Source organism: Orbus hercynius, from assembly GCF_003634275.1.
Classification (GTDB): domain Bacteria; phylum Pseudomonadota; class Gammaproteobacteria; order Enterobacterales; family Orbaceae; genus Orbus; species Orbus hercynius.
Genome location: NZ_RBWY01000001.1, coordinates 1,141,324 through 1,198,994, shown reverse-complemented (window position 1 = coordinate 1,198,994; position 57,671 = coordinate 1,141,324). Strand labels below are relative to the sequence as shown.

Genomic DNA, 57,671 nt, shown 5'->3' with positions numbered 1-57,671 from the left:
CATGCGCAAAATAGTCCAAATTATGCTAATTATATGTATTCATGTGGTGCTGATAACGACGATTATCCGCTGGCTGCTAAGAACTGGCAATTGATTAATGAGCAGTATGGTGCGATTGTTCAGTTATATGATTATATGTTTTCTGACAACTATGATACACATTACTCTTTTGCTAATACGCAAACAGTTGATATAAAAGGTACAATTGATTCATTATATAGTGGTATTAAACAAAACACCTTAACTTTTACGCGGCCGATTGCGCCACCGCTAGGAAATTTTTCCCCGTTTATGGGGATGTGCCAAGCTCCTTTATTTAGCAATCATATTCTGACTGAAAATTTAGCAACAATGAGTAAACCCCAGGTGTATAAGCAAGCCGCTCAAAATCTCAAATCATTTAAGTCTGCGCCTTATTTGATCCCTTTAGGAGAGAGCGTTACTGATAATGAACATTTTATTGAAACAATAAAGAATAGTCATTGGCAACCCGGTGGCGGAACGGACACAATATCAGCGTTATTAAGAACTGTGCCTGTTGCGGCAAAAGGCAATAGTTTTAATAAAATATTGATCATTATTACAGATGGTCAAGATGACTCTGGTGCTGATAAATTAAGAGATAGTTTTTTAGATGCCGGAGTATGTGATGCCATCACCTCAGGGTTAACATCACAAGTTAACGAAGCAAAAGGTTATATTAAAAAAGCCTCACAATCAGCGGTAATTCATTATATCAAAATTGATCCCAACGCCCAAGACATAACAACCGATGCTCAGTATGAGGCGGTTTATGGTAAATGGTATACCAAATGTATGAATCGAAATAAAGATTATTTACACGTTGCGACGGATTATCAAGCATTAACCTCAATAGTGAATCAGATGATGATATCCGAAACTGGGCATTTTATTATTAAACAATAAATTTATACGAATGGTAAAAGGAGAGTGATGATGCGATGGAAAATATACATAACATTATCTGTATACATCATATTATTGCCATCACTGGCGATGAGTCGTACGACCGATGCCATGATTTTATCCACTAAAATTGCTTCAGGTGGTATGGGACAAACCAACTCTGTTGATACGGGCATTACTATTGAAAATGGTGATCTCTGGATTTGGGGATTTCGCGGCTCAGGTCAACAAGGTAACGGATCGAATGAACCATCATCCTCTGCGCCTGCGCGAGTTGATTATTTTGTTAGGAATAATATTAATATTGTGCAGGCAACAGCAGGTATATACCATATTATTGCCCTTGATGAACAGGGAAATGTGTGGGGATGGGGGCAAAATGGATATTATCACGCTGGAGGTGGGGTGTGTACTGAGGGGCATGTTAAATCGCCATGTTTAGTCCTAAAAGATAAAAATATCGTTCGCGTTGATGCGGGTGAATATGTGTCTTATGCTTTATCAGCAGATGGTGACGTTTATACCTGGGGACATGGTCCTTATGGCCAACTAGGCAATGGGCTGAAAGTATCAAAAAGCGCTGTGTATAAGATTCCACGTTCTGATTTTAACGGTGAGGCGGTGGTATTACTTGGCGCTGCTTATGAAGGCGGGTATGCAATAACGCAAAGTGGTGGGGTTTATGCTTGGGGTGATGATGAGGATAATGCGTTTGGCTATGAACGTAGTTCTGCTCATGAATATGTGTTAAAACCATTACTTTTGACAAATTTAGCCGTTGATGGGAGCGAGATAACGTATATGTGCGGAGGACAACCGTTCACCAACTACCTCAGTAGCTCTGGTGATGTATATGGTATGGGAGGGAATTTTTCGTTAGGTATTGGTCAAAAAACAGGTAAAACAGCGGGACCTGCGTTAATTACCACTGATATTGCATCAATGTATTGTCGCTACAGCGGTAGTATTGCTCTAACGAATGATGGAACCCTGCTTACATGGGGATTTGCAAGTAGTGCTTTTAATATATATGGTATCATTCCTACACAAAGAGAGTATTACGATGTTATCACTAAAATCGATGGTGGCAAGGAGCATTTTATTTACTGGACTGAAAATGGTAAAGCATATGGTGTTGGTTACGGCGCAGGTCATAAATTTTCACAATCGTCTAATAACAATGTTGAATTTCCAGGTAAGGAGCTAACATTTTTACTCGATGAAATGAAAAAAACATACGGTAATAATTATATTCCAGGACAGGGATTATGATGATAGATAAAAATTTATTTAATAATATTATAATATTAGCTATTTGGTTACTATTGTGTTTGTGTTGTTATACTGATATCCGTTATCGAATTATTTCTAATTATGTTGTGATTACTGTTTTCATCTTAGTCGTGTTAAATCATCTATTTGGATTAGGTGTATTTAATTATATTGTCGCAAGCGTGTTTCTTTTCTTTGGCATAATTATTTTTTATTGTCGACTTATTGGGGCTGGGGATATCAAATTGATTACTGTTTTATTATTCTCTATTCCATCACCGTATGTCGTATTTTTTTTAATCATGATCACAATCGCTGGATTACCTTTAGCGTTAATTGCGATACTTTATAAAGTCATTACACAGAAAAAAGTCACCTTACCTTATGGGCTTGCAATTAGTGCGAGCTATATTTTGACGTCAATGACAATGTTTGTTGATGTCCCCAATCGGTTTGTTAATTAATTAAACGGTTGTACCGTCGTGATAGATGGTTAATGACAATATTTTAACTTTTTACGAATGAAATACCTCTATTGGTACCTGCAATAGAGAATAACATAAGACATAATAGGGAAAAAAATGAAGCTGATAAATTTATTCAATAAAATAGTAGTGTTAATGTCTTTTTTCATCATGATCAATCATGCTTTGGCCGTTGATAACAGTATTTTCCCTAAAGAGAATAAGTCACCCTTATCTCTTGCAAATCAGCAGGAGCGAAAAGCGCTACCTTTATCGACTAATTATATTACTGAAAACGGTTTTTATCAGACTTTGAAAAATGATTCAAATAACGTGTATTTTGATTTTGACAAATCCGATATCAAACCAAACGCTAAGGTGATATTAGATCAGCATGCTAGTGTGCTACTGTCAAATCCGATCTATCGAATCATGATAGAAGGGCATGCTGATGAACGGGGTAGCGTTGAGTATAATCTAGCTCTAGGCGAACGGCGGGCTCAAGCAATAAAACATTATTTGGTTGCTAAAGGGGTCTCGCCGATTCAACTTTACACGGTTTCTTATGGAAAAGAAAAATTAGCTTATTGGGGACACAATGCAGCCTCTCACGCAAAAAATCGCCGTGGAATTCTTGTTTATTAAAAGATCATATAATGGTCAGTCCATAAATAGATCAAGGTCATTTATTTAATAGCAGTTTTAACCGTCTGCTATACATAATGTGTTTATGAGAGCACTGATGATAAATTGTAAAAAAATCATGCTAGCGTGCGATCTTAATACCATTTTGACAACATCTTAGTTCCTTTCTTTGCTTGATTTGCTATTTTTACCTTATAGCGAATCAAGTATCAATTTAATATGTATAACGTCAATGTTGTTTGTGATGTCATTAGCATCATCATTATTGAGTGATTAATAAGAAGGGATAAGCTTGAACAATAACATATCTTATGATTTAGGCTTATTTTTTTGTTCACTTGGCTTTTTACCGTTATGGTTTTTAGCTAAATTACCGTCATTCTCTTTATATTGTGGGTTATTAGCACTTTTAGTCGTCATTATTATTATCAACATATTGATAAGAAACATGATATTTATTGCTAGCGGCTCTTGCCTTGCCGGTTTTTTATGGGCAATTTGCAGTGCATCAAACTATTTAAATACGATAGAAAACTATATTGATCAATCGCTAGTTATTAAAGGTGTAGTGCAAAGTATCAATATTTCGCCAGAACAAGTTGAAAATGAATCTTTAAATCGTCATGCATTACCTTATATTGATTTTATGATTGATGATATTAATGAACATCCACTCAAGTCAACAATTGCGATTTCATTATTATGGAGTCGTCAATTACCGATTCCCTCAGCAGGTGAAAAATGGCAATTAATGATTAAAACGAAGGCTGCGCATAGTTATCTTAATCAAGGTAGCTTTGATAGCCAACGTTTTGCTATGGCAAATCGGCGTGTGCTAGTTGCTACAATCAATAAGGCAACATTGTTAAATCCGACAATAAATTTCAGGCAAACTTTAGTCAACCAAATGTTACCTTATGCTAATCTTTTTAAACATGGTGATATTTTACTCGCCTTAGCATTTGGAGAGCGCTCAAGGCTTACTAGTGAGCATAAAGCGCTATTATTTCAATCCGGCGTTGCGCATTTATTAGCAATTTCGGGTATGCATATTATGTTCGTGGCGTATTTAGGCTATAAACTGATGCGAGGTTTGCAGTTATTTTTACCGAAAAAATTGATTTATTATTCAATGCCATTATTGGCAAGTTTTATCATTGCCTTGTGTTATGGATGGTTATCTGGATTTAATCCCCCAGTAATAAGGGCTTTGGTAGCCCTATGTTTTTGTGTCTTTTTACGGTTACAAAAAACAGTGCTAAGCCCATGGCAGATAATCAATCGCATTATTGCGTTATTATTATTTTATGATCCGCTCATGATGTTATCAGAAAGCTTTTGGCTATCGTGTTATGCCGTCATTTGTCTTATTTTTATAGCGCAGTGGCATTCATCATTTACAGCAAAGTATCAACAAGGCTATTTACGACAACTGTTTAAATTACAAGTATTGTTGACTTTGCTACTTTTACCAATTCAATTATTGGTATTTAATGGAATAAGTGGTGGAGGCGTGGTTGCAAATATCATTGCGATACCTATGATTACATTCATTACCTTTCCGGCTTCGTTATTTATGATGATCATGAGTTTTTGCCATATTGAAGTTTTTGTTGTTCTATTTGGTTACATTGCTGATCTGTCCTTACATGGATTATTGATGATTTTGAGACCATTATCACAATATTGGTATTCAGTTAGTAAAGCATATTATGTATTGAGTTTTATCGGTTGGGTGGGGGTGATTATTTGGCATACTATGCTTTGGCGTCGTTATGTATCATCAGTATTACTCATATTACTTATCATGCTTGCGCCGATATTTAGAACAGCAAAAGAACAATGGCGGGTTGATATGTTAGACGTTGGGCACGGTTTATCGGTAATTATTAGAAAAGGTCAATCAGCAATTGTATATGATACGGGGGCAACATAGCGAGAGAGCAGTGCTGCTGAACGTATAATTATTCCTTTTTTAAAATGGCATAATCTTACTGTTGAAGGTATTATTATTAGCCACGAACATGATGATCATATCGGGGGGTTAGCGGCACTTAAGGCGCAATATCCAAAGGCATGGTTAATGAGTTCTTCAAATCAATTAATGAATGATTATCCCTGCTCAAGTGGCCAATCACTTAGTTGGCAAAATTTAACATTATCGGTATTATGACCGGAGAACATTGTCTCGTCAGCCCTTAATGCCCAATCTTGTGTGATAAAAATATCAGATAATAAATACTCGTTGTTATTAACCGGTGATTTGGAGAAAGCCCAAGAGGAATATATCGTGTTAAAACAAAAAAGTGCATTACGCTCGACAGTTTTACAGATCCCTCACCATGGCAGTAATACATCGTCATATTATGCATTCTTATCAAATGTGAATCCACAGGTTTCACTCGGTTCTGTATCTCGCTATAATCCTTGGAATCTGCCGTCAAAAAAGGCTTTGCATCGTTATCATGATCTCAATTTTAATTACTATCTAACGAGTTTATCGGGGCAAATTTCGGTGTTGTTTTATACGGATGATTGGCGAGTAAATTCTATGAGAGGTGAAATAAAACCACGATGGTATCATGATTGGTTTGGCGCTTTGCCTAATTACGGGTAAAATAGAACTTTTTAATGATATAACAGATAGAGATTAAATCGTGAGTGAGCAATTTTTAGATAAAGACTTATCAACGTGGGACACATTTAAACGACTCTGGCCAAGAATCGCACCGTTTAAATCCTACTTATTTATCGTCATTATATGTTTAGTGATTAATGGGGCATCTGATACGTACCTTTTGTCATTGATTCAGCCATTACTTGATGATGGATTTGCCTCTAATGATAGGTCATTTTTATTTAATTTATCATTTATCGTATTGGGTTTATTCCTGGTTCGAGGTGTCTCAAATTACGTTTCAGCTTATGTTTTAGCTTGGATATCTGGAAAAATCGTGATGGGTATTAGGCAAAATTTATTTATGCACTTTGTCTATTCACCTGTCAGCTTTTTTGATCAAAATTCTACTGGTAGATTGTTATCGCGCATAACCTATGATTCAGAACAAGTCGCTGCCTCATCGGCGAATTCATTAATCGTTGTTGTTAGGGAGTCAATTTATTTAGCCGGTTTAATTTTTGTGATGTTTTATAATAGTTGGCAACTTTCATTAGTCTTGTTACTTATTGGCCCTATTGTTGGAATCTTAATAGGATTTATTTCTAAACGATTTAGAATATTAAGTAAAAATATACAAAACAGCATGGGGATGGTGACAACAAGCGCAGAACAGATGCTTAAAGGTCATAAGGAGGTGTTAATTTTTGGTGCCCAAGAAACAGAAATCAATGCCTTTCAAAAAGTAAGTAACCATATTCGCCGCCAAGGTATGAAGATGGTATCAATCTCTGCATTATCAACGCCATTTATTCAATTAATTGCCTCGATTGCCCTATCGTTTATTTTGATAATGGCCAGTTTTCATGATGTTGTCGATTTAACACCGGGTGAGTTTACGGCCGTGTTTTCAGCCATGATTGCGCTAATGAAACCTCTAAAAGAGTTAACGAATGTGAATGCGCAATTTCAAAAAGGAATGGCAGCTTGTCAGACTATTTTTAAACTGTTTGATTTACCGCGTGAAAAAGACGAAGGGACGTTGGTATTAGATAAAGCCGATGGTGAGATAGAGTTTAGAAATGTCACATTTACTTATCCGACGCGAGAAACACCAGCATTAGTCAATGTCAGCTTTAAAGTGGCAGCGGGTAAAACAATAGCGTTGGTTGGTCGTTCTGGATCAGGGAAATCCACTATCGCCAGTTTATTAACGCGTTTTTATGACGTTGAGCAAGGAGAAATTTTAATTGATGGTAAAAACATTAAAGAGTATACCCTAGCTTCACTACGCAATCAGATTGGGCTGGTATCACAAAATGTCCATCTCTTTCATGATACGATTGCTAACAATATTACTTACGCAAGGGCTGGGCAGTATACCCAGGCGCAAATAGAAAAAGCCGCTGAACATGCTTACGCCATGGATTTTATTAAAGATATGGATCAAGGACTTAACACTATTGTGGGCGAAAATGGCGTATTATTATCTGGCGGTCAGCGTCAGCGAGTGGCGATTGCAAGGGCCCTATTACGCGATAACCCTATTCTTATTTTAGATGAAGCAACCTCAGCTTTGGATACTGAATCAGAAAGGGCGATTCAATCAGCATTAACTGAGCTACAGAAAGATCGAACATCAATCGTAATTGCACATCGTTTATCAACCATTGAAAATGCGGATGAAATTTTAGTTATTAGTGATGGGACGATAGTTGAACGAGGACGTCATCAAGAATTGATCGGTCGAAATGGGGCTTATGCACAGCTGCATCAAATTCAATTTAGTGATTAATGTTGTACAAGAGAGATTAATCAAATGATTGCTAAACTTTGGTCAGGTGAAAATAAATTATATTGGCTGCTTGTTCCGTTTTCTTTATTGTATGGCTTGATTGTATTTATGCGAAAAAAGTTGTATCAATTAGGTCTATTTAAATCGTGGAAAGCACCGATTCCGGTCATTGTTGTGGGGAATTTATCGGCAGGGGGAAATGGTAAAACCCCTGTCGTAATTTATTTAGTCGAGCAATTGATTGCTAGAGGATATCGTGTTGGGGTGGTTTCGCGTGGATATGGGGGGAAAAGCGATCGTTATCCTGTCATTGTCACAAAGGATACGCCAGCAACCGTTGTTGGGGATGAGCCGGTCTTGGTATATCAGCGAACACGTGTTCCGTTTGCTGTTTCCCCCGATCGTACCCAAGCTGTACAAGTGCTTTTAGATAATTATACGCTTGATGTTATTATTACTGATGATGGATTACAGCATTATGCGTTACAACGCGATATTGAAATTGTGGTCATTGATGGTAAACGTGGGTTTGGTAATGGTTGGTATTTGCCTGCAGGTCCCATGCGAGAATCAGTATCTCGTTTGAGCACAGTTGATTTCACCGTGATAAATGGTGCCAATGAACGGCACTATCTCAATGCTTATTCGATGCAACTGGTACCTCATGATGCGGTGAATATCTTAACGCACGAACGTAAGTCGGTACAAGAACTCAAATCGGTCTGGGCGATAGCCGGTATTGGCGATCCAAATCGCTTTTTTGCTATGCTTAAAAATCAACAGGTTGATCTTATTAATACTACAGGATTTGCTGATCATCAGCAGTATTCAAAAGAACAGCTTTCTGTGCTGGTAAGGTCAGATCAAATACTATTAATGACCGAAAAAGATGCAGTAAAATGCGTGGCATTTGCTGAGGAAAATTGGTGGTATCTGCCAATTGAGGCTAAGTTAACCGATGAGTTTATCGAAAATTTACAAATAAAAATCGCTAAATAACCATTATTGATTAAGGTATCGTTATTATGAAACAAAAATTGCTTGATTCAATCGCTTGTCCAAAATGTTTTGGTAAACTTGATTACAATGAGAAAAAACAGAAATTGATCTGTGTGACCGATGGACTCGAATATTCAATTGTTGATGGCATTGCTGTGTTAATTGAAAGCGAAGCGATTGAGCTGGATATGTTAACACCTGAGGAGGCAGTATGAATTATACTGTTGTAATTCCAGCTCGCTATGCTTCAAGCCGTCTACCGGGTAAGCCTTTAGCTGATATAGAAGGTAAACCTATGATTGTTCGCGTATTAGAGCAAGCAAAAAAATCGTCGGCGAACCGAGTGATTGTTGCAACTGACAACCAACAAGTGTTTGATGTGGTTGTGTCATTTGGCGGTGAAGCCGTATTAACAAGCGAAAAGCATAACTCAGGTACCGAGCGTTTAGCTGAAGTTGTGAACTTATGTCAGTTTGCTGATGATGAGGTGATTGTCAATGTTCAAGGCGATGAACCATTGATTCCGCCAGTTATTATTGATCAGGTAGCCAATAATTTGGTTCAATATAAAACCGGTATGGCAACGTTAGCGGTACCAATTGATAGTGCTGAAGAAGCCTTTAATCCAAATGCAGTGAAAGTTGTGATGGATAAAGAAGGCTATGCTTTGTATTTTTCACGTGCCACAATTCCTTGGGATAGAGATAAATTTGCTACTTCAAAAGATGCGATTGGTAAATTTTACTTACGTCATATCGGTATATATGCCTATCGCGCTAGCTTTATTCGTCACTATGTTAATTGGCAACCAAGTGAGCTTGAGCAAATTGAAATGTTAGAGCAGCTTAGAGTGCTTTGGTATGGCGAAAGAATTCATGTGGCAGTGGCAAAAGAAGTGCCGGCAATTGGCGTTGATACACCAAAAGATTTAGAGAATGTTAGGCAAATTTATCGTCGAAATCGTTAATACTTGAAGATAAAATAGAGGCTAGCTATGAGTCAATTTATGGGATTTTCCCAGCAAGGTTTGAATTTTTTAGACAATGTTATGATTAACAATAGTCGAGAATGGTTTGCTGAAAATCGGGCGATTTATGATAATGAACTCGTTAAACCTTTTCGGATGTTAGTTGAACAGCTGAGTCCTGAGATGTTAAAGATTGATAAGTGGTTTGAAACACGGCCAGCAATCGGTAAAACGATTGCTCGCATCAATCGAGATACGCGTTTTTCTAATAATAAATCGTTATATCGTAACCGTTTATGGTTAACATTTAAGCGCCCAAGCCAGGATTGGAAAGCATCACCAGTCTACTTCTTTGAAATTGCGCCAGATAGTTATCGCTATGGTTTGGGCTATTATTGTGTGCCAAAGCAAACAATGGATATTTTCAGAAGTGAGATTAATCAAGATCCAGAAAAATTTTTACACATGATTCGTTGTGTGAAAAAACCATTTGAACTTGTTGGTGATAGTTATAAGCGGCCATTAGTTAAAGAGCAGCCCGAGCAAATTGCCACTTGGTATAATCGTAAAGATTTTGCGGTTATGGCAAGTAGTACAAAAATTGAAGATCTTTTTAGCCCAGATTTGGTTGGTAAACTACGTAAAGGGTTCAAGCAACTAGTTCCCCTGTATGACTATCTTATGCGCGTTGAAATGATCAAAACGATCCCAACGCTTTAGCTGTTTATAATTACCTGTTAAACCACTTAATGGGTGATTATAAACTTGGGTTAGCGTGAACTAATTCCGTTATACCATTGATGACAAATTGTGTACCCATACAAACCAGTAAAAATCCCATTATTCGTGATGTTGCTTCAATACCGCTTTTACCAATTAATCTCATAATATTACCGGCACTGCGCATAAATCCCCATAAAATCATGCAAAGTAATAAGGGAACTAAAATCGATGCCGTATAAATGACCCAAGTCGAGACATCATATCCTCCACTTTGAACGGTCGAAGCCATGCTAATTATCATAGCGATAGTCCCAGGTCCAGCGGTACTTGGCATCGCTAATGGTACAAACGCGATATTATTTGATGGTTCTTTCTTTTTGGCATCTGCTTCAGGGGTTTTATGAATAGGCTGCTGTGGAAATAGCATTCGAAAGCCGATAAACGCAACAATCATACCGCCTGCAATTCTCAATCCGGGAATCGAGATACCAAATGTTTTCATCACAATTTGTCCACAATAAAAGGAAACAACCATGATAATAAACACATATATACAAGTCATTTTTGACTGATAGTTTCGCTCATCATTGGTCATGTCACCAGACAAACCCAATAATAGTGCGACTGTTGTTAATGGATTGGTTAAGGGAATAAACATTAGTAAACCAAAACCGACAACTTGGATTAATTCAATCATTGTTTATTATGCCCTATATTTTTATCATCATCATTTTATGACAGAGAGTGATTATTAAAGTAACTAACCGTTTTTTAAGCTTAATTATAACAATAAGTCATAAAAAAACCTGTGTTTTTACAGGCTTTTTTTCTTATCAATCCGAATCAATAGCATTAGAACGGTATATCATCATCAAAATCCATCGGTGGTTCATTATTCATTTGTGGCTGTTGTGCTGGCGCTTGTCGTGCTGCCGGCGCAGATGATTTATTATTGCTGCTTTGCCCCCAATTTTGTTGTGGTGCATCATCAGCGCTATTATTGCGGCCACCAAGAATCTGTAATGTGCCACCAATATTAACAACAACTTCTGTTGTATATTTGTCTTGACCAGATTGATCTTGCCATTTACGTGTTTGTAGTTGTCCTTCGATATAAACCTGCGATCCTTTTTTAAGATATTCACCAGCAATTTCAGCAAGTTTGCCAAAAATGACGACACGATGCCACTCAGTTCGATCTTTTTGCTCACCGGTTTGTTTATCTTTCCACGTTTCGGAAGTAGCTATACTGATGTTAGCAACAGCGCCACCATTAGGTAAATAACGGACTTCAGGATCTTGCCCTAAATTACCGACTAAAATAACTTTGTTTATTCCCCGACTTGCCATTGATATTACTCCTAAACGTTATTGACTTCTTTCATAAATAAATTAATTATGCATTGTAACATGAGCTTAACTCAAGATAATAGTTTTTCTTCGCGTGTTATTTTTTGTGCGATCAAACAGCTAAAATAGACCATACATTAAGTAATTTAACATGAGTAAAAGTGTTTATTCACTTATTTTTGTTGCCATTAAAATATAGTTAACGTCGATATTGTTACCTAATTTAAATTTATTTTTCAACAAATGATATTCCATACCGATTACATCTTGAGTACGTAAACCAGCTTGTTCGACAAAATCCATTAATTCTGATGGTCGGATAAAGCGATTAAAATCGTGTGTGCCTTTTGGCACTAATCTTGCAATATATTCAGCGCCATAAATCAGCAATAGTTTAGCTTTATGATTACGATTGATGGTGGATAAAAATAACTTTCCACCAGGTTTTAATAATTTTGCGCAGGCATGGATGACAGACTCTGGTTCAGGGACGTGCTCTAATAGTTCCATACACGTGATAATATCATATTGTATTGGCGATTGACTGGCATAATCTTCAATTGTTGATTGAATATAATTGATGTTTAAACCATTTTGCTGCGCGTGTTTTTTTGCCACCTCAAGTGATGCTTGTGCTAAATCAAGGCCGGTTACATTTGCATTTAGCCTCGCTAAGCTTTCCGACAAAATACCACCACCACATCCAACATCAAGCAAATTTTTACCAACTAAATTCTCGTCGCAGTGTTGTTCAATATAATCAAGCCGTAGGGGATTGATTATATGTAGTGGTTTACATTTACCGTTTGGATCCCACCACTCCTTTGCAAGCTGAGAGAATTTTTCAATTTCATTTACATCAATATTTTTTGACATTGTCTTTCCTTTAACTATTTATTGTGTGTAAAAATAGCTGAATAATGTGTGCCGTTAAACCCCAAATGACGAAGTTTTGATAATGATAAACATAAATATCATGTTGTGAACGTTTTTGCCAGTCTTTCGCTTGGTTAGGCAGTAGTTCAAACGGGAAGTCGGTTGCTGGTTTATGAGCAACCTCCATAGCCGTTTTACGTGGTGGATTTTTGATAAACCACTCAAGAGGGACTGTAAAGGTTTGAGCAACTTCATCTTTATTCAGCCTAAATTGTTGGCAGGTGAGCTCACCAACAACCGGGTAGATTTCAAAGCCAACGGCTGAGATAAAAGCCGGGAGTTGACCATAGATTTTAATTTTTTCAGCAGGGAGTCCCAACTCTTCAATCATTTCTCGTATCGCAGTGTCTATTGCCGAATGATCCCGAGCTTCCATTTTACCACCTGGTAAACAGATATCGCCAGGTTGCCATCTGAGTGTTGCGGCTCTAACTTCAAACAGTATATTTAATCGATCATACTCATCTCTGATAAGGGGAATAAATACCGCTGCTTTATGTGAAAAATCGTCTGATTTTATTTGATTTTTAATCTGATTAAAGATCTGCGCTGTTGTAATCATTTTTCGTGTTTTATCTTAAGATGTTTCCGTTAAATTTAATTGGTTTGGCAAATATCTTTACGCCAATAAAATAACATGCTAGATTGCGATAATATTATAAAAATATGCACTTAGTCGTATTTTTAATTCTTAGATGCATTATGCTAGATTATCTTAACCAAATAAAGAACACTTTAGATATGCTCGCAGTTGTTAAAAAAAAGCGAGCGCTTGATGCTATGCCTGAATCATTTCAGGACGTGTTTTTGCTGTTGCCTATTTTATTCCATTATCATCACCCCAAATTACCCGGCTATACCGATCGGTGTGTTCCGCAGGGCATTACCTTTTATCATCCTTGTGATGATATACTTGAAAAAGTGACTCATGACTTTGGCTATGTACCCGAAGTATTAGACGAGTCTGTATGTAAAATTTCTGCACTTTATTCCATGGGTAGCACCTGTACATTGGGACAGTCAATTCATTCAGACTTAGATATTTGGGTGTGCGTTGAACACAGTTTAACGGCTGATGAGCGGTTGTTTTTGGCTCAAAAATGTCATTTAATTGAGGCATGGGCGCTAAGCAAAGGCGTAAGACTAACGCTGTTTATTGTTGATGCAGATCGTTTTAAAGATAAACATCACGAGTGTTTAATGGGCGAGAATTGTGGTTCAGCCCAACATATGTTATTGCTCGAGGAATTTTATCGCAGTGCTAATCATCTGGCGGGAAAATTACTACTTTGGTATGCGATTCCTTCTAATTTCATTATTAATGGTAAACAATATACTTCATATGATGAGTGCATTTCTGCTTTAGTTGAAGCTAAAGCGATACAGCGTTCACAATGGATTGATTTCGGTTCGCTGATAAATTTATCTGCCCAAGAGTATTTTGGCGCCAGTTTATGGCAACTTTATAAAAGTATTGATTCGCCATTTAAGTCGGTATTGAAAAATCTGCTTCTTGAAGCATATTCTTGGGAGTATCCAGATAATCAAGTTGTTGCTTATCAAGTTAAATCCTCAATTCAACACTATGATATGCGTTTTAGCTACCTCGATTCCTATTATATGATGTTGGAGAAAGTCACACGTTATTTAATCGAAATTGGCGATACTGTCAGGTTGGATTTAGTGCGAGAATGTTTTTATTTAAAGGTTAATGAAAAACTATCGCAACCGGTAGACTCTTCCTCTTGGCGCCGCTTATTATTAATGGAATTAGTCAATAGTTGGGGATGGAATGATAGTTATATTAAAGCACTCGATCGCTGTGAAATGTGGAAAATTGAAAAAGTTAGAGATGTCAATGAGTTATTATTACAGACTATGATGGCTGGCTATCGTAATTTATTGAATTTCGGTCGCCGCAATAATCTTGATTCCTTAATGAGTCCGCAGGATTTAGCGATATTAACTCGCAAATTATATGCGGCGTATGAAGTTTTGCCCGGAAAAGTCACGGTGATTAATCCTAATATTCCAGGAGACTTAGCTGAAGATAACTTGACGTTTATTTATGTCAAAAATGATCGGGTTAATCGTATCGGCTGGTATGTGTATAAGCAGAAGCCAACGTTAGATTCCATCATTGGTCATCAGTATTTAGAATATAGTCATTCGTTAGTCAAACTCGTTGCTTGGTGTTATTTTAATCATCTTATTTCTGCAAAAACACATTTTTTTTATCGTGATGGTCTTGATCACGACGCAACAAAACTACGTCAACTTGTGGCTGACTTACAATCTTACTTTCCAATTAGTGTTCCAACTGCGACAGAAGAAGCCTTATCAGGGCCATGTGAAATTAGGCAACTTGCGATTATGGTTAATTTGAAAGATGAAGTGAGTGCAGATCTTGACATTCTTAATTCATATCATCAAATCTTTGATGTTAATGTATTTAATTATGGCGAAAAAGAGCTGAGTTTGGTCCAATCAATTAATTTATTGTATCGTAATTCTTGGAATGAAATTAGAGTTTTAAATTTTGAAGGACCATCATGCGTATTAGATGCAACGAAAACATTATTGAATCGTATGCACAAAGATGCCGATTTACCCAGCCCTATTAAAATATTTTGTTACAGTAAATACTTACAAAATGAGATCTTACAACAAATGCAAAAACTCATGGATCGTTGTATTGATTTACGATTAACAACAAGCTTAAATAACGTTAAGCAGTTTATGCCACTACGCATAAATGGTTCATCGTGGTATCTTTTTTTTGAGCGATTTGGTGTCTCCGCGCATCAATTTGATAATACGGTCGATTTTTATGGCGCGTTATCAAATCACAAAATTCATGGCAGCGCGTTAAACGTATGGAATACCAGTAATGAATTACCGAAAGAGATTGATAGCTTTGCATGTGAAGGTATTATTCAATTTTTCTTTGAAAATAAACTATCTGGGTTTGATCTGTATATTTTAAATGAAAATAATCAAGCTGAAATTTATCGTAATTGCAATGGTAATGTGCAAAATATGATTCGTGATGTAAATAGCTTCTATGCTTTATCTGACGATCGCTTTACTTTTGCAACAAGTTTATCGGTCAATTTTAATCTTCCTCAATTTTATCAAATTTTTTATGATGAGAATGGTGAGAGGAAGATCGCACCTTTCAATATATCTTCGCACAACTAACTAAAACGAGCTGAATATTATAATAAAATATCTATGTAATGAGTCATAGAATAATTATTATGGCACTGATACACCGGCAGTGGAAAATAAAAAATATTTTTAATAGATCTCTTTATTATAATTCTATTAAAATGTTGGGAACTTTTTTGATTTTATGAACTCTAATATACCGTATGCACATTTTGGGTCATAGGGGATAACAGATGAGGAATGGCCTTAAATGGGAGAACAAGTAACCGATCAAGTATTGGTTGACCGAGTGCTTGCAGGCAATAAAAATGCATTCAACTTATTGGTAACACGTTATCAAAATAGGTTGGCGCATTTAGTATCTCGTTATGTATCATCGTCAGAGATCCCCGACGTTGTACAAGAGACTTTTATTAAAGCGTATCGTTCGTTAAGCTCTTTTAAAGGTGAAAGTGTATTTTATACTTGGTTGTATCGAATTGCAGTCAATACCGCGAAAAACTATTTGATTGCACAAGGTAGAAGACCACCATCTTCAGATATTGATGCTTCAGAAGCTGAAGCTTATGAAGGTTCTGATTTGTTAAGGGATATTGATAATCCAGAGAGCTTAATATTATCAGATGAAATAAAACGCGTTGTCTTTACCGCTATCGAATCGTTGCCGGAAGATTTAAAAACGGCAATTACACTACGAGAAATCGATGGTTTGAGTTATGAGGAAATCGCTGAAATAATGAGTACACCAATTGGCACGGTTCGTTCGCGTATATTTAGAGCCCGTGAAGTGATTGATGAGAAGTTAAAACCGTTATTAGGCTAGGGTAAGCAGACATTTTAACCAATATGATTAAAAGGCAAATTATGTTAAGAGAGCAAAAAGAACAACTTTCATCATTTATTGACGGTGAACAATATGATGTAGAGTTTGTTGATGCTGTAGCACAAGATCAGGACTTACAGCAGTGCTGGCAGCGTTATCATATTGTCCGAGATGTGATGCAAAATAAGTTAAATGATGGCGTTTTGACACTGAATATTGTAGATAAAATTGCTGATGCAATTGCATTAGATGATCTCTATGACCAAGCTCATATTGCTGTGTTTGAACCAGCAAGACAAAATAATCTTCTTTGGATTAAAATTAAAGATGTTGTTGGTAAACTTAGTCAAGTTGGATTAGCGGCTTGTGTCACTTTAGCTATTATAGCAGGAGTGCAATATCAACAGGATTCATCGAATGACATTTCGGTATTAAATACAATGCCTGTTGGAGTGAGTGTTGCACCTGTTGGCGGGATGCCAAGTCATGCAAATAATGATCAATCAACATCAGAACAAGTTGATCAGCAACAGTACAATAAAATACGTTTACTTGTACAAGATTATGAATTACAAAAACGTTTGAACGTTCAATAATGATCAATTAAATGATTATGAATTTATTTAAAATGGCGCTAGTCAATTTATGTACAAAGCAACTTAAGATTATTTTAACGATTTTGTCTTTATTCTTATGTTGTTCTGTTTTCGCTACAACCAAGGATAAAGTGCCTGTTACTAATGCGGCGTTAACCGATGATTCGGTTATTGCTATTTTAAATAATATGCAACATGCAGTATTAAATACTGACTATCAGATCTATTTTGTACTGGGAGATAATAATGATTATGCTACGACATTTCAGTATACCTATATGACTGCAAATAAGCAGAATTATGCCCAATTGCTTTATTTAGAAGGTGCAGCAAAAGAGATTATTTTACATAATAATACAGTCAGTTATTTTCAGCCGGAAAGTGTCTCTTTCTCGTTTCCGGCAAGCCGTATTTTAGAAGCTTTTCCGGATGTTATTTATAATGATTTCAAAAAATTAAGTAAATACTATGATTTTATTTTATTAGGTAAAGCCAGAACAGCGGATGAGGATTGTCAGCTTATCCGTATCATTCCTAAAGACAAAGATCGATATAATTATGTAATTTGGATAGATGATAAGAGTCATTTACCACTTCGTATTGATTTATTGGATTTTAATTCAAAGATAATTAAACAAATGAAAGTGCTCGATATTAATTTTGCTTTTGATAAAACAGCCTTTAAAAAGGATATCGAGCAGCGTAACTATCCAATTTTCTTTCCACTTGATAAAGAGGAAAGTGCATTAGATAGTTGGTCGGTTAAATGGTTACCAGCAGGCTTTGAAGAAAGTGCTTCATATAACATCAACTATGAGAAATCAACGATAGATACTCGGCTTTTTTCAGATGGAATATTTTCATTTAGCGTCAATGTTTCTGCGCCCGCTTCGTTAGATAAAAAAGCGATTGCCTCAATACAAAGTGACAGAACCGTTTACTCTGCTAATATCGATAATAAAAACGTGGTTATTATCGGTAATATACCACTTGAAACAATAGAACGGATTGCTCACAGTATAAAAAGTAAATGAGCATAATAAAAATGGCTCATGTAATGCTATGCTTAAGTCCGATTAATGTGTAGAATGCTTGGCTAATTTAAAGCATCTATTAACTGACAAAGATTAACAAAATAATTGATATGAATAAAAATATCCGAAATTTTTCAATTATTGCCCATATTGATCATGGCAAATCAACGTTATCCGATCGAATTATCCAAATTTGTGGCGGATTATCCGATCGCGAAATGGAAGCTCAAGTTCTTGATTCAATGGATCTTGAACGTGAAAGGGGCATAACTATTAAAGCGCAAAGCGTGACGTTAGATTATCATGCAAAAGACGGTCAAACTTATCAACTTAATTTTATCGATACGCCAGGTCATGTTGACTTCTCGTACGAAGTTTCACGTTCACTTGCAGCGTGTGAAGGGGCATTATTAGTAGTCGATGCAGGGCAAGGGGTAGAGGCGCAAACACTTGCCAATTGCTATACTGCAATCGATATGAATTTAGAAGTTGTGCCAATACTTAATAAAATTGATTTACCAGCTGCTGAGCCCGAGCGCGTCGCACAAGAGATCGAAGACATTGTCGGCATTGATGCATCAGATGCTGTGCGCTGTTCTGCGAAAACGGGTGTTGGTGTGGTTGATGTACTTGAACGATTAGTTCGAGATATTCCCGCGCCAGAAGGAGATAGTTCTGCTGCGTTACAAGCGTTAATTATCGACTCTTGGTTTGATAATTACTTAGGTGTTGTTTCATTAATTCGGGTCAAAAACGGTCAGTTGCGTAAAGGCGATAAAATTAAAGTCATGAGTACAGGTATGACTTATAATGTCGATCGTTTAGGGATTTTTACGCCGAAACAAATTGATAAAGAGATCCTAGCATGTGGTGAAGTTGGCTGGGTAGTGTGTGCAATAAAAGATATTCTGGGCGCCCCGGTTGGTGATACATTAACACTTTCTCGTAATCCAGCTGAAAAAGCGTTGCCAGGTTTTAAACGTGTTAAACCACAGGTTTATGCGGGATTATTCCCAACAAGTTCTGATGATTATGAAGCTTTTCGTGATGCATTAGGTAAGTTGAGCTTGAATGATGCCTCCTTGTTTTATGAGCCAGAAAGCTCAAGCGCGCTAGGATTTGGTTTCCGTTGTGGTTTCTTGGGGCTGCTGCATATGGAGATCATTCAAGAGCGTTTAGAACGAGAGTACGATCTTGATCTTATTACAACCGCGCCGACAGTTGTTTATGAAGTATTAACTACCTCAAACGAAACACTGTATATTGATAGCCCATCGAAACTACCTGCGATCAATAATATTGCCGAGTTAAGAGAGCCAATAGCTGAATGTCATATTTTAGTGCCACAAACATACCTAGGTAATGTTATCACGCTTTGCGTTGAGAAACGCGGTGCACAGACTAATATGGTTTATCATGGTAATCAAGTTGCATTAACGTATGAGATTCCAATGGCAGAAGTGGTGTTAGACTTTTTCGATAAATTAAAGTCAACCTCTAAAGGTTACGCTTCTTTGGATTATAGCTTTAAGCACTTTCAAGCGTCAGATATGGTCCGTGTCGATGTATTAATTAACGCTGAACGCGTTGATGCGTTAGCTTTAATTATTCATCGCTCAAGCGCGCAATATCGTGGACGAGAATTAGTTGAGAAAATGAAAGAGTTTATTCCTCGTCAGCAATTTGATATCGCTATACAAGCTGCGATTGGAAATCATATTATTGCTCGTTCAACTGTTAAACAGTTAAGGAAAAACGTATTAGCAAAATGCTATGGTGGCGATGTTAGTCGTAAGAAAAAATTGCTACAGAAGCAAAAAGAAGGTAAAAAACGGATGAAACAAGTTGGTAATGTTGAATTGCCACAAGAAGCGTTTCTAGCTATTTTACATGTAGGTAAAGAGTAATTAATTAAAACGAGGAAGTACAATGGCTGGAATGTTTGCTATTATCTTAACATTGGCAACTTTTTTTACCGGAATTTTATGGTTTTTAGAGAAGTTTAAATGGAAACCTGCAAGACAACGCAAAGTTGAAGATGTGAGAAAACAGACTGATGGTAAAATTGATGGCAAAATTTTAGCCGAAGTCGGTAGTCCTAAAAAATGGGTTGATTCATTAGCGTCTTTCTTCCCGGTTTTATTTGTTGTTTTTGTTATCCGCTCGTTTATTGTTGAGCCATTTCAAATACCATCAGGTTCAATGATGCCGACTTTACTCGTTGGTGATTTTATTGCAGTTCAAAAATATGCCTACGGTATAAAAGATCCGATTACTAACGCTACAGTGATTCCAACAGGTCATCCTAAGCGTGGTGATATTGCGGTATTTAAAAACCCACTCAATACAAGCATTGATTTTGTCAAACGTGTAGTTGGTGTACCGGGTGATAAAATAGTGTATCAACCCGACACTAAAGAACTGTTTATTTATCCTGCTTGCGAAACTCAAGATACGATGTGTAAGGGGCAACAATCGCAGCCGTTAAACCTTAAATATACCGATGTTACGCCAAGTGAATGGGTTGAAGTGCTCAGTCAGGCTGGTACTAATTTTTATACTGAACAACAGTACAGTGGATTAAATTTGCCAAAAAATAACTCTCAACTAGCCTTTTCTTTAAATAAAAGAAATGAAACACTTGGTGAACAAACTCATGATATTTTGCTATTACCTATGCAGATTCATGATTTAAACGATTTTTATAAACAGTCTGGACAAAAACTGGGTGAATGGATTGTGCCTCATGGCTACTATTTTATGATGGGTGATAATCGTGATAATAGTGATGATAGCCGTTTTTGGGGATTTGTCCCTGAGAAAAATTTTGTTGGTAAGGTTTCTGCAATTTGGATGAGTTTTGAAAAGCAGCCAAATGAGTGGCCAAGTAGCATTCGTTTTAACCGAATTGGTAGTGTTCACTAATTGGGAATAATTTATTTAATAAATTGTATGCCCTTTATAAGCGCCGTTTTTGGCGCTATTTTTTATAAAAATAATGGGTATAAGGAAAAATACTTTGTGTTGTAGAAATAATTATGAGTCGAGAAGTAATGAAAGCAAATGAACAACGTTTGGAAAAATTACAACAATCAATTGGTTATAGGTTTAATGATATTAATCTCTTATCAAAAGCACTGACACATCGTAGTGCCGATAAGTCACACAATGAGCGATTAGAGTATCTTGGTGACTCTATTTTAAGTTTTGTCATTGCCGAAGCTTTATTTAATCAATTCCCTTTTGTTGACGAGGGGGATCTTAGCCAGATGCGTTCAACACTTGTTTGTGGTGAGATGCTTGCTGTTATAGGCCAAGACTTCGGTATTGGTGATTGCTTAATTTTAGGGCAAGGTGAGCTTAAAAGTGGTGGGCATCGACGGGATTCTATCATATCAGATGCGCTTGAGGCGATTATTGGGGCAATTTATTTAGACAGCTGTATTAATACGATTAAACAACTCATCTTAACATGGTATCAATCTCGTTTAAAAACGATTGAACCAGGGATAAAACAAAAGGATGCTAAAACGCGTTTGCAAGAGTATTTGCAAGGTATTCATCAAGCACGTCCAGTTTATTTAATTGTTGAAGTTATTGGCAGTGATCATGAGCAAGAATTTGTTATTCAATGCAAACTCGACAATGATGATAATCGATATATGGGTCGAGGGGTTAATCGACGTAAAGCAGAACAAGCAGCCGCTCAAACTGCAATAGATAATTTAGGTATCAAATGATGGATCAAAGTATAGATAATGACAATATACCACATTGCGGTTTTGTCGCTATTGTTGGACGTCCCAATGTGGGTAAATCGACGCTACTCAATGAGTTATTAGGTCAGAAAGTTTCAATTACCTCTCGCAAAGCACAAACTACGCGTCATCGTATCTTAGGAATAGATACACAAGATAATGATCAAATTATTTATATTGATACGCCAGGGCTTCATATTGAAGAGAAACGTGCAATTAATCGATTAATGAACCGAGCAGCAAGTAGCTCAATTGGGCATGTCGAATTAATCTTATTTGTCGTTGAAGGAACACATTGGACCGATGATGATGAAATGGTCGTGAATAAATTACAAGATGTTAAATGCCCAGTAATATTGGTCATCAATAAAATTGATAATGTACAAGATAAATCAAAACTATTGCCACATATTCAACTCATAAGCCAGAAAGTTAATTTTAAGGATGTTATTCCAATTAGTGCTGAAAAAGGCGAAGGTATTGATATTATTAGATCACTTGTTAAGCATAATTTACCTGAAGGCCAACATCATTTTCCTGAAGATTACATCACTGATCGTTCACAGCGTTTTATGGCATCAGAAATAATTCGTGAAAAATTGATGCGTTTTTTAGGCGATGAATTACCTTATTCAGTCACCGTTGAAATAGAGCAATTCAAAGTTGATGAAAAAACGGGGATGTATCGTATTAATGGTTTAATTCTTGTTGAACGTGATGGTCAAAAGAAAATGGTGATTGGTAATAAGGGCGAGAAAATTAAGCAAATTGGTATTGAAGCTCGTAAAGATATGCAGGAATTTTTTCAGACTAAGGTTCATTTAGAACTCTGGGTTAAAGTTAAAGCTGGTTGGGCTGATGATGAGCGAGCACTACGTAGCTTAGGTTACGGTGAGGACTAAATTAAGATTTATCATGGCTTGCTTATTGATAAGCTTGTAATGTCGGCGATATACTAATCATATCTATTTAATAATCGAAGATGGAGGAGTGCTATGTATCAATCTATTTTAGTTCCAGTAGATATTGTTGAAAAGGATCTGACTAAAAAAGTACTTCCGCATGTTGAGTATTTGGCTAAATTAGCGAATGCTAAAGTTAAGTTTTTTCATTCATTACCTGTTGCATCTGCAATTGTTAATGCTTATTCATTTGGTTTCGATGAATTTAAAGATAAGGCAACTGTTCAAGCCGAAAAATGGTTAATTGAATTAATTCAATCGATTGATTTACCTAAAGAAAATTTATCTTATGCGATTGCTTTTGGTAATCCTAGGGATGAAATACTCACGATGGCCAATGAGTTACAACCTGATTTAATTATTCTTGGTTCTCGTCGGCCAAATATTTCAACCCATTTACTTGGTTCAAACGCCTCAGGTGTTGTACGACATGCTAAAACAGCAGTATTAGTCATTCGATAATAAATCATTTATGTTGTGTTAGCTGTTTTTTGAATATCCTATCGATGCGGCTTCTAATTGCATCATAGGATTTAATTATGCTTGGATTGTTTTATTTGTACCGAATTCCATCTTCAATTTCAACGAATTGTAATAAAGCCGTTTTAGCTCATTTGCATATTTATTATAAATAATGGCAAAATAGGCTTTGTGATAATGATAATTGTTTTTATTTGCGTGCTGTTATATCATAAGCAGAAGCGATCAATTGAATAAGAAATATCGTATCAATTAGTCACAATAATGTTATTACATTTTTATTTTGGATTGATAACTATCAAATTGTGTTGTATAACCTATTATTTCATTACAAGCTAATTGGTATATAATACAATGCGGGAAGGAGTATTTTTTATGCAGAATTTTGATTGGCCAATTAGAGTCTATTATGAAGATACAGATGCGGGCGGGGTTGTTTATCATGCGCGTTATTTAGCATTCTATGAACGTGCAAGGACTGAAATACTTAGACAGCTTGGTATTAGTCAGCAATCCCTACTTTCGCAGCATAATATAGCATTTGTTGTAAAAAAAATGAGTATCGACTATGTATATCCGGCTCGTTTAGATGATTTACTCATTGTCTGTAGTCAAATTGATAACATCAAGCGCGCATCTTTATTGTTTAAACAAAAAATTATTGATCAAAGTGGGCGTTTATATAGCGAAGCCGAAGTTGTCATTGCTTGTGTGGATCTTAATAAAAAGAAACCTTGTGTATTCCCAGCGTTTTTTATTTCGGAGTTTTATAAGTGGAAAATATGAATATTGTTGATTTGTTTTTTGGAGCAAGTCTGTTAGTTCAATGTATAATGTTATTATTACTCGGTTTTTCAGTGATGTCTTGGGCTGTCATATTCCAGCGTAGTCGCATTTTGAATAAAGCGAAAAAGCAAATCACACATTTTGACGAAAAGTTCTGGTCGGCAGATGAACTGAATTCACTTTATAATGAAACGCAAAAAAACAAAGACAATATAACCGGCACTGAACATATCTTTTATGCAGGTTTTAAAGAGTTTTCTCGTTTGTTTCAAATAAATCCTAATATGCCAGAAGCGGCACTTGATGGTGCCTCTCGCGCAATGCGCTTGTCAATGAATCGCGAACTTGATTCATTAGAACAAAACATTCCATTCTTGGGCACTGTAGGTTCAATTAGTCCTTATATTGGTTTATTCGGGACAGTATGGGGTATTATGCATGCCTTTATTGCATTAGGTGCAGTAAAACAAGCAACATTACAAATGGTTGCGCCGGGTATTGCCGAAGCATTAATCGCAACAGCCATCGGTCTTTTTGCGGCGATTCCAGCTGTTATGGCATTTAATCGCTTAACATTACAAGTGACTCGTATTGAACAAAACTTTTTAAATTTTATCGACGAGTTCTCGGCTATTTTACAACGTCAAGCTGTTGCAGTTAGGAAATAATGTCTATGAGTCGTAAAACGCGTTATTCTACGAAATCTGAAATTAATATTGTGCCTTTATTAGATGTATTATTGGTGTTAGTATTGATTTTTATGGCAACAGCGCCGATCATTAGTCAAAGTGTCGAAGTTGATTTACCACAAGCTACTGATTCACAAACTGTAGCTTCATCCGATAGTAAACCAACGATTATCGAGGTTTCGGATGTTGGTGTTTATACCTTGATAATTGATCAAGACAGACAGACTGGCTTGCTAAAAGATCAAGTGGTTGCTAATGTGAAGCAACAATTAGCCATGAACGATAAAGCAGTATTTCTTGTAGGGGGGGCTAAAACGGTGCCTTATGAAGAAATTATTAATGCACTCAATTTGTTAAAAACAGCTGGGGTGAAATCGGTAGGATTAATGACGCAGCCAATGTAACATTAGTTTGTACTCATTTTACTACTCAATAGTACAAAATATATTATAATCATTGTAATGATGTTTCATCATTACTGAGACAATGTCGAACACAATTTGGTCACAATGTACTATGCCAAAAAACACAAATTCAAAGTTTAGTTTTGCGCTAATCACCTCCATCTTATTACATGTAATACTTATTGCTGTGCTAAGTTATAGTGCATGGCAATCTGTTTCATTATCGGAAAATAACCCGCAAGGCGAATCGATTGATGCAATTATGATCGATACTAATATCATATCTGAGCAGTATCAACGCCAATTACAACATCAACTTGATAGCAAACAAGTTAAACAGCAGCAGCAAGCGCAAATTGAAAAACAAGCGCAAGTTTTGCAGCAAAATCAACTTGCCGAACAACAGCGCTTGAAAGAATTAGAAAAACAGCGATTATTGGCAGTTGAAAAGCAGCAGCAAGAGCAAGATGCCATAGCTAATGCACTGGCCGAGAAGCAAAAGATTCAGCAAGATGCTGAAAAAGCGAGGGCTCAGCTTGAAGAACAGCAAAAACAGGCATTAATTGCAAAACAAAAAGCCGATGATGAGGCTAAATTACGCGCCGAGAAAGAACGTCAAGATAAGCAGCGTATTGAAAGTGAGCGACAAAAAGCAGAACAAGAAAAACAACAAGCACTTGCTGAAGCTGAAAAAGCTAAGCAAGAAGCTGAAAAGCAAAAACAGATTCTAGAGCAAGAGCGTTTAAAAGTAGAAAAAAATAAGCAAGAAAAATTGAGAATTGCGCAAGAAGCTAAGCAGAAAGCACAAGAAGAGCTGCAACGACAACAAGCGGTTAATGATCTTCTGGGTGGATTAACATCAAGCGTACCTAAATCACAGCAGGGTGTATCAAATGGTGAACTTGACCAATTTAAATCACAAATTCATAATGCGATTAGTAATAAATTTATCAATCCAAAGCTTTATAACGGAAAAAATTGTGTGTTGAAAATTCAGTTAGCATCAGATGGTTTTTTGATCAATGTTACGGCTCAAGAAGGGGATGGTGCACTTTGTCGTGAAGCGATTTCAGCGACGAAATTGGCTAAGTTCCCTAAACCTAAAAATGATGAAATTTATCAAAAAGTTAAAAATCTAACAATCGATTTTAGTCCAAAATAATGATGCAAATTAAAACGTTATATACTTGCATTATTAAAGGAGTATACTTGACAACATTGCCCTATGTCATTAGGGATATATGATAACTCTACGAAGGAAATTTATGATGAGACGATTTGCATATCGCTTTTTGCTCAGCTGTTGGATCTTGGTTTTTTCCGCAGCTTCCATTGCCGATATCCGGATTATTATCACTGATGGCGTTAATACCGCAAAACCTATTGCGGTTGTGCCATTCAAATGGAGCGGTAGTGGTGTGCCACCGCAAAAAATAGAAGAAATTATTGCATCAGATTTACGTAATAGTGGTAAATTTAATCCAATTGAAACTCGACAAATGCCTGGACTCCCAGAAACAGCATCTGCTGTTAAACCAAAAGAGTGGAGTGCTTTAGGTATTGATGCAGTGGTCATTGGGAGTATTCAACCTGATGCTTCTGGCAATTATTTAGTCACTTACCAACTCGTTGATACGGTGAATAATCCGGGGGCAATTTTAGCGCAAAATCAGTTTTCAGTTGCAGAGCGATGGGTGCGTTATGCTGGTCATACAGCAAGTGATGAGATATTTGAAGCCTTAACCGGTATTAAAGGGGCTTTTAGAACTCGTCTTGCCTACGTTGTTAAAATGAATAAAGGGCCTTATACTCATGAACTAAGAGTTTCTGACTATGATGGATATGGTGAGATTACCGTACACCGTTCTGCTCAGCCTTTAATGTCGCCAACTTGGTCACCAGATGGTAAAAAATTAGCTTATGTGACGTTTGAAAGTGGCAAATCCGCATTAGTGATGAAGACGTTAGAAACCGGTAAAATTGAAACAATTGCCGATTTCCCTCAGCATAATGGCGCACCATCGTTCTCTCCTGATGGATCAAAACTGGCATTCGCTTTATCAAAAGATGGAAATCTAAATCTGTATGTTATGGATTTAGCAACTAAATCAATTAAACAGCTGACCTTTGGGCGTAGTAATAATACTGAACCGACATGGATGCCGGATAATAAAACTTTAGTTTATACCTCAGATCAGACTGGGCGACCTCAGCTATATACTGTGACTATTGATGCGTCAATGCCAAAACGTTTAACTTGGGATGGCGATCAGAATCAAAATGCAGAGGTTTCAGCTGATGGTAGTTTTATTGCGTTGATTTCAACGAATAATGGCGATCAAAAAGTTACTAAATTTGACTTAGCATCGAATACTTATCAAACATTAACAGATACCTTTTTGGATGAAACACCAAGCATTTCGCCAAATGGTACGATGATTATTTATAGTTCAACGCAGGGACTGGGTACTATTTTAAATCTCGTATCAACGGATGGTAATTTTAAAGCTAAACTACCTGGTACTGATGGACAAGTAAAATTTCCTGCTTGGTCACCATATTTGTAACTTCATTTGCTAATGAGTAATTGTAATCGACTTATTAGCAAACAATAGTATTTTTAAGTTTATTTATTGGCGATTGTCGCAAGATAAAGACTAAAATTTTTGTAATTATAGATAGATAAATTGATTCAACACGATAAACAATGTAAAGGAGTAGCAAATGAAATTTTCAAAATTTATTAAAGGTGCAGTGATTATTCTACCACTAATTGCTGCTACTGCATGTACATCAACAAATAAAGATAATGATGGTTCATCATCATCATCTAATCTCTCAGGAAATTTGACTGAATCTCAACAACTTCAACAACTTCAAATGGTTAATACTGTTTACTTTGATTTTGATAAATATAATATCAAACCTGACTTTGTCCAATCTTTAGATTCTCATGCAGAATTTTTGCGTGCTCACCCGTCATTTAATGTTGTGATTGAAGGGCATGCTGATGAACGTGGTACGCCTGAGTATAATATTGCGTTAGGTGAACGCCGGGCTTCAGCAGTAAAAGCTTACTTACAAGGTCGCGGTGTATCAGCAACACAAATGTCAATTGTCTCTTATGGTAAAGAAAAACCAGCTGTATTAGGACATGACGCTAAAGCTTATGAAAAAAATCGTCGAGCAGTAATTGTATACTAATATCCTTGTTGTTTATCGCGATAGGAATATAACGACCGCATTATGCGGTCGTTATTGTTTGTATGAGCGTAACAATGATATACTAGGCTAATACATTGTTTTTTAGAAGGATTGTTTTAATGTGTAAAAAACTCATATGTTCATTGTTTCTCTTATTATCGTTCCACAGCTATGCAAGTTCTGAATTAGATCGTGCTGTTGAGGCCCAAGGGCAGTTATTAACCGATAACCAGCAAAAAATTACCGATTTGCAAGGTGAAGTGGATCAATTGCGTGGTCAATTGGAAGAAACAACTTATCAATTGAATCAAGTGATTGAACGACAAAAAATGATATTACAACAGCTTGACGGAAAATCGCAGAATAATACAACCGCAACGAGTAATACTGCACCATCAACTTTAGCAAATTGGTCTGCCACGGGTAATGATAAAGCTGACTATAATTTTATCATTCAATATGTACTCGATGGTAAACAATCTAAAGATGCGATTACTGCATTTCAGCAATATTTAAAAGATTACCCCAAATCATCTTATCGTGCGAATGTAAATTATTGGTTAGGGCAGTTGTGTTATGGACAAGGTAAACAAGATGATGCATCGTTTTATTACGCAACGGTTGTCAAAGATTTTCCTAAATCAGCAAAAGCAGCCGATAGTTTGTATAAAATAGGGGTTATTTTCTTGGATAAAGGCGACAAGGTTAAAGCAAAGGCTATCTTCCAACAAGTGCTTAGCCAATATCCTAATGATAAGAATGCCACCTCACTAGCAAACAGTAAACTTACGACAATAGGTTAATTTGTTTAAATAATCATCCATTGATTGAGTGTATTATAAAAAAGGGTTGCACGAATTGATAATTCGCATTAGTATGTAACCCGAAATTACCTGTGGGTCGTTAGCTCAGTCGGTAGAGCAGCGGACTTTTAATCCGTTGGTCGAAGGTTCGAATCCTTCACGACCCACCAATTTTCAAGATCACCTTAAGGTGATTTTTTTAGGCCTATATATTCTCATCTCTTATACGAATTCTGAATCACCTATATGAAATCCACGTATTTTATTATCAATATTCGTCACGTGCCTGATTATCTTATCAATTGATTCTAGATTGTTGCTTTATTTTAAACTTCGTTTTGTGATACATTTTTACTTCATTTATTTTCCTCATGGAATAGCTGTTAATGAAATTAGACGAAATAGCACAATTAGCAGGTGTTTCAAAAACGACAGCAAGTTATGTTATCAATGGTAAAGCCAAGCATCATAGAGTAAGTGACAAGACGATTGCCAAAGTAATGGAAATTGTTAAACAACATAATTTTCAGCCCAATGCGGTTGCAGCCGGACTTAGAGCGGGAAGAACTTATTCAATTGGCTTGATTATTCCTGATCTTGAAAATATCAGTTATACCCGAATTGCCAATCACCTTGAACATAAAGTTCGGCAAGCAGGGTATCAATTATTAATTTCTTGCTCCGAAGATGATCCTGAAATTGAGAAAAAGTGTATTTTGCATCTTAAGCAGCGCCATGCAGATGCGATTATTGTTTCATCATCATTTATTGCCGATCATTCGTTTTACCATAACTGGGAAAATACCAATATTCCGCTATTTGCTTTAGATCGGCCACTTGTGACAACCAAATTTCGTAATATTTTAGGTGCGGATAAAGATGATGCTAAAGAACTGGCTGTGGAATTTATTAAATTTGTCGATCAAGATATTGCCTATATTGGTGCACTACCCGATATGTTAATCAGCCGACAAAGAGAACAGGGATTTAAGCAAGGCACTGAAGGCAAAGGTAAAAATATTAACTACCTTTATGCCAAAGACTATACGCGAGATTCTGCTATTGAGCTGTTTTGGCAATGGTTAGATAATAACCCGGTGCCCCTCGCACTGTTTTCTACTTCATTTTCATTATTACAAGGCGTGATAGACGCCATTTTGAGTAAATATGGATCACTTCCTAAAGGCATGGTCATTGCGACATTTGGTGATAATGAACTATTGGATTTCTTGCCATGTAAAGTGATTAGTCTTGCACAGAATCATCAACAAATTGCAGAAGTGACGGTTGATACTCTGCTTTCAAGCCTAAATGATCAAAATACTTATCAACCAGGCCGCACTGAAATTAAGCGAAACCTTAATTATCGCGGTTTATTAAATCAACGGTATTGTGATCAAAGTTTGACAAAAAAAGTGTGATTGTTATCTCACTATCAATGATTAACTAGAAAAAAAAATTGCCAACAGTATTATTTATTTGCATTATAGCTGAAACGATTCAACAAATAGTGTATTCTTAATAATACTGATGTATTGAATCGAGTTTTACAGCCAAAAAAGAGGTATTTATGCTACAGCTAACAAAAGATGATATTTATCTTGATCAGCAAGCTGACAACAAACAAGATGCGATAAAAAAAGTAGCCAGCGCATTAACACAACGTGAATTTGTGCAAGAGGGTTATGTTGATGGAATGCTTGAGCGCGAATCTCAAGCGGCAACTTATTTAGGTAGTGGAATTGCAATTCCTCATGGTACTACCACAACGCGTCATCTAGTAAAAAAAACAGGCGTACAAGTTTTTTATTTTCCACAAGGTGTTGTTTGGGGAGATGATGGCGAGAAGGCTTATATTGCTATTGGTATCGCGGCGAGCTCTGACGAGCATCTAACATTATTGCGTCAGTTAACTCACGTGCTTGGTGATGAGGACGTTGAAGATCGCATCAAGCAAATCAAAACAAAAGAAGATATTATTGCATTGTTAACTGGACAAAGTTCTCAAGACGAAAATAATGCACTGATTTCAGATGATTTACTATTATTAGATATCCCTGCTGATAATATTGAAACACTACAAGCGCTTAATGCATCAAAACTAAAACGTGTTGGTGCAATTAATGCAAACTTTATCGCTAATTCACTTGACACAAAACCAAGTTACATTGGTCAAGGTGTATGGGTAAGTGATTGTAATGATGGCAATTTAAAAAATGCGATTGCGATTAGCCGTACTATTAGTAATATTCAAGCGTCTGGTAAAGATGTCAAAGTGCTCATTTCGATGTCGATTAAAAGTGATGCTGCAGATAGAGCCGTTGAGCGTTTAGCTGAACTTGCTTATCATCAACAGCTATCGCAATTGCATACCGCAAAAGATACACAAATTAGTCAACTGTTTACTAGCGATATTGCCATTAGTGATATTTTTGCAGCAGAAAATACTCAAGCACAACCCACTCAAGCCGATACGGCAGCGTTAACGGCTGAATTTATTGTGCTCAATCCACATGGTTTGCATACAAGACCCGCTTCAGTGCTGGTTAAAACTGTTAAACAATTTGATAGCGTTATCACTGTTGCTAATCTTGACGGTACGGGTAATGCGGTTAGCGCAACGAGTCTAATGAAAATTGTTGCCTTAGGTGCTAAAAAAGGCTGCCGTTTAAAATTTACTGCTGAAGGTAGCGATGCTCAAAAAGCACTTGATACAATCGGTCAAGCGATCAGTGATGGCTTAGGGGAAGGAACAGAATAATGGCCAATAGAATTGCGACATTTACGTTGAACCCGGCTTATGATTTAGTCGGGTTTTGCCCTTCCATTGAACTGGGTGATGTAAACTTAGTGAAAACCACTGGATTATTGCCAGCAGGTAAAGGAATTAATGTAGCGAAAGTACTTCATGACTTAGGTGATGAGTTGACGGTTGGTGGATTTTTAGGAGAGGATAATCGAGAAGAGTTTTCTGCGCTATTTACGCAATCTGCGATGACTGATAAGTTCCAAACCGTCGAAGGTAAAACACGTATTAATGTTAAAGTGACTGAGAAAAACAGTCAAGTTACCGATCTGAATTTTTCAGGTTTTTCGATTACAGCTGAGGATTGGCAGCAGTTTGTTAATGATTCACTGAGCTGGCTAGTTGATTTTGATATGGTGGTTATTAGCGGTAGTTTGCCAGAAGGTATTTCGCTTGATGATTTCACTGCGTGGATTGGAAAAATCAAGGTAATTTGCCCTAAGGTCATTTTTGATAGTAGCCGTAATGCTCTTGTTGCAGGGCTTAAAGCTAAGCCATGGCTAATTAAACCCAATGATAAAGAGTTAGAAATGCTTGTTGGTCGATCGTTACCAACTATGGATGATATCAAAGGTGCTGCGTTAGCACTGGTTGAACAAGGTATTGATAATGTCATTGTATCGTTAGGTAGCAAAGGTGCTTTATGGGTCACAAAACATGAGGCTTGGATTGCAAAGCCTCCTAAATGTGAAGTGGTTAGTACAGTGGGTGCTGGCGATTCGATGGTAGCGGGAATTGTCCATGCTTTACTTGCTAATTATTCAATTAAAGAAACCTTAATTTTTGCATCGGGAGTTGCTGCTTTAGCGGTTAGTCAACCAGGCGTTGGCGTGCCAGATAAAGCAAAATTGAATGCGATTCTTGAAAAAATAGATATTATGGCTGGATAGGAGACCCTATGAATATATATATTGTAAATGCTAAGCAAACAGGCCCCGTCAATGGCCGCTTAGCGAAAGCTGAACTGGTTTTAGCTGCAAAAGATCTCAATATGACAATTGTTGATAAAGCGGATTTAGCGGATGTATCGATTTTAATTGGTGAAGGCGGGAGCTGCGATAACGCGATTATTGGTAAAAAAGTTTATACCATTACGGATTTAGACGCACTTTTTGCATCGCCTAAAACAGTACTATCAGATGCGCAAACAAAAGCGGTCGCATACCAACAATCGGCAGCAGTTACTTCGGCACCAAATAATGGTATGAAACGAATTGTAGCAGTAACTGCTTGCCCAACTGGGGTTGCGCACACTTTTATGGCGGCAGAAGCAATTGAAGAAGAAGCGAAAAAACGTGGTTGGTGGTGTAAAGTTGAAACACGTGGATCGGTCGGCGTGGGTAATGAATTAACTGCTGAAGAAGTTGCATCGGCAGATATCGTTATTGCGGCTTGTGATATCGATGTCGATTTAAGTAAATTTGCAGGTAAACTGTTATATCGTACTAAAACGGGGCCTGCGTTAAAGAAAACAGCTCAAGAGTTTGATAAAGCTTTTGACGAAGCACAAGTTTATCAACCGACATCAACTGCTACGAAAATCTCTAGCGAAAAAGAGACTAAAGGTATATACCAACATCTGTTAACCGGTGTTTCATATATGTTACCGATGGTTGTTGCTGGTGGTTTAATTATTGCATTAGCCTTTGCTTTTGGTGAGTTTAAAGATGTCTTAGTCGATGGAGTATTAGTTAAACAATTAGTGGGTGAACCTCACCTAGCTCAAATTGGTGGGCTTGCGTTTTCACTAATGGTGCCGTTGCTTGCTGGTTATATCTCATATTCAATTGCAGACAGACCTGGACTTGCTCCTGGTTTAGTCGGTGGTGTGCTAGCTACTGCGATTGGTGCTGGGTTCTTAGGTGGGATTGCTGCGGGGTACTTTGCCGGTTATTTAGCACTATTATTGACGCGCTATATTCGATTACCACAAAGTATGGAAGCATTAAAACCAATTTTGATCATTCCATTATTAGCAACATTGATTACTGGTTTAGCCATGCAATTTGTTATCGGCGCACCTATTGCTTGGTTAATGGTAAAACTTACTGCATGGTTGAGCACAATGCAAACCTCTAATGCCATTATTCTTGGTGCGATCCTAGGCGGTATGATGTGTACCGATATGGGCGGGCCGATTAACAAAGTGGCTTATGCGTTTGGCGTTGGTTTGATCAGTGCTCACCAATACGCACCTATGGCTGCAGTTATGGCCGGTGGGATGGTACCACCATTAGCGATGAGTTTATCAACATTTATTGCTCGCAACAAATTTAGTAAAACTGAACGCGAAAGCGGTAAAGCGGCATTTGTACTTGGTTTGTGTTTTATTTCTGAAGGTGCAATTCCATTTGCGGCCCGCGATCCTCTACGTGTATTACCAAGCTGTATTATTGGCGGCGCGATCACTGGCGGAATGAGTTTAGCATTTGGTTCTCAGCTTATGACGCCTCACGGTGGATTGTTTGCTTTAGCTATTCCTGGTGTTGTAACACCGGTATTAGGCTACTTACTGTCTATTGTCGTTGGTTCTGTTATTGCTGGCGTGATTTATGCCATCATTAAACGACCAGAATCAAAAGCGGAATTAGCCGCAACCATCTAATGTTGTTTTTATTGTGTTTGCACAATGATTGAATGATAAAAAGCAAGGCTGTTGCCTTGCTTTTTTTATTTGCTAGATTTGCCTACCTTATTTGTTTTAATATCTGTTTTTGTTCTATCTAAATACAAAATAATTGGTTCCGTCTGACTGGCCTGTCTGTTGTAATCGTCTCATTAAGAATGATGTCGTGAGTATTATTCACGTCTTTAAAGGAGCAGATAATGACAGCCTTTATCAATATGATAGCCAATTATCGAAGCGTAACGATGTATATTATGTTACTAAATAGCATTTTTATTAGCACTGCGTGGTCTTCATCGCTGCTCAATGTTTCTTATGACCCAACGCGTGAACTGTATCAATCATATAATCCGGCTTTTATTCGATACTGGCAACAGCAAACCGGTAAAACATTAACAATTAAAAACTCACATTCCGGTTCAGGTAAGCAAGCGAGAGCAGTGATAGATGGCTTACAAGCCGATGTGATCACTTTAGCTTTAGCGGGCGATATCGACGCTTTAAACCGTTATCAACCCCTGATTGATAAAAATTGGCAAGCTAGATTACCCAATAATAGCACCCCTTATACGTCGACCATTGTGTTTGTCGTGCGTAAAGGTAATCCCAAACAGATCAAAGATTGGCATGATCTTGTGCGAGATGGAATCGAGGTCGTGACACCCAACCCCAAAACGTCAGGCGGTGCACGTTGGAATTTCTTGGCGGCATGGGCTTATGCTAAAGAAACATACGGTAGTGATGTAAAAGCCCGCCAATTTGTGACTGCTCTTTATCAACATGCGCCTGTTTTAGATACGGGGGCCCGTGGGGCAACGATTAGTTTTGTGCAGCGCGAGTTGGGTGATGTACTACTTGCTTGGGAAAATGAGGCGCATTTGGCGTTGGCCGAGCAGGGGGGGGAGGCGCTTGAGATCATTACGCCATCACTTTCTATTTTAGCCGAGCCACCGGTTGCGGTTGTTGATAAAGTGGTAGATGCAAAGGGTACTCGTAAGCAAGCCGAAGCTTATCTCAATTATTTATATAGTGATGATGCACAGCATCTTATTGCCAAAAATTTTTATCGTCCGAGTAATCCACAAATTTTAGCCCAATATGCCGAACAGTTTCCAGCGCTTAAATTAGTTACGATTGATGGCTATTTTCATGGCTGGCAGCAAGCACAGCAAACTTATTTTAATGATGGTGCGATGTTTGATCAAATCTTTGCTGAAATCACCCAATAATAGGCGTGACATATTGCTATTTTTGATAAAGGATAAGAGGGAGGGTTATGTTTATTTGCAGCAAAAAAAGTGGCAGTACTATCCCAGGTTTTGGTTTAACACTGGGCTATACGCTGACTTTTCTCAGTGTGATTGTCCTTATCCCGCTATGTTGTTTATTGCTATATTCAACAAAATTATCCTTGGCTGAGTGGGAAAAACTCATCACCAGCCGGCAATTTTTAGCGGCATTATCTTTATCATTAATGACGGCGTTAATTAGCGCAATACTTAATAGTTTTATCGGTTTATTACTTGCTTGGGTCTTAGTGCGTTATCGATTTCCAGGGCGAAAACTGATTGATACCTGTATCGATATGCCATTTGCATTACCAACGGCGGTAGCGGGAATTGCATTAACGGCAATCTATGCAAAAAATGGCCCAATTGGTCAGTTATTTAGTATTAAAATTGCTTATACCCCAATTGGTATTACGCTTGCGTTACTTTTTGTGACCTTACCGTTTGTGGTTAGGACCTTACAGCCGGTCATCAAAGATTTACCTAAAGAAGTTGAGGAGGCAGCAAAAATATTAGGTGCAACGCCGGTACAAACCTTTATTTCCGTGATTTTACCAGCCATTTTTCCTGCGTGGATAACGGGCTTTACCATGGCATTTTCGCGTGCGATTGGTGAATACGGCTCCGTGGTTTTTATAGCGGGTAATATTCCCTTCAAAACAGAAATCTTACCGTTATTGATCGTTGCCAAGCTTGATCAGTATGCTTATGCCGCGGCGGCGGCAATTGGAGTATGTATGTTATTGATTGCTTTTTTATTGCTTTTTTTGATGAATATGATTCAGCGTTGGTTTAATCGCGCTGTCGTAAAACAGGTTAAATAGAGTGAGCAACTATGGTGTTAATCTCATCATCTAGTACTTTGTTTAACAAGGCGAAAAACAGACTGACCTTAGTGCAAGGTATCTTGATTATCGCAGCAATTATGATCTTTTTTTGCTTGTTAGTATTACCACTATTGGTGGTGATTGTTCAGGGATTTGCATCCGGATTTGTGGCTTTTGGTGAAGTGATAGCTGATGCCGATACGTTATCTGCCTTAGCTTTAACACTGTTAGCAACCAGTATTGCGGTGCCGCTCAATGTTGTTTTTGGGGTAACGGCAGCTTGGGTTATCACCAAATACCATTTTAAAGGTAAGCAGCTATTAATGACGTTAATTGATTTGCCTTTTGCGGTGTCTCCCATTGTGGCAGGTTTAATTTATGTATTGCTTTTTGGCGCTCAAAGCTGGCTATTTCCATATTTACAAGCGTTTGATATCCAAATTATTTACGCCATACCGGGTATTATTTTAGCGACTATTTTTGTGTCAGTGCCCTTTGTTGCCAGAGAGCTAATCCCGATTATGGAACTACAAGGCACCACAGACGAAGAGGCGGCCGTTGTACTTGGCGCTAATGGATGGCAAATTTTTTGGCATGTCACCTTACCCAATATTCGTTGGGCATTAATGCATGGCGTGATTTTGTGTACGGCGCGATCGTTAGGTGAGTTTGGCGCGGTGTCGGTTGTTTCTGGGCATATTCGCGGTTATACCACAACATTACCACTACAAATTGAGATTTTGTATAACGAATATAATATTGTCGCCGCGTTTAGTGTGGCAATTTTACTACTAATGATGTCATTCGTTTTACTCTTAATCAGGCAGTGGACGGAATTTCGTCTTGAACAAGATTATCGCGTTATTAACAAGGGGTAAGTATGGGAATTATGGTGCAAAATCTGAGTAAGGATTTTGGTGATTTTAATGCCTTAAAAAACATTAATTTTACCATTGAGCAAGGTGAGTTTGCGGCATTATTAGGTCCTTCAGGATGTGGTAAAACTACATTGCTGCGGATGATCGCTGGTTTAGAGGCAACGATGGCAGGGGAGATCTATTTTGATCAGCAAAACGTGACTCATCAAAGTGCTCAATTGCGTGATATTGGTTTTGTATTTCAAAATTATGCGCTTTTTCGCCATATGACCGTTGCTAAGAATATTGCTTTTGGCTTGCGTATTAAAGCAAGTGTATTTAAGCGTGATTCATTGACCATTAATCGGCGGGTGAAGGAATTACTTGAGTTAGTTCAGCTTGAAACGTTAGCTGATCGCTATCCCGATCAGCTCTCTGGTGGGCAGAGGCAGCGCGTGGCATTAGCTAGAGCGCTGGCAACCAAACCTAAAGTGTTATTGCTTGATGAACCGTTTAGCGCCTTAGATGCCAAAGTGCGCAAGGATTTGCGGCGCTGGCTCCGTAATTTTCACCATGATATTAATGTAACGAGCATTTTTGTTACCCATGATCAAGAGGAAGCATTAGAAGTCGCCGATAAAATTATCTTGATGAATCAGGGCAAAATTGAACAAATTGGCACACCTGAGCAGGTTTATAAAAAGCCACAGACAGCATTTGTGGCACATTTTTTAGGTGATGTGAATTTACTACATGGTTACATTGAGCGTAATCAATTACATATAGGCGATTTTAAGCAAGATATGTCAACACAGGGCTCTTGGGCGGATCAAGTCACTATTGCTTATGTCAGGCCACATGAAATTGCAGTCTTTAAGTCATTATCATTACGGCATGATTCAAACGGCTCGAGTGGTCAATTGGTTGCCAAAATTATGCGATTACATACCGCGGGACCAACGGTATTTTTGGAGCTCTCGCTAGCGCACCAACCTAAACCTATTGATGTCTCGATTCCATTTAGCCAATACCAGCAAAACCATTTTATGGTGGGCGACATTGTTTACTTGCAGCCACTACTGTTAAATATTTTTGTCCAAGATGAACTGATCGAATTTATGATTTAGGGATGATCAGGCGATTAGATTTGATAATCAATCAGATTACTTTTCTCTTCGCTTGATAATGCTTTGGTTTTAATCTCTTCGAGTGTGAGTTCTTGATTACATAATTGAATAAAACGCCAAATGTAATTGCGTTTTAATTGATGACGTTTAATACCAATCCAAGCGGTATGCGATTCAAATAGCGCTGATCCATTTAGCCGCATCAAATTCTCATCATCATGCGCATCAAACATCCGATCGATTATGATACCGACACCTAAGCCTAGTTTAACATAGGTATTAATCACATCAGATTGTTGTACATTGAGCGTAACATTGGCGGATAATCCCGATTTAGTAAACGCTTTATCGATGCTATCACGCGGAAACAGACCCTTGCAGTAGGTGATTAATGGCACACCGCTGAGTTCTTCTAAGGTAAGGTTGCTGTTGCCAGAAAGCGGGTGATTGGTTGGTAAAATCACATCACAGTGCCAACGGTAAAAAGGAAATGTCACAATTGAGGCATTATTATTTCTGGCGTTATCAATAACAATATCCGCATCACCAGCGAGCAGCATGCTGGCAATCTCGCTTGAGGATCCTTGATTGATACTAATATGTACTTGTGGGAATAAAGTTTTAAACAATTTGATAATATTGGGCAGGATGAAGCGTGCTTGACAATGAGTGGTTGCAATCACTAACGAGCCTTCATCATTATTGGCAAACACCGTGGATAACCGGCGAATATTATTAATTTCATTCAATATTCGCTCTGCAATGACCACTAATTCAAATCCTGGTTCAGTCATATTAATCAGTCGCTTGCCTTGCCGGATAAAAATTTCAATATTGAGCTCATCTTCTAACTCTTTTATATGCCGGCTAACACCGGATTGGGAAGTATAAAGCACATTAGCGACTTCGGTTAAATTATAATTGCAACGGGCTGCTTCTCGTATGATTCGTAACTGTTGTAAATTCATAAACCGCTTATCCTTAAATAATATAAGGGGATTAGTATGATTATAAAATTATTGGCTCAATACACAAATATCATAACGCTATAACGATATAATCTAATGGCATAAGTTAGATTATCCGTTTAGATAAATTTTGTCATATTGAGCAAAATGAGATGAGTTAATCATAAAAATCAATGGCTGAATTGATAATAGGCTTAACGACTTTGGTGCGAATGACAAAATCACCAAATCCTTCATCTGCTAGGCGTAATTGTGACCAGTTCTCAATTAACGGTTCAATAATCGCTAAAATCTCATCAACGGTAATGTTTTCCTTATACAAGCGCGGAATACGGGTGCCAGCCCTGTCACCACCCAAATAGAGGTTATAACGGCCGAGTGCTTTGCCCACCAAACCGATTTCAGCTAGCATTGCACGGCCACAACCATTAGGGCAGCCGGTAACACGTAAAATAATATACTCCTGAGCTAATTGGTTTTTATGCAAAATATGATCAATGGTGGTAATGAAATCAGGTAAGAATCGTTCTGCTTCTGCCATCGCTAATGGACAAGTTGGAAATGAAACGCACGCCATTGCGTTTTTGCGCTGTAAGGTGACACTATCATCAATTAAGCCATATTGTCGGGCTAATTGTTCAATGACCTGTTTATGTGATGATTCAACGTTGGCAACAATTAAATTTTGGTTAGCGGTGAGACGAAAATCACCCTGATGAATTTTGGCTATCTCGGCAACACCCGTTTTTAGTGGTTTATTGGGATAATCAAGTAATCGGCCATTTTCAATAAAGAGTGTTAGATGCCAACGGCGATCAAACCCTTGATACCAACCAATTTGATCTCCCCTTTGAGTAAATTGGTAAGGGACACTGGGTAGAAAGGTGAGTCCCGCGCGTAGTTCAACTTCTTTTTTAAAATTCTCAACGCCAACACGTTCTAATGTATATTTGGTTTTGGCATTTTTACGATTACTGCGATTACCCCAGTCTCGCTGCGTGGTCACAACCGCTTCGGCACATTTTAGTGTTGCATCAACGGGGATAAAGCCAAAATCATCTGCTTTACGTGGGTACGTCGATTTATCGCCGTGCGTCATGGCCAGCCCACCACCAACTAGCACATTAAAGCCAATTAATTGACCGTGTTTGGCAATGGCAACAAAACTCAGATCATTGGCATGCACATCTACGTCATTGGTTGGTGGAATCACGATCGCTGTTTTAAATTTTCTCGGTAAATATTGACTGCTTAAAATGGGCTCTTCATCTTGGGTCTCAAGCTTTTCACCATCAAGCCAAATTTCAACATAAGCTCTCGTTTTGGGTAAAAGATGTTCTGATATTTTACTTGCCCATTGGTACGCTTGCTGATGGACGGCTGATTCAATCGGATTGGTTGTACACAGTACATTACGATTCACATCCCCCGCCGTTGCGATCGAATCTAAGCCAATTTTGTGTAGTAGCTGATGGGCTGATTTTAGGTCGCGTTTAAAAATACCATGAAATTGGAAAGTTTGCCGAGTGGTTAAACGTATGCTGCCATAGAAGGTATCTTCCTGCGCAAATTTATCAATGGCTAACCACTGCTGTGGGGTAATAATACCGCCAGGCAATCGGCAACGTAACATCATATTAATTAAGGGTTCGAGTTTTTGCTCAATGCGCTCAGCGCGAATATCACGATCATCTTGCTGATACATGCCGTGGGGCCTAATTAGCTGTGAATTATCACTGTTAAAGCCGCCCGTTATCTCATTGGTTAAATCTTGCGCAATGGTGCCACGTAAAAAATCACTTTCTCGTTTAAAACGCTCAGCATCCGATGGGGGCAATTGCGATGTATCATTCTGAGGGGGGGTTAGGTTACTATTATTGCTCATGTCACATCCCTATATCGTTAATATTTTAATAGATGTCTCGTTGATAACGTTTATTGCTTCTTAGTTCGTCTAAGTAATTATTGGTTTGTTCTTCGTCATATTGACCGTGTTCCATAATGATGTGTAATAAGGCTGCATTCACGGCTTTTGCCATCCGGTTAGCATCGCCACAGACATAAATATAGGCACCTGCTTGTAGCCATTGCCAAATTTCAGCTGAGCGGGCCAGTATTTTATCTTGTACATAAATCTTTTCGGCCTGATCGCGAGACCAAGCCAGATCGATACGTGATAACACACCGTCTTTTTGATAGGTTTGCCATTCCAGCTGATATAAAAAATCAGCCGTAAAATGTGGGTTACCAAAAAATAACCAACTTTGACCGGTGGCTTCTTCGCTGGCTCGTTGTTGTAAAAAGGCACGAAATGGCGCAATGCCCGTTCCGGCGGCAATCATAATAATTGGCAAACTATTATCGTTTGGTAAGCGAAAATTATCATTGTGCTCAATAAAAACTTTAATTTGGTCATGCTGTGGCATTTGCGTCGCAAGAAAACCGGATGCTCCGCCAGTACGCGTTTTATCATCAATTTGATATTGCACAACATTGACGGTTAAATGCACTTCGTCACCAACATCATCTTGCGCGGAGGCAATGGAATAAAAACGCGGGGTAAGGGGGCGTAAAATATCAACAAAAGATTGCGCGGTAAATGATCCCGCATAACGGCTTACCATGTCGATAATCGGCAAGGTATGGCAAAAATCACGTAATGCAGTTTTATCGCCAATTAGCGTTAATAATGCGTCATTTTGGCTTAATTTTGCGTATTTTTCGACAATAACAGGCGTGTTTTGCGTGAGTTCTAGTTTCTCTAACAAAGCTTGTTTTAACGGTAAAACTTGACCATGTAGCTCAATGTCGGTTTGAGCTGATAACTTGGTGGCCTGCAGTAATTCATCCACCAATGACGCGCTATTTTGATACCAAACACCGAGTGCATCACCGGGTTGATATTTGAGGTTCGAGTCGGTCAGATCCAGTTCAAGGTGGCGAATGTCGCGATCAGAATCACGAGAGGTGATCTTTTGATTAATATTAATGGCGGCGGTAAAGGGATTGTCGCGGCAATATTGGCTACTTTCTACCACTAGATTAGTCTTAATTGCTGATTCAAGCGCTGTGCTGTGTGGCGATTGCTGTAAATATTTTTGCAATTCATCAATAATATTTTGGCGCCAGATTGTACTAAGGGCTTGATAGTCAGTATCGCCATCAACGCGTGCTAGTAATCGTTTAGCGCCGAGCTCCTCTAAGCGTTGATCAATATCTTTACCTGCCTGACAAAAATTGACATACGAGCAGTCGCCAAGGCCAAATACGGCAAAATGGAGCTGATCGACAACGGGTTTTTTGGTCGCAAAAAGTGATTTATAAAAGGCGAGCGCTTCTTCTGGCGGTTCGCCTTCACCCTGCGTTGACGTCACGATAATTAAGTATTGTTCTTGATGGAGCTTTTTAAATTTAAAGTCAGCGGCATGAACATGCCGAACAGGCAAGCCTAACCGCTCTAAATCATGACTGAGCTCTTGCGCGACGCGCCTGGCGTTCCCCGTTTGTGACGCGGATAAAATGGTAATAGGCATTTGATAAGGCGCTGGCGTTGTCACTTGATCAGTTAGCGCTGACAATGGTGAATGCTTATGGGCGATAGCCCATAGATAGCCCGATAGCCAAGCTAACTGCTCAGGCGAGGCATTATGAATAATTTTATCCATTTCATCGGCATTAAACGGAGGATGATAGTTGCTCATAACGTTACCTTATTAGATGAATTAGCCAACAACTGCATACAGCCTTGCATATCAAGCAGCCTATTAGCTGAGCGCATTAGAATTTAACTTTGTGTAAACCACATTCCCGCCCTTGCGGTCCTTTAGTTGGATCAAAGTAATTGAGTTCATTCGGTAAATTATGCTGCTTGATATAATCTTGCATATCTTGCGTTGTCCAATTTAAAATAGGGGATATTTTGATTAAATTATCACCGGCAGTGGTCACGGTATCCAATTGTTGGCGCAGGGCGGATTGCTCTTTGCGTAAAGCGGTAAACCATAAAGCGGGATTGAGTGTTGCTAATGCGCGGTTAAAGGGTTCTAATTTTAATATATGCGTGAATTCATCATGTTCTGGCGTATCAAGCTCAGGCAGGCCGTTATAACGAACATTCAAGTAGGCTTGCGTTCGCTGTGGAACAAAAATATGAATATTGAGGCCTAGTTGCTCAATGATTTTATTCGCCACTCGATAAGTGTCATTGGTAGCGTAACCATTATCTACCCAGACGACATCAATGTCGGGTTTTACTTGGGTGACCAAATGCAGTAATACTGCTTCATACGGGCCAAAATGAGTACTGATGATACTACGACTGTGTGGAGTGGCGTGTTGTAAAAGCGCCCATTCGATAATCTGCTGGGCAGATTTGCCGTGTAAATGTTGATTGATTGTCGTTAAGTTTGTCATGGTGCAGTCCTGTGTTTATCCATCTTCGATTATTTCATTGCCATTTTGGCTATGCTGGTGTTATTACTTTACCCAGTGGTATAGTTCTTCAACGACCTCGGGGCGACTAAACGTTGCAGGTAGTGATTCCCTTGCTTGCAGGCGCCGCCTTACTTCGGTTCCGGAAATGAGTACCCGATAGGCTTTATCATGTGGGCAAGTTTTATTGGAGGCTATGCCGCTGCATTTTTCACAATAAAATGTCCAGTCGATTTTTATCGGTTCGATAAGGAGATCATTAGGGCTTAAATGTGCAAAGATTTCTTGAGCGGCAAACGGAGAATAAAAGTCACCGACGCCAGCATGATCGCGGCCAACAATTAAATGGGTACATCCATAATTTTGCCGAAATAGGGCATGTAATAACGCTTCTTTCGGGCCGGCATAACGCATATCGAGTGGATAACCAGAATGAATCACGCTGTTTTTAACAAAATAGTGCTCAATGAGTGTGTTGATGGCTTTAAGCCGAATATCAGCTGGTACATCACCTGCTTTTAAGTGACCAAATAACGAGTGAATGAGCACACCGTCAAACAGCTCTAAAACGGTTTTCACTAAATACTCATGAGAGCGATGCATTGGATTACGGGTCTGAAAGGCGGCAATTTTTTGCCAGCCGAGCTCAGTAAAGCGTGCCCGCGTTTCGGCTGGTGTTAAGGTATATGGGCCAAAACGCTGTTTAAAGCCATCATCATTAAAAACTTCAACGGCGCCACCTAAATTGACCGGCGGCTGGGCCATTAAAACCGCAACGCCATGATGTGAGGTGTCTGTTGTGCCAAAAACTTTCTCGGCTTCCCATTGCTTATCCGGTTGGTAGCGGCTATCAACGTTTAAAATACCCATTACATTGCCTTCGGCTGTTTTTAATGCGATATCGTCGCCTAAAGTGATCTGCTCGGCTTGTTCATGACTGACGGAAACGGTAATGGGGATTGGCCAAAATATGCCATTGGCTAGGTGCATGTTATCACAAACCTGATACCAATCTTGTTCACGCATAAAGCCATACAGCGGCGTAAAACCACCAATGCCTAGCATAATTAAATCACCTACTTCTCTGCTTGAGAGCGTAATTGATCGCAAGGTGGCAGCATACTGCTGCCGACGTTGCAGATTATACGGTTCAACTTGTCGGGGCTGCAAAGTTTGACTGGCATGCGGTGAAATCAGAGTCATACTATTTCCTTACTCAGGATAATAACCATTTTGTATTAATTATTTAAAACGATTATGACTAAATAAGAAAATATTAATTTTGTATACTGTTATGCGTTTTGTCGATATTGTTTGGATAACGTGAGGCACCGCTATGAAAGATGAGTTAAGATTGGAATACGATCCGACCGCCTAAATACAGACATTATAGCTAAGCGTTAGAAATGAAAAAACCTGCCATAAGCAGGTTTTAAAATTTGGCTCCCCCAACAGGACTTGAACCTGTGACATACGGATTAACAGTCCGCCGTTCTACCGACTGAACTATGGAGGAACATATGGGCATAGATATTAACGACCTCTGTCATAACTGTCAACCTCTAAACGAAAAAAAACGTTCAACTGCTTAGCTTATAATCACTTTAATTAATCATCACGTAAATTTTGTTTTGTGATAGAATTGTCCACCTTAATTTTTTTAATGTGTTTTTGTTAAAATGAAAAAGAATATCTGTATTTTCTGTGGGGCAAGTCAAGGCAATAATCCTGATTACCAGCTTTACGCACAAAAGCTAGGGCAACACATTGCCGAGCAAGGTAGACGGCTGATTTATGGCGGTGGTAATAAAGGTTTGATGGGAACGATTGCCAATGCTGTGTTAGAACACGGTGGTGAAGTCATCGGTGTTATTCCTGAAAGATTGGTGCAAGCAGAAACGGCTCACCATGGCATTACTCAACTTGAAATTGTCAGTGATATGCATACGCGTAAAGCGAGAATGACTGAATTGGCAGATGCCTTTATCGCAATGCCGGGCGGGTCTGGCACATTAGAAGAAATTTTTGAAGTCTGGACAGGTGCGCAAATTGGTTATCATGAAAAACCGGTTGCGTTATATAATATCAATCATTTTTGGCAATCGATGCAAGTCTTTTTACAACACGCTGTCAATGAAGGGTTTATTCGTGAGAGTTTCTATCAGACATTAATTGTTTCAAACGATCCGGCTAGTGTATTACATAGTATTGATACTTATATACCAAAAGATCTTGATCGCTGGATTAAAAAATAATGAATTTGCTTAAGTCATTAGCTGCCGTCAGTTCAATGACGATGATTTCTCGGGTGCTCGGTTTTATTCGAGATGCCATCGTTGCTCGCTATTTTGGTGCCGGTATGGCGACAGATGCTTTTTTTGTTGCATTCAAATTACCCAATCTATTGAGACGAATTTTTGCTGAAGGCGCTTTTTCACAGGCCTTTGTGCCTATTCTGGCCGAATATAAAAGCCAACAAGGTGATGAAGCTGCACGAACGTTTGTTGCTTATGTTGCCGGGCTACTTACATTAGTTTTAGCCATTGTAACGGCAATTGGAATGATTGCTTCCCCGATTATTATTTTGGTCACCGCACCTGGCTTTACTGAGCCGGTCGAAAAATTCGAATTGGCATCGTTGATGCTAAAAATCACCTTTCCCTATATTTTTCTGATTTCACTGGCATCACTTGCCGGCGCGGTACTCAATACTTGGAATCGATTCTCGGTGCCGGCATTTGTACCGACATTCCTTAATGTAAGTATGATTGCATTTACTTTGTGTGCATCGCAATATTTTAATCCACCGATATTATCGTTAGCATTTGGCGTACTTGTTGGTGGTGTTTTACAGTTGTTGTATCAATTACCTTATCTTAAACAAATAGGGATGTTAGTTCTACCAAGGCTTAATCTACGTGATAGCGGTGTGTGGCGTGTTTTAAAGCTGATGGGACCGGCAATTTTAGGGGTATCCGTCGGTCAAATATCATTAATTATTAATACGATTTTTGCCTCTTTTCTTGTATCAGGCTCCGTGTCATGGATGTATTATGCTGACCGGTTGATGGAGTTTCCGTCGGGAGTACTCGGTGTGGCGCTTGGCACGATTTTATTACCGTCTTTATCCAAAAGCGTCTCTAAAGGCGATATTCACCAATATTCACAATTGCTTGATTGGGGATTAAGACTTTGTTTTTTACTAGCTTTACCTAGTGCTGTTGCTTTAGGTGTGATAGCTAAACCGTTAATCTCGACTTTATTCGAGTATGGTCAATTTACTGCGCTTGATAGTGAAATGACAAGGCAAGCATTGGTGGCTTATTCTGTCGGCTTATTAGCATTGATTTTGATTAAAGTATTAGCGCCAGGATTTTACTCTAGGCAAGATATTAAAACACCGGTAAAAATTGCAATCTTCACTTTAATCCTAACACAAGTGATGAATCTGATGTTAATTGGGCCTTTTAAGCATGCCGGACTGGCATTATCTATTAGTATTGCTGCGTGTTTTAATGCGGCATTGTTATTTTGGCAATTACGTAAGCAGCAACTTTTTATCGCCAGGCCGGGTTGGTTTAGTTTTATTTGTAAAATAGTTATTGCCGTCATTGTTATGTCAGCGGTATTGATGATTGGCAGTGATCTATTACCTGATTGGTCAACAGGGAGTATGTTATCGCGTATTGGCCGATTATTAGTATTAATTATTGCTGCTATAATTGCCTATTTTGGCACGTTGGTTATATTAAGATTTGAATTAAAACAGTTTATTAAGCGAATTTAAATTTACGCTTAATTAATAACGATATTAAGGAAAATGATGAAAAAAGCCTCTTTTTTTAAATTACCCTTACTGCTAGCTTTTGCATACTGGCTAATGGGACTTATCATCACGTTTGGCATGATATTTATTCGCACCAATGATCTGATGAATAGTTATTCACAATCGATGGCTGTTTTCATCGGTTTTAGTGTTGCTCAGATCCCAAATTTGTTATTACTTATTGTCATTTTAGCATGCAGTTTATATAGTTATGCCGTTAATGAACTGACCACAAAAAACGTGTTGCTGCTTATATTGATTGCGCTAACTATAAATATCGTGGTTTTCTTATTTAACCACTTTATTACGCCAATATTTATTCAGTTTTATCTGTCGAACATCGCTCAGTATTATGATTCGATATTGATGTTTAGCTATCAATTTGTGATTGCGTTAGCAAAATATATTGTCATTGGTTTAATTTGTTTTTGGGCCGTGATGGGGTTTAAAAATATGTTTAACCGTAATATTAATCAAAAATTATTGCAGCAATCCAATAGCGCTAAAATACATTTGACACTTTTTATACTGCTATTTATTTCGATGAGTTCATTATTTTTAGTGCCGTTAGTGTTTAGTCTGTTATCACATAACCAAGACAATAGTGCTTATCAAGCTATGCTTTGGTTTTTAGTCTTTAGCATGATCTTTATATTGATGTTAGTTTTTGTCGTCAGAACATGCTTTGACTATGCTTTTGATTCTTTGCAAATAGCCAAAATGATTAAAAGTACTGTGTTAGTCCTTATTGTGTCAGCTGTTGCTATCATAGTTATTGCTGGGCTGACGGCATTTATTATCACAAAAATACCTTATCACTATTTTGTGTTGAACCAGAAATTAATGTTATTGATTGTGTTGTTCGAGATCTTTATACAATGTGTATTCGTATTTTTTATTGCCAGAGTCTGTACCAAACGTTACTTCAGTTCTGGGTTTAATGCAACTGCGCAATAAAAGTGATAGAATTATAGAAAATTTGATGTGATTGAAATATGGCAAATAGACCTAATAAACAAGATAAAATGGTACAAAACTTAAAAGTACCACCGCATTCAATAGAGGCAGAGCAAGCGGTGCTTGGTAGCTTGATGATTGATAATCAGCGCTGGGATCGTGTGTCTGAAACGATCACCGCTAGAGATTTTTATTCTCGCCATCATCAAATGATATTTGCCGAAATGTTAAATTTAGTTGGTAAAGGTGTGCCAATTGACTTAATCACGTTATCTGAAAGTTTGGATAGCAAAGATATTTTAAGCGATGTTGGTGGATTTGCTTATCTAGCTGAACTGTCTAAAAACACGCCGAGTGCGATTAATGTTGTTGCCTATACTGATATCATTCGCCAGCAAGCGATATTGCGAGAGTTAATTAGTTCATCAAACGAAATTGCCGATAGCTGTTATGCAACGGAAGGACGTAGTAGTGAAGATATTCTTGATTTAGCTGAAACCAAAATATTTCAAATCGCTGAGCATAGAGCTAAACAAGGTGTTGGACCGAAAAGTATTACATCAGTACTTGAAGATACTGTGGCTAAGATAGAAGAGTTGTTTCAAAAACCGCATGATGGGGTAACGGGCGTTTCAACGGGTTTTGTCGATTTAGATAAAAAGACCGCTGGGTTACAGCGCTCAGATTTGATTATCGTTGCGGCAAGGCCATCGATGGGTAAAACAACTTTTGCCATGAACTTGTGTGAAAATGCGGCAATGATGCAAGAAAAGCCCGTGCTTATTTTCAGCTTAGAGATGCCTGCAGAACAGATCATGATGCGTATGTTAGCCTCATTATCGCGTGTTGATCAGACAAAAATTCGAACCGGGCAGTTAGATGATAATGATTGGGCGCGTATTTCAAGTACGATGGGGATCTTGCTTGAAAAGAAAAATATGTATATCGATGACTCATCGGGATTAACTCCAATGGAGCTGCGTTCAAGAGCGAGACGTATTTATCGAGAACACGGTGGCCTTAGCATGATTATGGTCGATTACTTGCAACTAATGCGGGTACCGAATATGAGCGAAAACCGCACCTTAGAGATTGCCGAGATCTCGCGCTCACTAAAAGCTTTAGCTAAGGAACTGCAGGTGCCTGTCGTTGCGCTATCACAGTTAAATCGAAGTCTTGAGCAGCGAGCGGATAAAAGGCCGGTTAACTCTGACTTACGTGAGTCGGGCTCAATTGAGCAAGATGCCGACGTTATTATGTTTATTTATCGTGATGAAGTTTACAATGAAGCATCAGAGCATAAGGGCATTGCCGAGATTATTTTAGGTAAACAACGTAATGGTCCAATAGGTAAAGTTCGGTTAAAATTTCAAGGCCAATGGTCACGTTTTGATAATTATGCCAACTCATCAGATTATTTTGATGACGAATAATTATTCTTTAGGTAATCGAATATAGTACAATCAATCAATTAATAGCAAAAGAGAGCTAAACCCAAATGTTAAACCATATAAAAGCAATGATTCAATATCTTTTACCCAAGCAGTTGTTAACCAGCCTATTTGGATGGTTAGCGAGTAAGCAACTTGGATTTATGACAACAGGGATGATTAACGGTTTTATTAAACTTTATAAAATTAATATGGATGAAGCTAAATATGATAAAGCTGATGCGTATAAAACATTTAATGATTTTTTTGCTAGAGAGCTAGCTGATGACGTACGGCCAATTGATCAAGCAGAAGATAGCATTGTGATGCCGGCTGATGGTGTGATTAGTCAATTTGGCACAATCCAAGAAAATGTGTTATTGCAAGCGAAAGGGCATATTTATACCCTTGAATCGCTAGTTGCGTGCCATAGCGAAATGATTGAAACATTTAAAAATGGCGCTTATGTAACCACTTATTTAGCACCAAGTAATTATCACCGTTTTCATACACCTTGTAAGGGAACATTAAAAGAGATGATTTACGTACCGGGTTCTCTTTTCTCGGTAAATAAAGCAACAACCGAAAATATTCCCAATATTTTTGCGCGTAATGAACGGGTTATTTGTTTATTTGATACTGAGTTTGGACCGGTGGTACAGATTTTAGTCGGTGCAACGATTGTTGGTAGTATTGAAACAAAATGGGCTGGCGTAGTTACCCCGCCACGCGAAGGGGTGATGAAGCGCTGGACTTATCAAGACAATGAAGTGCAAGTAGAAAAAGGCGAAGATATGGGCTGCTTTAAACTCGGCTCAACGGTTATCACATTGTTTGCACCCAATCGTATTGAGTTCATTGCCGATTTAAAAGAAGGATACGTTGCTCGCGTCGGTCAAAAAATGGCAGAAAGGATTTAGTATTTATGCAGTTGCGTCATATTATCTGTTCGATTGTACTGAGTTTAATTTGTTTTAGTTCAATTAACGCTTATGCGGATCAAGCACCAGTAATTGAAAATAACAATGATCTGACAGTGGTTATCACGCAACTCACTAAACAAAATAATGATCTGAGAGACAATATCGCTAGTCAAAAGGCACAAGTGTCATTGATTAATGATGAACAAAATACCATTTCCTCGCAAATCTCTCATGTACAAAATACGTTGGCAACACTCGACGAACAAGGCGAGTGGCTTAGTTTTTCAACCGCACTAGGGGAAACATTACGCCAACAATTATTACGCCTACCTGAAAAACCAAAGTCTCAACCACTTGACGCCAGCATTGCTGAAACTAAAGTACAGCAACTGAGTTATAACACCCAACTTGATGATATTAACGATTATCCTGATCTAGCCAACTTATCACTTAGTAATCCCGAGCTGATACAGTATCGTCGTTTACTGCGTGAGCAAGGTGAATTGCTAAAAACGTTAATTTCAGGTTGCGATACAGTTATTCTAGAATTAACGAAATTAAAAATTGCCAATAAACAGTTGATTAATGTCATTGATGAAGTTAACGATGCCGCTCACCGATATTTTTTCTGGGTTGCCGATGTTAATCCGATTAATACCTCATCGCCGGTGCAACTTGCAAAAGATGTGGTGTTTGTGGTTTTTTCTGTCGATACATTATCACAGTTATACCATGCTGGCCTTGAGCTAATTCAAACGCCGCTGACCTTATTACTGTTGGTGTTTTCTTTAGCATTAGTTGTCGTGTATTTTAAAAGTAAAGCTCGCTATCACCAGTACTTAGAGCTAACCGCTTCTCGCGTTGGTAAAGTGACACAAGATAGTTTTTCTCTGACTTTACGCGTTGTACTTTACTCGTTGCTAATGGCATTACCAATCCCTATTTTATGGGGAATTATTGGCTACTCACTTCAGGCTGATTGGGATTATCCCGTCGCTGTTGCCTTAGGATATGGCCTTAATGCTGCTGCACCTATTCTTTGGGCATTTATGATAAGTGCTCAGTTTGCGTCGCCTAATGGACTATTTATTACGCATTTTGGATGGCCAGAGTTTCGTGTTCGTTCCGCCATGAAATATTATCAATTATCGGTCTGGGTTGTGATACCTCTCGTTATGATTGTGATGGGATTTGATCAATATAATAATCGCCAATTTGCGGCAACTATCGGTCGGTTAGGGTTTATTTTACTGTGTTTAGCATTGGTCTTTATGACTAACGCTATTCATCGCGCTGGTGTGCCACTGTATATTGATAAAAAGGGCTCTGGCGATAACCTATTTAGTCGTATTTTATGGATCATGCTACTTAGCGCGCCTTGGGTTGCCATCATTGCAGCTTGTCTTGGTTATTTATCAACGGCACAAGCACTACTTGCCAGGCTTGAAGCATCGGTGGTGATTTGGCTATTGCTGCTTGTTATTTACTTTATGATTCGCCGTTGGATGTGGATACAAAAGCGCCGAATCGAATTTGAACGTGCTAAGCAGCGACGTCTTGAACGCTTAGCGCAGCGTAACAAAGTTGAAGATACTAACCAAACTGTGCAATCGAATAATCCGGCTGATAGTATTGATGAGCCAGTGATTGATCTTGATACGATCAGTGCACAATCCTTGCATCTAGTCCGTTCAATTATCGTGATGGTCGCTTTAATTAGTATGATTTTATTATGGTCGGAGTTACACTCGGCTTTTGCCTTTATGGATAACATTAAGTTATGGGGTTCTAAGTCTGTCATCAATGGGGTTGAAATCGAACAATATATTACATTAAGTTCAGTTTTTATTGCAATATTGGTTATTACAATTACTGTGCAGCTGGTAAAAAACTTACCTGCATTATTAGAACTCGGCATCTTACAGCATTTAGATTTGAAGCCTGGCACAGGCTATGCCATTTCAACTATTACTAAATATGTTATTTTAATGATTGGTTGTATGAGTGCTTTTTCATTTATCGGTATTGACTGGGCTAAAATTCAATGGCTTATTGCAGCATTAGGGGTGGGACTAGGTTTTGGTTTACAAGAGATTTTTGCTAATTTTATATCCGGTCTGATCATGTTATTTGAAAAACCCGTGCGTATAGGTGATACTGTTACGATCCGAGATTTAACCGGCACAATAAGTAAAATTAATACTCGCGCCACAACAATTGTTGACTGGGATCGTAAAGAAATCGTTATGCCAAATAAAGCATTTGTTACCGAGCAGCTTGTTAACTGGTCATTATCGGATGCAATAACTCGAATAGTCTTGACGATTCCTGCAACAATCGATGCTGATAGTAATTTAATCATTGCCATTTTGAAACAAGTTGCAAAAGAGTGTGAATATGTTCTTGAAGATCCTGAGCCACAGGCTTTTTTAGTTGATATTCAAGAAGGGATTCAGCTGTATGAGCTACGTATCTTCGCTGCTGAAATGTCTTACCGTATGCCAATTCGTAGTGAAATTCAACAACTTATTATTGAGCAATATCGCAAGCATCAGTTAATATTACCATTTCCACCATTACAAACTAATCTCGAATCCTTAGGTCGAAAAAGTTCAAGGCGTGTATATACTGCCGGTAGCGTTTAAAGCTAATACTTGATAACTTAATTTGATTATAATAGTTTCAAAGTCATAATATGTGACATTAGTCACGTAATATTGTTAGTAGATTCAAGCAGCTACATTTTTAACTGACTTTGTTATACAATACTCAAACTGACAATAGTGATCGTGTTTGGGTCATTGAGAATAGGGTAGAAATAGCAGATATACTGATTTATGTACATGAAATTACTAATTATAACGTGTACTAATTTGTGTAAGGAATTGCTGTTATAAGCACAGGTAACCTAGAAAGATTACCAAATTATGAGTCTAGATGCTAAATAGTACAATATTGTTGGATTTGAATTGATAAAAAATGAACTTTTTTAAAGAATAGTTTCCAACGATATTTTTGATCGTCATCATGGCGAACATCGTGCTTAGCAGAAATGTGACACAATAAAAGTGACGATAAATTTACATATAGGGCAGTGTATATTAGATGAAGAATTCGTATTTATTCGTTATGATAACAAGGGATTAAGTTCAACGCGTTATGAATATTGGTTATTGGCAATATTTATTCACTCACCTAACTGTGTTTTCTCGAAAGTATTATTGATGGAACTCGTTTGGCAAGATAATTTAGCGTTAACGAAAAGTTCGATTGATAAACATATTAAAATAATAAGACAAAAACTAATGGCGATGAATGCACCTTATCATCTGCTAATATTAACACACAGAGGATTAGGATATTCTTTAACTATTTTATAGGGCAAAGATATATGCGTATTGGTTTACAACTGTTATTTGGTTATATATTAGTTGCAATTTTGGCATGTTATTTAGTGTTTACTATTTTTTTGAAGGAAGTTAAGCCAACCGTTAGACGTGTGACAGAAGGTATGTTAATTGATACTTCTGCACTGTTGGCAACTATCGTTTCACAAGAGTTAAAAACATTAGAAAATATAAAGAATAGTCCGTTTGGGCAGGCGTTTAAAAATATTGATAAAACACCAATTCAAGCAAATATAGATGGCATAATTAAAACACAAATGGCATATCGTGTATATATTACCGATAAACGTGGAATTGTGATTTTTGACTCAGCGAATCTTGATGAAGGAAAAGATTATTCCCGTTGGAATGATGTTTATCTTACTTTACGAGGTAAATATGGGGCGCGAACCACAAAAGATAATCCAGATGATCCAACAAGCTCAGTTATGTATGTGGCATCACCGATTTATATTAATGGTGAGTTAGCAGGGGTATTAAGTGTATCAAAGCCTAATCAAACTATGTCGTTGATTATTGATAAAGGTGAACAGCGAATTTTATTTGGCGGTGCGATTCTTATTAGCGTGGCGTTATTAATTGGTATTTTTATTATATGGTGGATTAATCGTGCGATAAATGTGCTGCTTAATTATGCCAAGCAGGTTTCAAATCGTGAAGATACCACATTACCTAAACTGGCATCGCCTGAATTAAAATTATTGGCTAATGCATTGGAAAATATGCGCTTGAAACTCGATGGTAAAGATTATATTGAAAAATATGTTCATACTTTAGCACACGAGCTAAAAAGTCCATTATCTTCAATACGAGCAGCAACCGAGATATTGCAAGATTCCAATGATAAATTACGGCAAAACCCAACTAAGATTGAGAAAATTAATGAAACTCAAGCGCGTTTTTTAACTAATATCGATCAGCAGACAGAGCGAATGACCATTCTCATTGAGCGTATGCTACAGCTTGTACGATTGGAAAGTCGCGTCGGCTTACATTTTCAATTAGTCAATATGCGTGAGCTGATTGAGCAAGTGGTTGAGAATAAGATCATTGAAGCTCAGTCATTAGAAATTGAATTGAAAACGTATCAAATCGATGACACCAATATAATGGGCGATAAGTTTTTGTTAACTCAGGCGCTCAGTAATATTTTGAGTAATGCGTTAGATTTTACCCCGCGAGAAGGCACGATTGAAATTAGCACAATGGTTGCTGACGAGTACTATATGATCGAAATTAAAGATACTGGAACAGGTATTCCCGAGTATGCGATTAACCGAATTTATGAGCGATTTTATTCATTACCGCGCTTGAATAAGGGGAAAAGCAGTGGTTTAGGCCTCTCTTTTGTCAAAGAGGTTATTGTGATTCACCATGGTAAAATTGTGATTGAGAACCGCTCTGACAGACAAGGTACTAGAGTGATGTTAATGATTAAAATTGCTTCTTCATAAATAAGGTTAATTTTGATGTTAAAAAAATTGTTATTCTGTGGATTAATTATTTGGGGATGTTTATCTGCCAATACCGTGTTGGCAAAAACCAAAGAGTGTTTGGTTAAACCATCTTATGATATTGTTATTGAACAAGGCTTTGTTGAAATTGTTAATCAACAAAACGACGTTTTGATTACACCATCTGGTGCTGTGACACGTAATAATATAACTTTACCCCTTACGCCGGCAGTACAACAAGATGCCAAGCAATTCCAAGCTTTTTTACGCACAAACATGGCGGATTATGAGCTAAGATCAGTTGCTGAGCTTAACCAAGTTAATGCCGTTTTTGCACAAGCAATTCGAGATAAATTAGGCAATAAAAGCGAACTGCTCAGTAATTTAAGGAGTTTATATAACCAGCTCCTTGCTTTATTGCATCAAGCGATTATCACAAAAGATGGCGTGACTTATTTTTATTATCAACCTTTCAATAATTTAAAAACAGACGGTGAAGCGATTAGTAAGAAGGTATTTTATAAAATATTAGGCAACAGTATTTTACACTTTGATGTGTTTAAGAATTACTCGGGAATCAAAAAAATTGCCAAAGAAGAATGGAAAACACAGAAAGTTTCTTTACAACAATTTGATGAGTCTATCTGCGCTTTAATGACAGATATTGATAATCAATATAATCATTTAATGAGATCGTTTAAATAGCTGTTTTTATCAGTGTGTGGAAAAAAAATCCCAAAGTGAGATTGCGTTTATTAACACATAATAATTAAAAATAATAAGGTAAGGTATGAGTGAGTATTTTATGTATTTTTCTCACTATTTTAATGTGATATTGTTAATTTGGGATGGAATAAAAACGGGTCTTTTATGTTGTTTTATCTCATTGCTTTTATTAATCATATTAAAAAAGTTGGTGTTAGTTAAGCGTCGTTATAAATTTCTTAGGTGTTTAGCGTGTAGTTATTTTTTGCTTATTCCCCTTACCTGTCTTTTTTTTGGTAGCATTTATGGCGCAGTAATTAGCGCTAGAGATCAAATGGTTGAAAAACTCCCTTTATATCAAGCATCGATACAATCGATCGTTGATAGTAATTTTGATATTACTGTTGAGTTAGTCGATGATTCCAATCAAAACTTCACTAAATCACTTGATGATATAGTGTATGATATTCAGACAATAATGGTATCCAAACTACAATTTACACCTCAAGATGGGCTAGCTATTAACCAGTTGATGCTAGATGCTATAGCGTCGCCAGCTGCATTTAATTATATCAAATCAAATTTGAAAGATAAGATTTCAAACATGAGTGGATTAGATCGAAAATTGGTAGA

At 37.8% G+C, this 57,671-nt stretch carries 55 protein-coding genes and 2 tRNA genes (2 of these 57 only partly in view); 47 read left to right on the top strand and 10 right to left on the bottom strand.

All coding sequences use genetic code 11. The features are described from left to right. From DES39_RS05500 to DES39_RS05445, 12 genes are all read left to right on the top strand, one after another. Window positions 1-927, top strand: partial view of a TadE/TadG family type IV pilus assembly protein gene (locus tag DES39_RS05500; RefSeq protein ID WP_121144725.1) — the end only. Its footprint begins 1,008 nt before the window's first position; 927 of the gene's 1,935 nt are visible here — the last part of the coding sequence; its start codon lies off the left edge, out of view; the stop codon is at window positions 925-927. 27 nt (window positions 928-954) lie between these two features. After that, window positions 955-2,199, top strand: a complete 1,245-nt coding sequence (locus DES39_RS05495) for an RCC1 domain-containing protein (RefSeq protein WP_121144724.1) — start codon at window positions 955-957, stop codon at window positions 2,197-2,199. Continuing rightward, complete coding sequence (locus DES39_RS05490) at window positions 2,196-2,663, top strand: A24 family peptidase (protein ID WP_121144723.1); 468 nt, start codon at window positions 2,196-2,198, stop codon at window positions 2,661-2,663. The genes DES39_RS05495 and DES39_RS05490 overlap by 4 nt, the downstream gene beginning before the upstream one ends. Before the next feature lie 117 nt (window positions 2,664-2,780). Further along, window positions 2,781-3,308 (top strand): peptidoglycan-associated lipoprotein Pal, encoded by a 528-nt coding sequence (pal, locus tag DES39_RS11195; protein ID WP_211324625.1) that lies wholly within the window; start codon window positions 2,781-2,783, stop codon window positions 3,306-3,308. A gap of 292 nt (window positions 3,309-3,600) precedes the next feature. After that, window positions 3,601-5,244, top strand: a complete 1,644-nt coding sequence (locus tag DES39_RS05480) for a DNA internalization-related competence protein ComEC/Rec2 (protein WP_170143349.1) — start codon at window positions 3,601-3,603, stop codon at window positions 5,242-5,244. 24 nt (window positions 5,245-5,268) lie between these two features. Next, the gene (locus DES39_RS11190) at window positions 5,269-5,481 is read left to right on the top strand and encodes an MBL fold metallo-hydrolase (RefSeq protein ID WP_121144803.1); all 213 of its coding nucleotides are present in this window, start codon (window positions 5,269-5,271) and stop codon (window positions 5,479-5,481) included. Window positions 5,482-5,598: 117 nt separating this feature from the next. Beyond that, complete coding sequence (locus tag DES39_RS05470; RefSeq protein ID WP_121144721.1) at window positions 5,599-5,925, top strand: hypothetical protein; 327 nt, start codon at window positions 5,599-5,601, stop codon at window positions 5,923-5,925. Between the two features lie 40 nt (window positions 5,926-5,965). Then, window positions 5,966-7,720 carry a lipid A ABC transporter ATP-binding protein/permease MsbA gene (gene msbA / locus DES39_RS05465; protein WP_121144720.1) on the top strand — a complete coding sequence of 585 codons (1,755 nt, stop codon included), beginning with the start codon at window positions 5,966-5,968 and terminating at the stop codon, window positions 7,718-7,720. A 24-nt stretch (window positions 7,721-7,744) separates the two neighbouring features. Next, complete coding sequence (lpxK, locus tag DES39_RS05460; protein ID WP_121144719.1) at window positions 7,745-8,719, top strand: tetraacyldisaccharide 4'-kinase; 975 nt, start codon at window positions 7,745-7,747, stop codon at window positions 8,717-8,719. Between the two features lie 26 nt (window positions 8,720-8,745). Continuing rightward, a complete protein-coding gene (locus DES39_RS05455) occupies window positions 8,746-8,934 on the top strand; it encodes a Trm112 family protein (protein ID WP_121144718.1) in 189 nt (62 codons plus the stop codon). Then, window positions 8,931-9,686, top strand: a complete 756-nt coding sequence (gene kdsB / locus DES39_RS05450) for a 3-deoxy-manno-octulosonate cytidylyltransferase (protein ID WP_121144717.1) — start codon at window positions 8,931-8,933, stop codon at window positions 9,684-9,686. The genes DES39_RS05455 and kdsB overlap by 4 nt, the downstream gene beginning before the upstream one ends. Window positions 9,687-9,713: 27 nt before the next feature. Then, window positions 9,714-10,406 (top strand): DUF2461 domain-containing protein, encoded by a 693-nt coding sequence (locus DES39_RS05445; RefSeq protein WP_121144716.1) that lies wholly within the window; start codon window positions 9,714-9,716, stop codon window positions 10,404-10,406. A 37-nt stretch (window positions 10,407-10,443) separates the two neighbouring features. On the opposite strand, the gene DES39_RS05440 is transcribed toward DES39_RS05445, so the two are convergent. The 4 genes from DES39_RS05440 to DES39_RS05425 form a co-directional block, all read right to left on the bottom strand. Further along, on the bottom strand, window positions 10,444-11,106 hold the full coding sequence (locus tag DES39_RS05440; RefSeq protein WP_121144715.1) for a MarC family NAAT transporter: 663 nt from the start codon (window positions 11,104-11,106) through the stop codon (window positions 10,444-10,446). Between the two features lie 155 nt (window positions 11,107-11,261). Further along, window positions 11,262-11,759: a single-stranded DNA-binding protein gene (locus DES39_RS05435; RefSeq protein ID WP_121144714.1), complete on the bottom strand. Its 498-nt coding sequence runs from the start codon at window positions 11,757-11,759 to the stop codon at window positions 11,262-11,264. A gap of 165 nt (window positions 11,760-11,924) precedes the next feature. After that, window positions 11,925-12,635 (bottom strand): bifunctional 2-polyprenyl-6-hydroxyphenol methylase/3-demethylubiquinol 3-O-methyltransferase UbiG, encoded by a 711-nt coding sequence (gene ubiG, locus DES39_RS05430; protein ID WP_121144713.1) that lies wholly within the window; start codon window positions 12,633-12,635, stop codon window positions 11,925-11,927. A 10-nt stretch (window positions 12,636-12,645) separates the two neighbouring features. Next, window positions 12,646-13,257, bottom strand: coding sequence for an NUDIX hydrolase (locus DES39_RS05425; RefSeq protein ID WP_121144712.1), 612 nt, complete (start codon window positions 13,255-13,257; stop codon window positions 12,646-12,648). Window positions 13,258-13,397: 140 nt separating this feature from the next. Between DES39_RS05425 and DES39_RS05420 the strand changes: the two genes are divergently transcribed. From DES39_RS05420 to DES39_RS05300, 25 genes are all read left to right on the top strand, one after another. Then, window positions 13,398-15,896 carry a class I adenylate cyclase gene (locus DES39_RS05420; protein ID WP_170143348.1) on the top strand — a complete coding sequence of 833 codons (2,499 nt, stop codon included), beginning with the start codon at window positions 13,398-13,400 and terminating at the stop codon, window positions 15,894-15,896. 220 nt (window positions 15,897-16,116) lie between these two features. Continuing rightward, complete coding sequence (gene rpoE, locus DES39_RS05415) at window positions 16,117-16,689, top strand: RNA polymerase sigma factor RpoE (RefSeq protein WP_121144710.1); 573 nt, start codon at window positions 16,117-16,119, stop codon at window positions 16,687-16,689. Between the two features lie 41 nt (window positions 16,690-16,730). After that, the gene (locus DES39_RS05410) at window positions 16,731-17,285 is read left to right on the top strand and encodes an RseA family anti-sigma factor (protein ID WP_170143347.1); all 555 of its coding nucleotides are present in this window, start codon (window positions 16,731-16,733) and stop codon (window positions 17,283-17,285) included. 17 nt (window positions 17,286-17,302) lie between these two features. Beyond that, window positions 17,303-18,319 (top strand): MucB/RseB C-terminal domain-containing protein, encoded by a 1,017-nt coding sequence (locus DES39_RS05405; RefSeq protein ID WP_170143346.1) that lies wholly within the window; start codon window positions 17,303-17,305, stop codon window positions 18,317-18,319. Window positions 18,320-18,429: 110 nt separating this feature from the next. Beyond that, entirely contained in the window at window positions 18,430-20,226 is a 1,797-nt protein-coding gene (gene lepA, locus DES39_RS05400) for a translation elongation factor 4 (protein WP_121144707.1), read from the top strand. Between the two features lie 22 nt (window positions 20,227-20,248). Beyond that, window positions 20,249-21,244: a signal peptidase I gene (gene lepB / locus DES39_RS05395; protein ID WP_121144706.1), complete on the top strand. Its 996-nt coding sequence runs from the start codon at window positions 20,249-20,251 to the stop codon at window positions 21,242-21,244. A gap of 113 nt (window positions 21,245-21,357) precedes the next feature. After that, a complete protein-coding gene (rnc, locus tag DES39_RS05390) occupies window positions 21,358-22,059 on the top strand; it encodes a ribonuclease III (RefSeq protein ID WP_211324624.1) in 702 nt (233 codons plus the stop codon). Next, entirely contained in the window at window positions 22,059-22,979 is a 921-nt protein-coding gene (gene era / locus DES39_RS05385) for a GTPase Era (RefSeq protein ID WP_121144704.1), read from the top strand. The genes rnc and era overlap by 1 nt, the downstream gene beginning before the upstream one ends. A gap of 93 nt (window positions 22,980-23,072) precedes the next feature. Next, a complete protein-coding gene (locus DES39_RS05380) occupies window positions 23,073-23,501 on the top strand; it encodes a universal stress protein (RefSeq protein ID WP_121144703.1) in 429 nt (142 codons plus the stop codon). A 393-nt stretch (window positions 23,502-23,894) separates the two neighbouring features. Further along, the gene (gene ybgC / locus DES39_RS05375; protein ID WP_121144702.1) at window positions 23,895-24,305 is read left to right on the top strand and encodes a tol-pal system-associated acyl-CoA thioesterase; all 411 of its coding nucleotides are present in this window, start codon (window positions 23,895-23,897) and stop codon (window positions 24,303-24,305) included. Beyond that, window positions 24,302-24,973 carry a protein TolQ gene (gene tolQ, locus DES39_RS05370; protein WP_147405423.1) on the top strand — a complete coding sequence of 224 codons (672 nt, stop codon included), beginning with the start codon at window positions 24,302-24,304 and terminating at the stop codon, window positions 24,971-24,973. The genes ybgC and tolQ overlap by 4 nt, the downstream gene beginning before the upstream one ends. Next, the gene (gene tolR / locus DES39_RS05365) at window positions 24,973-25,398 is read left to right on the top strand and encodes a colicin uptake protein TolR (RefSeq protein ID WP_121144700.1); all 426 of its coding nucleotides are present in this window, start codon (window positions 24,973-24,975) and stop codon (window positions 25,396-25,398) included. Before tolQ ends, tolR begins: the two co-directional genes overlap by 1 nt. A gap of 112 nt (window positions 25,399-25,510) precedes the next feature. Next, window positions 25,511-26,560, top strand: a complete 1,050-nt coding sequence (gene tolA / locus DES39_RS05360; protein WP_170143345.1) for a cell envelope integrity protein TolA — start codon at window positions 25,511-25,513, stop codon at window positions 26,558-26,560. A gap of 106 nt (window positions 26,561-26,666) precedes the next feature. Further along, complete coding sequence (tolB, locus tag DES39_RS05355) at window positions 26,667-27,965, top strand: Tol-Pal system beta propeller repeat protein TolB (protein ID WP_121144698.1); 1,299 nt, start codon at window positions 26,667-26,669, stop codon at window positions 27,963-27,965. A 157-nt stretch (window positions 27,966-28,122) separates the two neighbouring features. Continuing rightward, the gene (pal, locus tag DES39_RS05350) at window positions 28,123-28,602 is read left to right on the top strand and encodes a peptidoglycan-associated lipoprotein Pal (protein WP_121144697.1); all 480 of its coding nucleotides are present in this window, start codon (window positions 28,123-28,125) and stop codon (window positions 28,600-28,602) included. 119 nt (window positions 28,603-28,721) lie between these two features. After that, window positions 28,722-29,405 carry a tol-pal system protein YbgF gene (ybgF, locus tag DES39_RS05345; RefSeq protein WP_121144696.1) on the top strand — a complete coding sequence of 228 codons (684 nt, stop codon included), beginning with the start codon at window positions 28,722-28,724 and terminating at the stop codon, window positions 29,403-29,405. Window positions 29,406-29,499: 94 nt separating this feature from the next. After that, window positions 29,500-29,575 (top strand) — tRNA-Lys (locus DES39_RS05340). 216 nt (window positions 29,576-29,791) lie between these two features. Beyond that, entirely contained in the window at window positions 29,792-30,826 is a 1,035-nt protein-coding gene (gene cra, locus DES39_RS05335) for a catabolite repressor/activator (RefSeq protein ID WP_121144695.1), read from the top strand. 149 nt (window positions 30,827-30,975) lie between these two features. Then, window positions 30,976-32,166, top strand: a complete 1,191-nt coding sequence (gene fruB / locus DES39_RS05330) for a fused PTS fructose transporter subunit IIA/HPr protein (protein ID WP_121144694.1) — start codon at window positions 30,976-30,978, stop codon at window positions 32,164-32,166. Then, a complete protein-coding gene (gene fruK, locus DES39_RS05325) occupies window positions 32,166-33,101 on the top strand; it encodes a 1-phosphofructokinase (protein ID WP_121144693.1) in 936 nt (311 codons plus the stop codon). Before fruB ends, fruK begins: the two co-directional genes overlap by 1 nt. Before the next feature lie 8 nt (window positions 33,102-33,109). After that, on the top strand, window positions 33,110-34,816 hold the full coding sequence (gene fruA, locus DES39_RS05320) for a PTS fructose transporter subunit IIBC (protein ID WP_121144692.1): 1,707 nt from the start codon (window positions 33,110-33,112) through the stop codon (window positions 34,814-34,816). 266 nt (window positions 34,817-35,082) lie between these two features. Next, window positions 35,083-36,066, top strand: coding sequence for a sulfate ABC transporter substrate-binding protein (locus tag DES39_RS05315; protein ID WP_121144802.1), 984 nt, complete (start codon window positions 35,083-35,085; stop codon window positions 36,064-36,066). Window positions 36,067-36,113: 47 nt separating this feature from the next. Continuing rightward, window positions 36,114-36,950, top strand: coding sequence for a sulfate ABC transporter permease subunit CysT (gene cysT, locus DES39_RS05310; RefSeq protein ID WP_121144691.1), 837 nt, complete (start codon window positions 36,114-36,116; stop codon window positions 36,948-36,950). 11 nt (window positions 36,951-36,961) lie between these two features. After that, window positions 36,962-37,831 (top strand): sulfate ABC transporter permease subunit CysW, encoded by an 870-nt coding sequence (gene cysW, locus DES39_RS05305; protein WP_121144690.1) that lies wholly within the window; start codon window positions 36,962-36,964, stop codon window positions 37,829-37,831. Window positions 37,832-37,833: 2 nt separating this feature from the next. Beyond that, window positions 37,834-38,937, top strand: a complete 1,104-nt coding sequence (locus tag DES39_RS05300) for a sulfate/molybdate ABC transporter ATP-binding protein (RefSeq protein WP_121144689.1) — start codon at window positions 37,834-37,836, stop codon at window positions 38,935-38,937. A gap of 14 nt (window positions 38,938-38,951) precedes the next feature. Here DES39_RS05300 and DES39_RS05295 read toward each other — a convergent pair whose 3' ends face one another. From DES39_RS05295 to DES39_RS05270, 6 genes are all read right to left on the bottom strand, one after another. After that, the gene (locus tag DES39_RS05295; protein ID WP_121144688.1) at window positions 38,952-39,905 is read right to left on the bottom strand and encodes a LysR substrate-binding domain-containing protein; all 954 of its coding nucleotides are present in this window, start codon (window positions 39,903-39,905) and stop codon (window positions 38,952-38,954) included. A 157-nt stretch (window positions 39,906-40,062) separates the two neighbouring features. Continuing rightward, entirely contained in the window at window positions 40,063-41,790 is a 1,728-nt protein-coding gene (cysI, locus tag DES39_RS05290; RefSeq protein ID WP_121144687.1) for an assimilatory sulfite reductase (NADPH) hemoprotein subunit, read from the bottom strand. Window positions 41,791-41,815: 25 nt separating this feature from the next. Then, on the bottom strand, window positions 41,816-43,606 hold the full coding sequence (gene cysJ, locus DES39_RS05285; protein WP_121144686.1) for an NADPH-dependent assimilatory sulfite reductase flavoprotein subunit: 1,791 nt from the start codon (window positions 43,604-43,606) through the stop codon (window positions 41,816-41,818). 76 nt (window positions 43,607-43,682) lie between these two features. Continuing rightward, window positions 43,683-44,318 (bottom strand): phosphoadenosine phosphosulfate reductase domain-containing protein, encoded by a 636-nt coding sequence (locus tag DES39_RS05280; RefSeq protein WP_121144685.1) that lies wholly within the window; start codon window positions 44,316-44,318, stop codon window positions 43,683-43,685. A gap of 63 nt (window positions 44,319-44,381) precedes the next feature. After that, window positions 44,382-45,539, bottom strand: coding sequence for a sulfate adenylyltransferase (gene sat / locus DES39_RS05275; protein ID WP_121144684.1), 1,158 nt, complete (start codon window positions 45,537-45,539; stop codon window positions 44,382-44,384). Between the two features lie 237 nt (window positions 45,540-45,776). After that, window positions 45,777-45,852 (bottom strand) — tRNA-Asn (locus tag DES39_RS05270). Window positions 45,853-46,015: 163 nt separating this feature from the next. On the opposite strand from DES39_RS05270, the gene DES39_RS05265 reads away from it, so the two are divergent. The 10 genes from DES39_RS05265 to DES39_RS05220 form a co-directional block, all read left to right on the top strand. Then, window positions 46,016-46,591: an LOG family protein gene (locus DES39_RS05265; RefSeq protein ID WP_121144683.1), complete on the top strand. Its 576-nt coding sequence runs from the start codon at window positions 46,016-46,018 to the stop codon at window positions 46,589-46,591. Continuing rightward, window positions 46,591-48,123 (top strand): murein biosynthesis integral membrane protein MurJ, encoded by a 1,533-nt coding sequence (murJ, locus tag DES39_RS05260; protein WP_121144682.1) that lies wholly within the window; start codon window positions 46,591-46,593, stop codon window positions 48,121-48,123. The genes DES39_RS05265 and murJ overlap by 1 nt, the downstream gene beginning before the upstream one ends. 36 nt (window positions 48,124-48,159) lie before the next feature. Then, window positions 48,160-49,119 carry a hypothetical protein gene (locus DES39_RS05255; protein WP_121144681.1) on the top strand — a complete coding sequence of 320 codons (960 nt, stop codon included), beginning with the start codon at window positions 48,160-48,162 and terminating at the stop codon, window positions 49,117-49,119. A 38-nt stretch (window positions 49,120-49,157) separates the two neighbouring features. After that, window positions 49,158-50,552 (top strand): replicative DNA helicase, encoded by a 1,395-nt coding sequence (gene dnaB / locus DES39_RS05250; protein WP_121144680.1) that lies wholly within the window; start codon window positions 49,158-49,160, stop codon window positions 50,550-50,552. 65 nt (window positions 50,553-50,617) lie between these two features. Next, on the top strand, window positions 50,618-51,469 hold the full coding sequence (gene asd, locus DES39_RS05245) for an archaetidylserine decarboxylase (RefSeq protein WP_121144679.1): 852 nt from the start codon (window positions 50,618-50,620) through the stop codon (window positions 51,467-51,469). A gap of 5 nt (window positions 51,470-51,474) precedes the next feature. After that, window positions 51,475-54,117: a miniconductance mechanosensitive channel MscM gene (mscM, locus tag DES39_RS05240; protein WP_121144678.1), complete on the top strand. Its 2,643-nt coding sequence runs from the start codon at window positions 51,475-51,477 to the stop codon at window positions 54,115-54,117. 423 nt (window positions 54,118-54,540) lie between these two features. Beyond that, window positions 54,541-54,852: a winged helix-turn-helix domain-containing protein gene (locus tag DES39_RS05235; protein ID WP_170143344.1), complete on the top strand. Its 312-nt coding sequence runs from the start codon at window positions 54,541-54,543 to the stop codon at window positions 54,850-54,852. An 11-nt stretch (window positions 54,853-54,863) separates the two neighbouring features. Then, on the top strand, window positions 54,864-56,333 hold the full coding sequence (creC, locus tag DES39_RS05230) for a two-component system sensor histidine kinase CreC (protein WP_121144676.1): 1,470 nt from the start codon (window positions 54,864-54,866) through the stop codon (window positions 56,331-56,333). 15 nt (window positions 56,334-56,348) lie between these two features. Next, window positions 56,349-57,038: a YggN family protein gene (locus DES39_RS05225; protein ID WP_121144675.1), complete on the top strand. Its 690-nt coding sequence runs from the start codon at window positions 56,349-56,351 to the stop codon at window positions 57,036-57,038. Between the two features lie 130 nt (window positions 57,039-57,168). Continuing rightward, window positions 57,169-57,671: the 5' portion of a hypothetical protein gene (locus tag DES39_RS05220; RefSeq protein WP_147405422.1), read on the top strand. The gene runs 214 nt beyond the window's last position; 503 of the gene's 717 nt are visible here — the first part of the coding sequence; its start codon is at window positions 57,169-57,171; the stop codon falls past the right edge of the window.

Coding starts and splice junctions, on each gene's coding strand:
- DES39_RS05495 (WP_121144724.1), top strand. CDS start 955: ATGATGCGATGGAAAATATACATAACATTATCTGTATACATCATATTA.
- DES39_RS05490 (WP_121144723.1), top strand. CDS start 2,196: ATGATGATAGATAAAAATTTATTTAATAATATTATAATATTAGCTATT.
- pal (WP_211324625.1), top strand. CDS start 2,781: ATGAAGCTGATAAATTTATTCAATAAAATAGTAGTGTTAATGTCTTTT.
- lpxK (WP_121144719.1), top strand. CDS start 7,745: ATGATTGCTAAACTTTGGTCAGGTGAAAATAAATTATATTGGCTGCTT.
- DES39_RS05455 (WP_121144718.1), top strand. CDS start 8,746: ATGAAACAAAAATTGCTTGATTCAATCGCTTGTCCAAAATGTTTTGGT.
- kdsB (WP_121144717.1), top strand. CDS start 8,931: ATGAATTATACTGTTGTAATTCCAGCTCGCTATGCTTCAAGCCGTCTA.
- DES39_RS05445 (WP_121144716.1), top strand. CDS start 9,714: ATGAGTCAATTTATGGGATTTTCCCAGCAAGGTTTGAATTTTTTAGAC.
- DES39_RS05440 (WP_121144715.1), bottom strand. CDS start 11,106: ATGATTGAATTAATCCAAGTTGTCGGTTTTGGTTTACTAATGTTTATT.
- DES39_RS05435 (WP_121144714.1), bottom strand. CDS start 11,759: ATGGCAAGTCGGGGAATAAACAAAGTTATTTTAGTCGGTAATTTAGGG.
- ubiG (WP_121144713.1), bottom strand. CDS start 12,635: ATGTCAAAAAATATTGATGTAAATGAAATTGAAAAATTCTCTCAGCTT.
- DES39_RS05425 (WP_121144712.1), bottom strand. CDS start 13,257: ATGATTACAACAGCGCAGATCTTTAATCAGATTAAAAATCAAATAAAA.
- DES39_RS05420 (WP_170143348.1), top strand. CDS start 13,398: ATGCTAGATTATCTTAACCAAATAAAGAACACTTTAGATATGCTCGCA.
- rpoE (WP_121144710.1), top strand. CDS start 16,117: ATGGGAGAACAAGTAACCGATCAAGTATTGGTTGACCGAGTGCTTGCA.
- DES39_RS05410 (WP_170143347.1), top strand. CDS start 16,731: ATGTTAAGAGAGCAAAAAGAACAACTTTCATCATTTATTGACGGTGAA.
- DES39_RS05405 (WP_170143346.1), top strand. CDS start 17,303: ATGAATTTATTTAAAATGGCGCTAGTCAATTTATGTACAAAGCAACTT.
- lepA (WP_121144707.1), top strand. CDS start 18,430: ATGAATAAAAATATCCGAAATTTTTCAATTATTGCCCATATTGATCAT.
- lepB (WP_121144706.1), top strand. CDS start 20,249: ATGGCTGGAATGTTTGCTATTATCTTAACATTGGCAACTTTTTTTACC.
- rnc (WP_211324624.1), top strand. CDS start 21,358: ATGAGTCGAGAAGTAATGAAAGCAAATGAACAACGTTTGGAAAAATTA.
- era (WP_121144704.1), top strand. CDS start 22,059: ATGGATCAAAGTATAGATAATGACAATATACCACATTGCGGTTTTGTC.
- DES39_RS05380 (WP_121144703.1), top strand. CDS start 23,073: ATGTATCAATCTATTTTAGTTCCAGTAGATATTGTTGAAAAGGATCTG.
- ybgC (WP_121144702.1), top strand. CDS start 23,895: ATGCAGAATTTTGATTGGCCAATTAGAGTCTATTATGAAGATACAGAT.
- tolQ (WP_147405423.1), top strand. CDS start 24,302: ATGAATATTGTTGATTTGTTTTTTGGAGCAAGTCTGTTAGTTCAATGT.
- tolR (WP_121144700.1), top strand. CDS start 24,973: ATGTCTATGAGTCGTAAAACGCGTTATTCTACGAAATCTGAAATTAAT.
- tolA (WP_170143345.1), top strand. CDS start 25,511: ATGCCAAAAAACACAAATTCAAAGTTTAGTTTTGCGCTAATCACCTCC.
- tolB (WP_121144698.1), top strand. CDS start 26,667: ATGAGACGATTTGCATATCGCTTTTTGCTCAGCTGTTGGATCTTGGTT.
- pal (WP_121144697.1), top strand. CDS start 28,123: ATGAAATTTTCAAAATTTATTAAAGGTGCAGTGATTATTCTACCACTA.
- ybgF (WP_121144696.1), top strand. CDS start 28,722: ATGTGTAAAAAACTCATATGTTCATTGTTTCTCTTATTATCGTTCCAC.
- cra (WP_121144695.1), top strand. CDS start 29,792: ATGAAATTAGACGAAATAGCACAATTAGCAGGTGTTTCAAAAACGACA.
- fruB (WP_121144694.1), top strand. CDS start 30,976: ATGCTACAGCTAACAAAAGATGATATTTATCTTGATCAGCAAGCTGAC.
- fruK (WP_121144693.1), top strand. CDS start 32,166: ATGGCCAATAGAATTGCGACATTTACGTTGAACCCGGCTTATGATTTA.
- fruA (WP_121144692.1), top strand. CDS start 33,110: ATGAATATATATATTGTAAATGCTAAGCAAACAGGCCCCGTCAATGGC.
- DES39_RS05315 (WP_121144802.1), top strand. CDS start 35,083: ATGTATATTATGTTACTAAATAGCATTTTTATTAGCACTGCGTGGTCT.
- cysT (WP_121144691.1), top strand. CDS start 36,114: ATGTTTATTTGCAGCAAAAAAAGTGGCAGTACTATCCCAGGTTTTGGT.
- cysW (WP_121144690.1), top strand. CDS start 36,962: ATGGTGTTAATCTCATCATCTAGTACTTTGTTTAACAAGGCGAAAAAC.
- DES39_RS05300 (WP_121144689.1), top strand. CDS start 37,834: ATGGGAATTATGGTGCAAAATCTGAGTAAGGATTTTGGTGATTTTAAT.
- DES39_RS05295 (WP_121144688.1), bottom strand. CDS start 39,905: ATGAATTTACAACAGTTACGAATCATACGAGAAGCAGCCCGTTGCAAT.
- cysI (WP_121144687.1), bottom strand. CDS start 41,790: ATGAGCAATAATAGTAACCTAACCCCCCCTCAGAATGATACATCGCAA.
- cysJ (WP_121144686.1), bottom strand. CDS start 43,606: ATGAGCAACTATCATCCTCCGTTTAATGCCGATGAAATGGATAAAATT.
- DES39_RS05280 (WP_121144685.1), bottom strand. CDS start 44,318: ATGACAAACTTAACGACAATCAATCAACATTTACACGGCAAATCTGCC.
- sat (WP_121144684.1), bottom strand. CDS start 45,539: ATGACTCTGATTTCACCGCATGCCAGTCAAACTTTGCAGCCCCGACAA.
- DES39_RS05265 (WP_121144683.1), top strand. CDS start 46,016: ATGAAAAAGAATATCTGTATTTTCTGTGGGGCAAGTCAAGGCAATAAT.
- murJ (WP_121144682.1), top strand. CDS start 46,591: ATGAATTTGCTTAAGTCATTAGCTGCCGTCAGTTCAATGACGATGATT.
- DES39_RS05255 (WP_121144681.1), top strand. CDS start 48,160: ATGAAAAAAGCCTCTTTTTTTAAATTACCCTTACTGCTAGCTTTTGCA.
- dnaB (WP_121144680.1), top strand. CDS start 49,158: ATGGCAAATAGACCTAATAAACAAGATAAAATGGTACAAAACTTAAAA.
- asd (WP_121144679.1), top strand. CDS start 50,618: ATGTTAAACCATATAAAAGCAATGATTCAATATCTTTTACCCAAGCAG.
- mscM (WP_121144678.1), top strand. CDS start 51,475: ATGCAGTTGCGTCATATTATCTGTTCGATTGTACTGAGTTTAATTTGT.
- creC (WP_121144676.1), top strand. CDS start 54,864: ATGCGTATTGGTTTACAACTGTTATTTGGTTATATATTAGTTGCAATT.
- DES39_RS05225 (WP_121144675.1), top strand. CDS start 56,349: ATGTTAAAAAAATTGTTATTCTGTGGATTAATTATTTGGGGATGTTTA.